The organism is Zwartia hollandica (genome assembly GCF_019923725.1).
Classification (GTDB): Bacteria; Pseudomonadota; Gammaproteobacteria; order Burkholderiales; family Burkholderiaceae_B; genus Zwartia; species Zwartia hollandica.
Window position 1 is genome coordinate 379,322 of the sequence record NZ_JAHXRI010000010.1, and the last position, 56,496, is coordinate 435,817.

The 56,496-nt window shown below is 52.6% G+C and carries 57 protein-coding genes and 3 tRNA genes (2 of these 60 only partly in view); 20 read left to right on the forward strand and 40 right to left on the reverse strand.

Annotated features, from left to right (window positions below):
* Both mfd and serB read left to right on the forward strand, forming a co-directional pair.
* On the forward strand, positions 1–2,485 hold the 3' portion of the coding sequence (gene mfd / locus KZZ10_RS12520; RefSeq protein ID WP_259661864.1) for a transcription-repair coupling factor. 974 nt of this gene lie to the left of the window's left edge; 2,485 of the gene's 3,459 nt are visible here — the last part of the coding sequence; the start codon falls outside the window, past its left edge; it ends in the stop codon at positions 2,483–2,485.
* A gap of 36 nt (positions 2,486–2,521) precedes the next feature.
* The gene (gene serB / locus KZZ10_RS12525; protein WP_259661865.1) at positions 2,522–3,379 is read left to right on the forward strand and encodes a phosphoserine phosphatase SerB; all 858 of its coding nucleotides are present in this window, start codon (positions 2,522–2,524) and stop codon (positions 3,377–3,379) included.
* On the opposite strand, the gene KZZ10_RS12530 is transcribed toward serB, so the two are convergent.
* The 21 genes from KZZ10_RS12530 to tpiA form a co-directional block, all read right to left on the reverse strand.
* The gene (locus tag KZZ10_RS12530; RefSeq protein WP_259661866.1) at positions 3,376–3,672 is read right to left on the reverse strand and encodes a DUF2818 family protein; all 297 of its coding nucleotides are present in this window, start codon (positions 3,670–3,672) and stop codon (positions 3,376–3,378) included. The two genes, serB and KZZ10_RS12530, sit on opposite strands and share 4 nt — an antisense overlap.
* Positions 3,673–3,715: 43 nt before the next feature.
* A complete protein-coding gene (nuoN, locus tag KZZ10_RS12535; RefSeq protein WP_259661867.1) occupies positions 3,716–5,203 on the reverse strand; it encodes an NADH-quinone oxidoreductase subunit NuoN in 1,488 nt (495 codons plus the stop codon).
* 8 nt (positions 5,204–5,211) lie between these two features.
* Positions 5,212–6,714 (reverse strand): NADH-quinone oxidoreductase subunit M, encoded by a 1,503-nt coding sequence (locus tag KZZ10_RS12540; protein WP_259661868.1) that lies wholly within the window; start codon positions 6,712–6,714, stop codon positions 5,212–5,214.
* Positions 6,711–8,744 carry an NADH-quinone oxidoreductase subunit L gene (gene nuoL / locus KZZ10_RS12545; RefSeq protein WP_259661869.1) on the reverse strand — a complete coding sequence of 678 codons (2,034 nt, stop codon included), beginning with the start codon at positions 8,742–8,744 and terminating at the stop codon, positions 6,711–6,713. Before nuoL ends, KZZ10_RS12540 begins: the two co-directional genes overlap by 4 nt.
* A 17-nt stretch (positions 8,745–8,761) precedes the next feature.
* Entirely contained in the window at positions 8,762–9,070 is a 309-nt protein-coding gene (gene nuoK, locus KZZ10_RS12550) for an NADH-quinone oxidoreductase subunit NuoK (protein WP_259662211.1), read from the reverse strand.
* Positions 9,070–9,705 carry an NADH-quinone oxidoreductase subunit J gene (locus tag KZZ10_RS12555; RefSeq protein WP_259661870.1) on the reverse strand — a complete coding sequence of 212 codons (636 nt, stop codon included), beginning with the start codon at positions 9,703–9,705 and terminating at the stop codon, positions 9,070–9,072. The genes nuoK and KZZ10_RS12555 overlap by 1 nt, the downstream gene beginning before the upstream one ends.
* A 20-nt stretch (positions 9,706–9,725) precedes the next feature.
* A complete protein-coding gene (gene nuoI, locus KZZ10_RS12560; protein ID WP_259661871.1) occupies positions 9,726–10,214 on the reverse strand; it encodes an NADH-quinone oxidoreductase subunit NuoI in 489 nt (162 codons plus the stop codon).
* Positions 10,215–10,244: 30 nt separating this feature from the next.
* Positions 10,245–11,318, reverse strand: coding sequence for an NADH-quinone oxidoreductase subunit NuoH (gene nuoH, locus KZZ10_RS12565; RefSeq protein WP_259661872.1), 1,074 nt, complete (start codon positions 11,316–11,318; stop codon positions 10,245–10,247).
* Positions 11,318–13,654: an NADH-quinone oxidoreductase subunit NuoG gene (gene nuoG, locus KZZ10_RS12570; protein ID WP_259661873.1), complete on the reverse strand. Its 2,337-nt coding sequence runs from the start codon at positions 13,652–13,654 to the stop codon at positions 11,318–11,320. Before nuoG ends, nuoH begins: the two co-directional genes overlap by 1 nt.
* A 15-nt stretch (positions 13,655–13,669) precedes the next feature.
* Positions 13,670–14,962, reverse strand: a complete 1,293-nt coding sequence (gene nuoF / locus KZZ10_RS12575) for an NADH-quinone oxidoreductase subunit NuoF (RefSeq protein ID WP_259662212.1) — start codon at positions 14,960–14,962, stop codon at positions 13,670–13,672.
* 68 nt (positions 14,963–15,030) lie between these two features.
* On the reverse strand, positions 15,031–15,531 hold the full coding sequence (nuoE, locus tag KZZ10_RS12580) for an NADH-quinone oxidoreductase subunit NuoE (RefSeq protein ID WP_259661874.1): 501 nt from the start codon (positions 15,529–15,531) through the stop codon (positions 15,031–15,033).
* Between the two features lie 32 nt (positions 15,532–15,563).
* On the reverse strand, positions 15,564–16,820 hold the full coding sequence (locus tag KZZ10_RS12585) for an NADH-quinone oxidoreductase subunit D (RefSeq protein WP_259661875.1): 1,257 nt from the start codon (positions 16,818–16,820) through the stop codon (positions 15,564–15,566).
* Between the two features lie 2 nt (positions 16,821–16,822).
* Entirely contained in the window at positions 16,823–17,443 is a 621-nt protein-coding gene (locus KZZ10_RS12590) for an NADH-quinone oxidoreductase subunit C (protein ID WP_259661876.1), read from the reverse strand.
* Positions 17,444–17,497: 54 nt separating this feature from the next.
* A complete protein-coding gene (locus tag KZZ10_RS12595) occupies positions 17,498–17,974 on the reverse strand; it encodes a NuoB/complex I 20 kDa subunit family protein (RefSeq protein ID WP_259661877.1) in 477 nt (158 codons plus the stop codon).
* A 24-nt stretch (positions 17,975–17,998) separates the two neighbouring features.
* Positions 17,999–18,358, reverse strand: coding sequence for an NADH-quinone oxidoreductase subunit A (locus KZZ10_RS12600; RefSeq protein WP_259661878.1), 360 nt, complete (start codon positions 18,356–18,358; stop codon positions 17,999–18,001).
* 207 nt (positions 18,359–18,565) lie between these two features.
* Positions 18,566–19,702, reverse strand: a complete 1,137-nt coding sequence (locus tag KZZ10_RS12605) for a porin (protein WP_259661879.1) — start codon at positions 19,700–19,702, stop codon at positions 18,566–18,568.
* 262 nt (positions 19,703–19,964) lie between these two features.
* Entirely contained in the window at positions 19,965–21,170 is a 1,206-nt protein-coding gene (locus KZZ10_RS12610; protein ID WP_259661880.1) for a pyridoxal phosphate-dependent aminotransferase, read from the reverse strand.
* A gap of 94 nt (positions 21,171–21,264) precedes the next feature.
* Positions 21,265–21,693 carry a universal stress protein gene (locus KZZ10_RS12615; protein ID WP_259661881.1) on the reverse strand — a complete coding sequence of 143 codons (429 nt, stop codon included), beginning with the start codon at positions 21,691–21,693 and terminating at the stop codon, positions 21,265–21,267.
* 129 nt (positions 21,694–21,822) lie between these two features.
* A tRNA-Leu gene (locus tag KZZ10_RS12620) sits at positions 21,823–21,907 on the reverse strand.
* Positions 21,908–22,001: 94 nt separating this feature from the next.
* Positions 22,002–22,454, reverse strand: a complete 453-nt coding sequence (gene secG / locus KZZ10_RS12625) for a preprotein translocase subunit SecG (protein ID WP_259661882.1) — start codon at positions 22,452–22,454, stop codon at positions 22,002–22,004.
* Positions 22,455–22,505: 51 nt separating this feature from the next.
* A complete protein-coding gene (gene tpiA / locus KZZ10_RS12630; RefSeq protein ID WP_259661883.1) occupies positions 22,506–23,246 on the reverse strand; it encodes a triose-phosphate isomerase in 741 nt (246 codons plus the stop codon).
* A 115-nt stretch (positions 23,247–23,361) separates the two neighbouring features.
* Between tpiA and KZZ10_RS12635 the strand changes: the two genes are divergently transcribed.
* From KZZ10_RS12635 to KZZ10_RS12645, 3 genes are all read left to right on the forward strand, one after another.
* Positions 23,362–23,451, forward strand: a tRNA-Ser gene (locus KZZ10_RS12635).
* A gap of 13 nt (positions 23,452–23,464) precedes the next feature.
* Positions 23,465–24,379 carry an SMP-30/gluconolactonase/LRE family protein gene (locus tag KZZ10_RS12640; protein ID WP_259661884.1) on the forward strand — a complete coding sequence of 305 codons (915 nt, stop codon included), beginning with the start codon at positions 23,465–23,467 and terminating at the stop codon, positions 24,377–24,379.
* Positions 24,380–24,381: 2 nt separating this feature from the next.
* On the forward strand, positions 24,382–25,188 hold the full coding sequence (locus KZZ10_RS12645; protein ID WP_259661885.1) for an alpha/beta fold hydrolase: 807 nt from the start codon (positions 24,382–24,384) through the stop codon (positions 25,186–25,188).
* A gap of 8 nt (positions 25,189–25,196) precedes the next feature.
* On the opposite strand, the gene KZZ10_RS12650 is transcribed toward KZZ10_RS12645, so the two are convergent.
* The 3 genes from KZZ10_RS12650 to KZZ10_RS12660 form a co-directional block, all read right to left on the reverse strand.
* Positions 25,197–26,522: a TRAP transporter large permease gene (locus KZZ10_RS12650; protein WP_259661886.1), complete on the reverse strand. Its 1,326-nt coding sequence runs from the start codon at positions 26,520–26,522 to the stop codon at positions 25,197–25,199.
* Positions 26,523–26,530: 8 nt separating this feature from the next.
* Positions 26,531–27,004 (reverse strand): TRAP transporter small permease subunit, encoded by a 474-nt coding sequence (locus KZZ10_RS12655; RefSeq protein ID WP_259661887.1) that lies wholly within the window; start codon positions 27,002–27,004, stop codon positions 26,531–26,533.
* A gap of 80 nt (positions 27,005–27,084) precedes the next feature.
* Entirely contained in the window at positions 27,085–28,089 is a 1,005-nt protein-coding gene (locus KZZ10_RS12660; protein WP_259661888.1) for a TRAP transporter substrate-binding protein, read from the reverse strand.
* A gap of 103 nt (positions 28,090–28,192) precedes the next feature.
* On the opposite strand from KZZ10_RS12660, the gene KZZ10_RS12665 reads away from it, so the two are divergent.
* From KZZ10_RS12665 to KZZ10_RS12700, 8 genes are all read left to right on the forward strand, one after another.
* Positions 28,193–28,948, forward strand: a complete 756-nt coding sequence (locus KZZ10_RS12665; RefSeq protein ID WP_259661889.1) for a maleate cis-trans isomerase family protein — start codon at positions 28,193–28,195, stop codon at positions 28,946–28,948.
* 180 nt (positions 28,949–29,128) lie between these two features.
* A complete protein-coding gene (gene moaA / locus KZZ10_RS12670; protein ID WP_259661890.1) occupies positions 29,129–30,121 on the forward strand; it encodes a GTP 3',8-cyclase MoaA in 993 nt (330 codons plus the stop codon).
* A 75-nt stretch (positions 30,122–30,196) separates the two neighbouring features.
* Positions 30,197–31,420, forward strand: a complete 1,224-nt coding sequence (locus KZZ10_RS12675) for a molybdopterin molybdotransferase MoeA (RefSeq protein ID WP_259661891.1) — start codon at positions 30,197–30,199, stop codon at positions 31,418–31,420.
* A gap of 9 nt (positions 31,421–31,429) precedes the next feature.
* Complete coding sequence (gene moaD, locus KZZ10_RS12680; RefSeq protein WP_259661892.1) at positions 31,430–31,687, forward strand: molybdopterin converting factor subunit 1; 258 nt, start codon at positions 31,430–31,432, stop codon at positions 31,685–31,687.
* Positions 31,688–32,149 carry a molybdopterin synthase catalytic subunit MoaE gene (moaE, locus tag KZZ10_RS12685; RefSeq protein ID WP_259661893.1) on the forward strand — a complete coding sequence of 154 codons (462 nt, stop codon included), beginning with the start codon at positions 31,688–31,690 and terminating at the stop codon, positions 32,147–32,149.
* On the forward strand, positions 32,140–32,772 hold the full coding sequence (gene mobA / locus KZZ10_RS12690) for a molybdenum cofactor guanylyltransferase MobA (RefSeq protein WP_259661894.1): 633 nt from the start codon (positions 32,140–32,142) through the stop codon (positions 32,770–32,772). The genes moaE and mobA overlap by 10 nt, the downstream gene beginning before the upstream one ends.
* Positions 32,769–33,251, forward strand: a complete 483-nt coding sequence (moaC, locus tag KZZ10_RS12695; protein WP_259661895.1) for a cyclic pyranopterin monophosphate synthase MoaC — start codon at positions 32,769–32,771, stop codon at positions 33,249–33,251. Before mobA ends, moaC begins: the two co-directional genes overlap by 4 nt.
* A 1,382-nt stretch (positions 33,252–34,633) precedes the next feature.
* The gene (locus tag KZZ10_RS12700; protein WP_259661896.1) at positions 34,634–34,762 is read left to right on the forward strand and encodes a hypothetical protein; all 129 of its coding nucleotides are present in this window, start codon (positions 34,634–34,636) and stop codon (positions 34,760–34,762) included.
* A 49-nt stretch (positions 34,763–34,811) separates the two neighbouring features.
* Here the strand turns inward: KZZ10_RS12700 and hemN are convergent, their stop codons facing one another.
* The 9 genes from hemN to KZZ10_RS12745 form a co-directional block, all read right to left on the reverse strand.
* Positions 34,812–36,209, reverse strand: a complete 1,398-nt coding sequence (gene hemN / locus KZZ10_RS12705; protein ID WP_259661897.1) for an oxygen-independent coproporphyrinogen III oxidase — start codon at positions 36,207–36,209, stop codon at positions 34,812–34,814.
* A complete protein-coding gene (locus KZZ10_RS12710) occupies positions 36,191–37,366 on the reverse strand; it encodes an NAD(P)H-dependent flavin oxidoreductase (RefSeq protein ID WP_259661898.1) in 1,176 nt (391 codons plus the stop codon). Before KZZ10_RS12710 ends, hemN begins: the two co-directional genes overlap by 19 nt.
* 84 nt (positions 37,367–37,450) lie before the next feature.
* Positions 37,451–38,848: an FAD/NAD(P)-dependent oxidoreductase gene (locus tag KZZ10_RS12715; RefSeq protein ID WP_259661899.1), complete on the reverse strand. Its 1,398-nt coding sequence runs from the start codon at positions 38,846–38,848 to the stop codon at positions 37,451–37,453.
* Complete coding sequence (locus KZZ10_RS12720) at positions 38,845–39,150, reverse strand: (2Fe-2S)-binding protein (protein ID WP_259661900.1); 306 nt, start codon at positions 39,148–39,150, stop codon at positions 38,845–38,847. The genes KZZ10_RS12715 and KZZ10_RS12720 overlap by 4 nt, the downstream gene beginning before the upstream one ends.
* The gene (locus KZZ10_RS12725; protein WP_259661901.1) at positions 39,143–40,255 is read right to left on the reverse strand and encodes an NAD(P)/FAD-dependent oxidoreductase; all 1,113 of its coding nucleotides are present in this window, start codon (positions 40,253–40,255) and stop codon (positions 39,143–39,145) included. Before KZZ10_RS12725 ends, KZZ10_RS12720 begins: the two co-directional genes overlap by 8 nt.
* Positions 40,252–41,049 (reverse strand): ABC transporter permease, encoded by a 798-nt coding sequence (locus tag KZZ10_RS12730; RefSeq protein WP_259661902.1) that lies wholly within the window; start codon positions 41,047–41,049, stop codon positions 40,252–40,254. The genes KZZ10_RS12725 and KZZ10_RS12730 overlap by 4 nt, the downstream gene beginning before the upstream one ends.
* Positions 41,046–41,906 (reverse strand): ABC transporter permease, encoded by an 861-nt coding sequence (locus KZZ10_RS12735; protein ID WP_259661903.1) that lies wholly within the window; start codon positions 41,904–41,906, stop codon positions 41,046–41,048. The genes KZZ10_RS12730 and KZZ10_RS12735 overlap by 4 nt, the downstream gene beginning before the upstream one ends.
* A gap of 3 nt (positions 41,907–41,909) precedes the next feature.
* On the reverse strand, positions 41,910–42,947 hold the full coding sequence (locus KZZ10_RS12740; RefSeq protein WP_259661904.1) for an ABC transporter ATP-binding protein: 1,038 nt from the start codon (positions 42,945–42,947) through the stop codon (positions 41,910–41,912).
* 27 nt (positions 42,948–42,974) lie between these two features.
* Positions 42,975–44,009 carry an ABC transporter substrate-binding protein gene (locus tag KZZ10_RS12745; protein ID WP_259661905.1) on the reverse strand — a complete coding sequence of 345 codons (1,035 nt, stop codon included), beginning with the start codon at positions 44,007–44,009 and terminating at the stop codon, positions 42,975–42,977.
* A 172-nt stretch (positions 44,010–44,181) separates the two neighbouring features.
* Between KZZ10_RS12745 and KZZ10_RS12750 the strand changes: the two genes are divergently transcribed.
* A complete protein-coding gene (locus KZZ10_RS12750) occupies positions 44,182–45,117 on the forward strand; it encodes a LysR family transcriptional regulator (protein ID WP_259661906.1) in 936 nt (311 codons plus the stop codon).
* Between the two features lie 36 nt (positions 45,118–45,153).
* Here the strand turns inward: KZZ10_RS12750 and KZZ10_RS12755 are convergent.
* The 4 genes from KZZ10_RS12755 to KZZ10_RS12770 form a co-directional block, all read right to left on the reverse strand.
* A tRNA-Leu gene (locus KZZ10_RS12755) sits at positions 45,154–45,238 on the reverse strand.
* A 52-nt stretch (positions 45,239–45,290) separates the two neighbouring features.
* Complete coding sequence (locus KZZ10_RS12760; protein WP_259661907.1) at positions 45,291–45,644, reverse strand: Rap1a/Tai family immunity protein; 354 nt, start codon at positions 45,642–45,644, stop codon at positions 45,291–45,293.
* Positions 45,645–45,687: 43 nt separating this feature from the next.
* Positions 45,688–46,869 carry a DUF3300 domain-containing protein gene (locus KZZ10_RS12765; RefSeq protein ID WP_259661908.1) on the reverse strand — a complete coding sequence of 394 codons (1,182 nt, stop codon included), beginning with the start codon at positions 46,867–46,869 and terminating at the stop codon, positions 45,688–45,690.
* Positions 46,870–46,891: 22 nt separating this feature from the next.
* Complete coding sequence (locus tag KZZ10_RS12770; protein ID WP_259661909.1) at positions 46,892–47,950, reverse strand: serine hydrolase domain-containing protein; 1,059 nt, start codon at positions 47,948–47,950, stop codon at positions 46,892–46,894.
* A 155-nt stretch (positions 47,951–48,105) separates the two neighbouring features.
* Here KZZ10_RS12770 and KZZ10_RS12775 point away from each other — a divergent pair, with 155 nt between their 5' ends.
* Genes KZZ10_RS12775 through KZZ10_RS12795 form a run of 5 tightly spaced genes read left to right on the forward strand, consistent with a single transcriptional unit; the run spans position 48,106 to position 53,395 of the window.
* Positions 48,106–49,665: an ABC transporter substrate-binding protein gene (locus KZZ10_RS12775; RefSeq protein WP_259661910.1), complete on the forward strand. Its 1,560-nt coding sequence runs from the start codon at positions 48,106–48,108 to the stop codon at positions 49,663–49,665.
* A 35-nt stretch (positions 49,666–49,700) separates the two neighbouring features.
* Entirely contained in the window at positions 49,701–50,618 is a 918-nt protein-coding gene (locus KZZ10_RS12780) for an ABC transporter permease (RefSeq protein WP_259661911.1), read from the forward strand.
* Position 50,619: 1 nt separating this feature from the next.
* On the forward strand, positions 50,620–51,447 hold the full coding sequence (locus KZZ10_RS12785) for an ABC transporter permease (RefSeq protein ID WP_259661912.1): 828 nt from the start codon (positions 50,620–50,622) through the stop codon (positions 51,445–51,447).
* Positions 51,444–52,439 (forward strand): ABC transporter ATP-binding protein, encoded by a 996-nt coding sequence (locus KZZ10_RS12790; protein ID WP_259661913.1) that lies wholly within the window; start codon positions 51,444–51,446, stop codon positions 52,437–52,439. Before KZZ10_RS12785 ends, KZZ10_RS12790 begins: the two co-directional genes overlap by 4 nt.
* Entirely contained in the window at positions 52,436–53,395 is a 960-nt protein-coding gene (locus KZZ10_RS12795) for an ABC transporter ATP-binding protein (protein ID WP_259661914.1), read from the forward strand. Before KZZ10_RS12790 ends, KZZ10_RS12795 begins: the two co-directional genes overlap by 4 nt.
* On the opposite strand, the gene KZZ10_RS12800 is transcribed toward KZZ10_RS12795, so the two are convergent.
* From KZZ10_RS12800 to KZZ10_RS12810, 3 genes are read right to left on the reverse strand one after another with little or no spacing between them, the layout of a single operon-like run.
* The gene (locus KZZ10_RS12800) at positions 53,377–54,024 is read right to left on the reverse strand and encodes a class I SAM-dependent methyltransferase (RefSeq protein ID WP_259661915.1); all 648 of its coding nucleotides are present in this window, start codon (positions 54,022–54,024) and stop codon (positions 53,377–53,379) included. The genes KZZ10_RS12795 and KZZ10_RS12800 overlap by 19 nt on opposite strands.
* Before the next feature lie 8 nt (positions 54,025–54,032).
* Positions 54,033–54,995, reverse strand: a complete 963-nt coding sequence (locus KZZ10_RS12805) for a Bug family tripartite tricarboxylate transporter substrate binding protein (RefSeq protein WP_259661916.1) — start codon at positions 54,993–54,995, stop codon at positions 54,033–54,035.
* A 39-nt stretch (positions 54,996–55,034) separates the two neighbouring features.
* Positions 55,035–55,502: an Lrp/AsnC family transcriptional regulator gene (locus tag KZZ10_RS12810; protein WP_259661917.1), complete on the reverse strand. Its 468-nt coding sequence runs from the start codon at positions 55,500–55,502 to the stop codon at positions 55,035–55,037.
* 129 nt (positions 55,503–55,631) lie between these two features.
* Here KZZ10_RS12810 and mdeB point away from each other — a divergent pair, with 129 nt between their 5' ends.
* Positions 55,632–56,496 carry the 5' portion of an alpha-ketoglutarate dehydrogenase gene (gene mdeB / locus KZZ10_RS12815; RefSeq protein WP_259661918.1) on the forward strand. The gene runs 1,772 nt beyond the window's last position, so only the first 865 of its 2,637 coding nucleotides appear in the window; the start codon lies at positions 55,632–55,634; its stop codon lies off the right edge, out of view.

Genomic DNA, 56,496 nt, shown 5'->3' on the forward strand with positions numbered 1-56,496 from the left:
TCTACAAGGTGAGGCGCTCTTTGAACACCTAAAGTCTTTTGCACGCTTGGCATTAACGACTGGCGATACTCATCCAGACTTCGCACGCGCTCCGGATATCGGTGTGTCGCGTCGGGCCGAAGACCCTCTCGCCAAGTTACGTGCTCTGCTTGATAGTGATGCGCAAGAGCCATCACCCCAACCAAAGCGTATCGTGCTTTGTACAGATTCGCACGGAAGACGCGAAACAATTGTGCAGATGCTGGCGGAGCATCGTATCGCCCCCGATGCACAAACTGAGTCCGTCGCCGAATTTCTAACCCAAGACTTGCACTTTGGCATCACTGTTGCACCGCTTACAACGGGTTTCGCCCTGACGCGTGAGGGCTTGGTTTTCCTGACGGAAAGCGATCTGTACCCCGGACACGGCACGACCGCCCGCCGTGGCAAACGCGACCAAGAGCGAGCCAGTGATGTGCAAGCGATGGTGCGTGACCTGTCAGAGCTGCGCGAAGGCGATCCCGTTGTACATGCTCAACACGGCATCGGGCGCTACCACGGCCTCGTTAATCTTGACATGGGCGAAGGTGAAATGGAGTTCCTTCACCTCGAATACGCCAATCAAAGCACTCTCTATGTGCCCGTTTCGCAACTACACGTCATTGCGCGCTACAGTGGCAGCGATCCCGAAACAGCACCGTTGCATCTACTGGGTTCCGGCCAATGGGATAAGGCTCGCCGCAAAGCCGCACAACAAGTTCGCGATACCGCTGCCGAACTACTTGATTTGTATGCCAAGCGCGCTGCGCGCCAAGGCTTTGCCTTCAAGCTCCCGCTAGGCGACTACGAACTCTTCTCTGAAGGATTCGGCTTTGAAGAGACAGCCGATCAGGCTGCCGCGATTCAATGCGTGCTTGCCGACATGACCTCTGGCAAACCGATGGATCGGCTGGTGTGTGGCGATGTCGGTTTCGGTAAAACAGAAGTGGCGCTACGCGCAGCGTTTTTATCAATCGCCAATGGAAAACAGGTTGCCTTGCTATGCCCCACCACTCTACTCGCCGAACAACACGCGCAAACGTTTTCCGATCGTTTCGCCGACTGGCCTGTCAAAGTTGTAGAGCTGTCGCGCTTTCGTTCAGCGAAAGAAATTAGCAGTGCGATCGATGGCATTCGCGATGGAACGATCGATATCGTCATCGGCACCCACAAAATCCTATCAAAGGATGTCAATTTCAAGCGACTCGGTCTTGTCATCATCGACGAAGAACACCGTTTTGGTGTGCGTCAAAAGGAAGCGCTCAAGGCCTTGCGTGCCGAGGTGGATGTGCTGACCTTAACCGCCACACCTATCCCTCGAACTCTCGGTATGTCGCTTGAAGGTATTCGAGACTTTTCCGTGATCGCCACCGCGCCACAAAAGCGACTAGCAATCAAAACGTTTGTCCGCCGCGAAGACAATAGCACCATGCGCGAAGCGCTCTTGCGCGAACTCAAGCGTGGCGGGCAAGCCTACTTCTTACACAATGAAGTAGAGACGATCCATAATCGCCGAGCGCGACTTGAAGAGCTCGTCCCCGAGGCGCGTATCGTGGTGGCGCACGGACAAATGGGCGAGCGCGATCTTGAGCAAGTCATGAAAGGCTTCTACCAGAAGCGCTTTAACGTCCTGCTATGCACCACCATTATTGAAACCGGCATTGATGTGCCAAGTGCCAACACCATCATCATTCATCGCGCAGACAAGTTTGGTCTAGCGCAATTGCATCAATTACGCGGTCGCGTCGGTCGTTCGCATCACCAGGCCTACGCCTACCTGATGACACCGGGCGAGGATGCCATCACCAAGAACGCAAAAAAGCGTCTTGAAGCGATTCAGGCAATGGAAGAGCTAGGATCCGGTTTCTTCTTGGCGATGCACGATCTAGAAATACGCGGAACGGGTGAGGTGCTTGGCGAGTCTCAGTCCGGCAATATCCAAGAAATTGGCTTCTCGATGTACAACGACATGCTCAATGAAGCGGTCAGAGCCCTAAAAGCGGGCGTTGAACCGGATCTTGATGCCCCCTTCAGTGCAGGTTGCGAAGTCAACCTCCACGCACCAGCCCTGCTGCCTTCGGACTACTGCGCGGATGTGCACGCACGTCTGTCGCTCTACAAGCGTCTGTCGAATGCGACCGAAGAAGACGGTCTGATCGCCATCCAAGAAGAACTCATCGACCGTTTTGGCAAGCTACCTGAGGCTGGTCGCACCTTGATCTCCACCCACAAGCTACGTTTACTCGGCTTGCCCCTAGGCATTCAGAAAATTGATGCGAGCGAAGCCCAAATACTGCTGCACTTCAAGCAAAATACTACCGTTGATCCACTTCGACTTATTGAGCTGGTTCAAAAGCAAAAGCATATTCGCTTTGCAGGACAAGACAAGCTACGTGTTGAGATAAAAGCCGCTGACGTGCAAGCGCGCTTTGAAGCAACCCGTACCGTGTTGCGCTCTTTGGTTTAACGATCCCTGTCCACTTAACTTCAATACTGCCCTGCCATGACCACTTACCATCTCGTCGTTCAGTCCCCCGCGCTATCGACAGACCTGATTGAGCAAGCTGCCGCTATCGCTGAGGCCTCTGGAGTACAGCGCATCGGCACGACTGCTGCGCGCCTACTCGCTGTGAACGACAACACGGATACGCGGGCTGAAATCCTAGCGTGGGGCGAACGCAGCCTGGTCGATACAGCCTATGTTTTGGCTGGCAGCAGACTGCGTGACTGTAAAGTACTAGCAATGGATATGGACTCGACCCTCATCAACATTGAGTGCATTGATGAGATCGCGGCGTTTGGTGGCGTCAAGGAGCAGGTCGCCTCCATTACGGAAGCCGCAATGCGCGGAGAAATCAAAGACTTTTCTGAAAGTCTCACACGACGCGTTGCGTTTCTGAAGGATCTCTCTGCTGACGTATTACAGTCGGTTTATGAGCAAAAGCTTCGTTTTAATCCTGGCGCAGAAAAACTCGTTGCTACAGCTAAGCAAGCCGGCTTGAAAGTGTTACTGGTTTCGGGAGGCTTTACTTTCTTTACAGAGAAGCTCAAAGCGCGTATTGGACTAGATGCCGCCCATGCCAACGTACTTGGTGCCGAGAACGGCCTCTTAACCGGAAAAGTAGTCGGCCGGATTCTGGACGCGCAAGGTAAAGCAGATACCTTGCGTGCGTTTGCGCAAGATTGTGGCGCAACAGCCAACCAAATCATTGCGATCGGAGATGGGGCCAACGACTTGAAAATGTTAGGTCTGGCCGGCTATTCAGTGGCCTATCGCGCCAAACCGGTGGTGCGGACCCAAGCCAAGTTTGCACTCAACGTTTCAGGGCTTGATGGTGTCCTGAATTGGTTTGAAGCCTAACGTCTGAGCAGGTAACGTAGTACAAAGCCGGGAAACGCCATCACCAAAAACAAGGTGAAGGTTGTCGCATAGAACTCCCATCTCTGCGTAAACGCGTTACCAATCATGCGCTCGAGTGTCAGACCGACCAAGCCAACCAACACATACAAAGTAACCAGCTCAACGACGCGCACGACAAACGGCTTGGCGCCCTTGAGCGCGAACAAGCCAAACACACGTTCGTTTAAAAAAGGAAGGTTGGCTGCCGCGAAAGCCAGCACAAGCAACAGCCAAATCGCGGCGTTCTGATTCATTGCTATTTATCGCCTTGGCTGTGCGAGGCACACAGTAGCGCGCTCAAAATGACAACGTTGCACGCATCGCCTGCAAGCACAGAGCGATTAAACCACCAGGCATCAAACCTAGACCCAGTACGAGCAAACCATTCACAAGCAATAGTGCGCGCGGCACAAACGGCTTAGCTGGGGCCAACGTGGAATTCTCTGCTGGCTCATCAAAGTAGACCACTTTGATAATACGCAGGTAATAGAAGGCACCAATTAAGGAGAAAAATACAGCCACGACCGCGAGCCACAAACGGTCCGACTGCAGTAGACCTTGCAAAATCAACAGCTTCGCATCAAAGCCAACCAGCGGTGGCAAGCCTGCCAGCGAGCACATCAAGATCAACATCATGGCTGCCAACCAGGGGCTACGCCGATTCAGACCTTTCAGATCATCGATGCTTTCGCATTCAAACCCGTCACGGGACAACAACATGATCAAGCCGAACGAGGCAAGCGTCGTCAAGACATAGGTCAGCACATAGAACAGGGCCGAGCCATAGGCAGATGTATCCGCCTGGATATCGCCATCTAAGGACCCAGATGCCAAGCCGAGCAAAATAAATCCCATGTGCGAAATCGTTGAATACGCCAACATTCGCTTGAAATTGGTTTGCATGATTGCGGTCAGGTTGCCAATCGCAAGCGACAGCACGGCAAGGATTAACAGCATTGGCTGCCAGTCTGCCGCAAGATCAACAAAGCCAATCACCAGAATCCGCAGCGTAATCGCAAACGCCGCAAGCTTAGGCGCAGCTGCCAGCACGAGCGTAATCGCGGTGGGAGCCCCTTGATACACGTCGGGCACCCACATATGGAACGGCACAGCACCCAACTTAAACGCCAGGCCTGCAACGAGAAATACAACACCGAAGGTCAGAGGGAGATAGTCGACCTGACCAGAGTTCACTGTGTCGGCGATATTGCGTAGATCCAAGTTGCCTGTGGCTCCGTACATCATCGACATGCCGTACAACATAAAACCTGAAGCCAGTGCGCCGAGGACAAAGTACTTCATTGCCGCTTCGGTTGACTCAGCATGGTCGCGACGAATCGCCACGAGCGCGTAGAGCGCAAGCGACATCAACTCAAGACCCAGGTAAATTGTTAGGAGATTACCTGCCGAAATCATGACCATCTGTCCCAGTAAGGCAAACAGCACAAGGACATAAAGCTCACCACCGCGCAACATGTCACGCGTCTGAATGTATTCACGGCCGTAGATCAGCGTCAAGGCTACTGCAATATAAGAAGCCATCTTGAGCAGGTGCGCGAGCGGGTCCGCCACATACAAACCAAAAAAGCTTTCTCCAACCAGCCCGATACTCCATTGCCAGGCAGACAGCACAAACAAAATCGCCAAGGTGGCGAGTGATAACCCATAGGCAAGCGCACGACGAGGAGCTTGACTAAACGCATCCAAAACTAGGATGAGCATACCCATCACCGTCAGAAAGATTTCCGGCGCGGCCAGGGCGAAATCGAATTGGGATTGCATCATGGCGAGGCTTACAGTTTTGAAATGGACACGTGTTGCAGGAGGGCCTCAACCGAAACGTGCATGACGTCGGTAAAGGGCTTAGGATGGACACCCATATAGATCACGGCAAGCGCCATGACACCAAGAATAAAGAACTCACGATTAGACAAATCCTGAAGCTCGCGCACCTGGTCATTCGCAATATCACCGAAGGCTACGCGCTTGACCATCCAGAGCGAATACGAGGCACCAAGAATCAATGCTGTCGCGGCAAGTAAGCCGATCCAGAAGTTGTATTCAACAGCACCCATAATCACCATAAATTCACCGACAAAACCACTTGTCGCAGGCAAACCGGCATTCGCCATCGAAAACAACACAAAGAACGTCACAAAGCGTGGCATGGTGTTGATCACACCGCCGTAATCCGCAATCTGACGACTGTGCATCCGGTCGTACAACACTCCAATGCACAAGAACATTGCTGCAGACACAAAACCGTGTGACACCATTTGTACTATCGCTCCTTCGACACCGGCGGTGTTGAAGACAAAGAAGCCCAAGGTGACAAAGCCCATGTGTGCGACTGAGGAATACGCCACCAGTTTCTTCATGTCATCTTGCACGACAGCCACTAAGCCGATGTAAATCACGGCAACAAGCGACAGCGTAATCATCAAACCAGCCATTTCTGTCGAAGCGTCGGGTGTGATTGGCAAGGAAAGACGCAAGAAACCATAGGCGCCTAGCTTGAGCATGATGGCCGCCAGAACGACCGAACCACCTGTTGGCGCCTCAACGTGTGCGTCAGGCAACCAGGTATGTACAGGCCACATCGGCACTTTGACAGCAAAGGCCGCCAAGAAAGCAAAAAAGATCAATAGCTGTGGGGTGTAATCCAGCGGCAAGGTATGCCAAGTCTGTATATCAAACGAGCCACCCGACACATTCCAAAGATACAGAAAGGCAACTAGCGTCAGCAAAGAGCCCATTAAGGTGTAGAGAAAAAACTTGAACGCCGCATACACTCGGTTGGGGCCACCCCAGACGCCCACAATGATATACATCGGGATCAGAGTCGCTTCAAAGAAAATGTAGAACAGCAAGCCGTCAAGCGCTACAAACACACCGATCATCAGACCCGACAAAATCAGGAAAGCTGCCATGTATTGAGAAATGCGGGATGTGATGACTTCCCAGCCGGCTAGTACGACGATGATCGTAATAAAAGCGGTGAGCAAGACAAACCACAAAGAAATTCCGTCAACGCCCAGGTGGTAGTTCACCGCAAAAGCCGGAATCCACAAGACCTTCTCAACGAACTGCATGGCTGCAGTCGAACTATCAAAACCCGTGTAAAGCGGGATCGTCACGAGAAAACTGAGAATGGAACCAATCAAAGACAGATTGCGGGTCAGGCCTGGGCGATCATCGCGCCCCACAGCCAACAAGATCAAACCACAAACGATCGGCACAAAGATCGACAGTGTGAGCCAAGGAGTATTAAAAGAAGCCATCTCGCTCGCCATCATTTGGAACCAAAGATTATGTAGGTGATCGCAGCCATCAAGCCAATGATCATCGCAAACGCATAGTGGTAGATATAGCCGGTCTGGAAGCGACGCGTGATTGCCGCGATAGCACCAATCAACTTAGCCGAACCGTTCACCAACAAACCATCGATCAACCCGCGGTCAGCCTGCTGCCACAAGCCCTTACCTAAGAGTCGTGCGCCGCGCGCCAATACTTGTTCGTTAAACCAGTCAAAAAAGTACTTGTTCTCAAGGATGCAGTTCACACCTTTCAGGTGACGCTGAATCGCTGCAGGAACCTTTGGGTTGATTAGGTAGCAGTACCAAGCCGTCACAGCACCGGCGACAACTAACCAAAAGGCGACCGTACTAAAGGCGTGCAAGGCGTAAGCCACCCAACCATGCCAGTGTGACGCCAAATCGGCCATCGCGGGATGCTGCGCCGCCACGACAATCGCGCCTTTGAAATAAGCGCCGAACAAAAGGGAGTCAACCAGCCATGCCCCCACAAAGATCGAGGGCACAGCAAGCAATACAAGCGGCAAGGTAACCACCCAAGGTGACTCATGGGGCACACCGCCATGGTGTCCGTGATCATCATGCGCATGATGATCGTGCCCATGCGCATCATGTCCGTGCGCAGCGTGGCCACTGACATCGAAGCGCTCCTTGCCATGGAACACCAAGAAATACACACGGAAAGAATAGAGCGATGTCACGAACACGCCGATCAAGGTCGCGTATTTTGCGAAGGACGCACCCCACACGTTTGCAGAAGCAGCGGCTTCGATGATGTGCTCTTTAGAGTAGAAGCCAGAGAAGAACGGCGTACCCACGAGAGCCAGCGTACCAATCAAGAAGGTGATCCAAGTGATCGGCATGTACTTACGCAAGCCACCCATATTGCGGATATCTTGATCGTGATGCATACCCATAATGACCGAACCCGCGCCGAGGAACAACAATGCTTTAAAAAATGCATGTGTCATCAGGTGGAAAATAGCGACAGAGTAAGCCGAAGCGCCTAGGGCAACCGTCATGTAGCCCAGCTGCGACAGCGTGGAATACGCCACCACACGCTTAATGTCGTTTTGAATAATGCCCAAGATCCCCAGAAATAGCGCACCGATTGCGCCAATAATGATGATGAAGGACAGCGCCGTATTCGACAATTCAAACAGCGGTGAGAAACGAGCCACCATGAAAATGCCAGCTGTCACCATCGTTGCCGCATGAATCAGCGCTGAGATTGGCGTGGGGCCTTCCATCGAGTCAGGCAGCCACGCATGCAACGGCACCTGCGCCGACTTACCCATCGCACCAATAAACAAACAAATACACGCAACGGTGATCAACATCCAGTCAGTGCCCGGCAACGTGAGAGTCGCCAGTTGGTCGGCTTGCTCGAACACTTCCCCGTAGTGCATCGTGCCAGCGTAGGCAAACAACAAGCCAATGCCGAGCACGAAACCAAAGTCACCTACGCGGTTAACGAGAAACGCCTTCATATTGGCGAAGATCGCCGTTGGACGCGTGTACCAGAAACCAATTAACAAGTATGAGACCAAACCAACCGCTTCCCAGCCGAAGAACAACTGAACCATGTTGTTAGACATGACGAGCATCAGCATCGAGAAGGTAAACAGCGAAATATAGGAAAAGAACCGCTGGTAGCCTGGATCTTCCGCCATGTAGCCAATCGTATAGATGTGAACCATCAAAGATACGGAGGTCACAACCACCATCATCAGGGCAGATAGGGGGTCAATCAAGAATCCGATCTCTAACTTGGCGTCACCAAGCATCGACCAGGTGTAGACCGCGCCATCAAAGCGATGGCCATTGAGCACATCCAACAAAACCAAAACCGAACCTACCGCCGACACCGCAACCAACGCGATGGTAAGCATGTGCGAGGTACGTCGACCGACCTGGCGCCCAAGGAATCCGGTGCCAAACAAGCCAGCCAAGATCGCACCTAGCAAAGGGGCTAAGGCGATAATCAAATAAAGTGAAGGTGAGCTATACATATTCTTCTGTGTTCCGATCAGCCCTTGAGGCGGTCAAGTTCATCAACATTGATCGTGCTGAGGTTGCGGAACAGCAGCACCAGAATCGCCAAACCGATTGCCGCTTCAGCAGCGGCCACCGTCAAGATGAAGAAAACAAACACTTGGCCTGCCGTATCGCCCATCCAAGTAGAGAAAGCGACAAAGTTCATATTGACTGCCAGCAGCATCAACTCGACCGACATCAATAACACGATCAAATTACGTCGATTCAGGAAGATCCCAAACACACCGATCGCAAACAAAATTGCACCAAGCACCAAAAAGTGCGGCAGGGTCAGCGTCATCATTTTTGCTCTCCTGAGTTGGCGTCCGCCGCCTTAGCATTCACCGCTTCTTGGCTAGGCAAATTAACCAGTCGAACCCGATCTGCTGCCCGAACACGCACGGCAGCGCCGGGATCGTTATATTTCACATCGCGCCGCTTGCGCAGCGTCAAAGAGATTGCAGCAATCATTCCAACTAACAACAACACCGCGCCGACTTCCACCGCAAAGGCGTACTCGGTGTACATCGACTCGCCCAATGCACGCGTATTGTTGTAGTCATCACCCATGTCAGCAGCAGGCCCCACTTGTCCCCAAGAGGTCGCGAGCACAAAAGACATCTCAGCCACCATGATCAGACCGACGAGCATGCCTAGCGGCAGATAGGTTTTGATGCCGGCACGCAACTCTTCCATCTTGACATCCAGCATCATCACGACGAAGAGGAACAACACCATTACCGCGCCCACATACACAAGCACCAGCAACAACCCTAAAAATTCGGCACCCAGCAGCATCCAGATCATCGCAGCGTTCGCGAACGCAAGGATCAGATGCAAGACTGCAGTGACTGGGCTCGAAGCCGTAATCACACGAAACGCCGCCACGACTAAAACAATGGCTAGAACGTAGAACAGAACAGTGGTAAAGATCATTTGGCTTTCAGTCCTGACGATCAGCGGTAAGGCGCATCGATGGCGCGATTGCGAGCGATGTCGTTTTCATAACGATCGCCTACGGCCAGCAACATGTCTTTAGTGAAATACAAGTCGCCACGCTTTTCACCGTGGTACTCGTGAATATGCGTTTCAACAATCGAATCAACTGGACAGCTTTCTTCACAAAAACCGCAGAAGATACATTTAGTCAGATCAATGTCATAGCGTGTCGTACGACGTGAACCGTCTTCACGTTGCTCTGATTCAATGGTGATCGCCATCGCAGGGCAAACTGCTTCACACAATTTGCAAGCAATACAGCGCTCTTCACCGTTAGGGTAACGGCGCAACGCATGTAAGCCACGAAAACGTGGCGACATGGGTGTTTTTTCAAGCGGGTATCGCAAGGTGATCTTGCGCTTGAAGAAATACTTGCCCGTGAGCTTCATGCCCTTGAGCAACTCAAGCAGCATAAGACTACCGAAAAAATCCTTGATCGCTTCCATAAATGCCTTTTCTGCCTTCGACTCGCGGAGTTACTTCCAGATGTTCCAGGGCGTCTGCATCCAGATCGCCACAACCACCAGCCATACACCCGTGAGCGGGATAAAAATTTTCCAACCTAACCGCATGATCTGGTCATACCGGTATCGGGGAAACGATGCACGGAACCAGATAAACAAAGACACCACCACAAACGTCTTCAACCCGAGCCACAACCAACCAGGTATCCAAGTCAAGGGGGCAAATTCGAAAGGAGCAGCCCAACCGCCGAGGAACATGATCGAGGCCATGCAGGACAAGAAAATCATGTTGGCGTATTCGCCGAGGAAGAACAACGCGAACGCCATTCCAGAGTACTCAACCATGTGGCCCGCTACGATCTCGGACTCCCCTTCGACCACGTCAAACGGGTGGCGGTTGGTTTCTGCAACAGCAGAGATCACATAAATCACAAACAATGGAAGCAGCGGCAACCAATTCCAAGACAAAAAGTTCAATCCCTTGTCTGCAAACCAACCCCGCGTTTGTACATTGACGATCTCTGTCATGTTCAAACTACCCGACACCAGCAGAACGGTCACAAGCACAAAACCAATGGCAAGCTCATAAGACAACATTTGTGCCGAAGCACGCATGGCAGCAAGAAAAGCGTACTTAGAGTTCGACGCCCAGCCAGCAACGATGACCCCATACACACCAATCGAGGTAATGGCCATGACGTACATCAAGCCTGCGTTGACGTCAGCAAGCACCATCTCCGGGCCAAACGGCACGACGGCCCAGGCTGCGAGCGCTGGCATCAACGTCACCACAGGAGCAAAAATGAACAGGATCTTATTTGCCTGACTTGGAACAACCACTTCTTTCGTCAACAGCTTAAAGACATCTGCAAAAGGCTGTAACAACCCGCGGAAACCAACACGGTTTGGACCCAAGCGAATATGCATGAAACCAATCATCTTGCGTTCCCAGTAGGTCAGGTACGCCACGCAGAGGATGATTGGTACAGCGATCACCAAGATTTTCACTAACGTCCAGACGACCAACCAAGGCGTCTCACCGATTAAATCCGACCCAAAAGATTCAAGAACGTTTAGCCATTCCATCAGGCACGCTCCACTTGAAGTTGACCATAGGCGCTACCAAGCGAAGCCGTCTGCGCAAAGCCAGCGGCGATCCTTACCGCTCCCGCGGGAAGCGTATCGTCTTGTACGGCGACCAAAGTAACGGCGCCTGTCGAAGATTTGACCCGTACCGAATCGCCAGGCGCGCAGCCAAGGCTCGCCAACGTTTGCGCATGCATCCGAGCAGCAGGTGCACGTGACGCACCGCTTTCTTGCAGCGCAGGCGCGCGACGCACTAACGCGTCACTGCGATAGATCGGCAAATCTGTCACGCGTTGCAAAGCGCCCGACTGACCTTGCGCAGCGACGGCGGGGGTGATCCCCGCGTTGATCTGATTAGACAGACGACTCTCCACGCCCCCCGACAACACGCTATCGCGCACGGACTCAGAGGTTTCGTCATCAAAACCAGCAAGGTGCAACACGTTGCCAAGCACTCGCAATACTTTCCAGCCTGGACGTGTTTGTCCGCGTGGAGCGACTGTGCCTTTAAAACTCTGTGCTGTGCCTTGCGCATTGACGAAGGTACCAGAGGTTTCGGTAAACGGTGCAATCGGTAGCATGACATCAGCCCAGTCAGTCACGTCCGAAGCGAAGGCTGTCAAGGCAACCACAAATTCTGCCGCCTTTAAGGCAGCAACCGCTTGCGCACCGTTATCCGCGTCTAAAAGAGGCTCGGCATGTAACACGATATAGGCTTTAAGAGGCTCCGCCAACATCGCTGCGGCAGACTTACCGCCTTGAACAGGCACTGCGCCAGCAAGGTATGCACCCACCGTGTTAGCGCCTGCGGTCAAGAAGCCAAGCTTGCCACCCGCTAGCTGAGCGATAGACTGCGCCAACGCGGCGAGCTGTGCCGCATCAGGGGCATTGACGACTGCGTTGCCTAACAACACAGCAACACGCTCACCGGTCGCAAGACTCTGAGCCATCTGTTGTGCCGTCGCATCCGCCTGAACACCAGCTAACGCAGCAGGCACTTCCACGCCTTTAATTTTTGCCAGGGCAATCAAAACTTGTGACAAGGTTTGCGCAAGCGCTGCGGGCAATACCGTGGCGCGCGCTATCAACTTAAGCAGTGGGTCGTCCCCAGCCGTATCAATGGCAGAGATTTGTGTGCCACGCTTAGCAGCCTGACGCAGGCGCTGCGCCATCAAAGGATGATCTTTACGCAGGAAGGATCCAACCACCAACACGCGATCTACTGTATCTAGTGCAGCGATCGGCATGCCTAACCAAGGGGCACCAGCAAGCGCTGCATCAAGCTTTTGATCCGTCTGACGCAAACGTGCGTCGATGTTTTCAGAGCCCAGACCACGCATCACACGAGCGAGCAACGCCAACTCTTCCAGAGTCGCGTACTCAGTCGCCAACGCACCAATTTGCGCGCCACCGGAAGCATCGCGTACATCCATCAAGCCATGCGCCACAACCTGCAATGCGTCAGACCAGGAGGCCTCGCGCCACTGGCCATCCTGCCCCTTCACCATTGGTGTGGTCAGACGGTCTTGATTCAAGCCTTCGTACGAGAAACGATCACGATCGCTAATCCAACATTCGTTGATCTCTTCGTTCTCAAAAGGAACAACGCGCACGACCTCGTCGCCCTTAACCTGTACAACCAAATTCGCACCCAAACTATCATGGGGGGATACCGAGCGACGACGTGCAAGCTCCCAAGTGCGTGCCTGATAACGGAAAGGCTTGGAAGTCAGTGCGCCCACGGGACACAAATCAATCATGTTGCCCGACAACTCGGACTCGACCGAGCGTCCAACAAAGGTTGTGATCTCGGAGTGCTCACCACGACCGATCATGCCCAGTTCCATCACGCCCGCGACTTCTTGACCAAAGCGAACGCAACGCGTGCAGTGAATGCAACGCGACATTTCTTCAGCGGATACCAGCGGACCTAAATCTTTGTGGAATACCACACGCTTTTCTTCCTGATAGCGCGACGAGGAACCACCATAACCAACGGCTAAGTCCTGCAGCTGACATTCACCACCCTGATCGCAAATGGGGCAATCAAGAGGATGATTGATCAACAAGAATTCCATCACGCTTTTTTGCGCAGCGACGGCCCGCTCAGAGCACGTGTGTACCACCATGCCATTGGTGGCAGGTGTTGCGCACGCAGGCATTGCTTTGGGAGCCTTCTCGACTTCAACCAAACACATGCGGCAGTTCGCGGCGATAGAAAGCTTCTTGTGATAACAGAAGTGCGGCACGTACACACCAAGCTTGTGTGCGGCGTGCATCACCATGCTGCCTTCCTGCACTTCGACTTTCTTGCCGTCGATGGTTAACTCAACCATAACTTTGTCCAGACCTTAGAGATAGGGGGCCACCACACAGCGCTTATGCTCAATGTGATAGGCGAATTCGTCGCGATAATGCTTCAGGAAACCGCGCACCGGCATGGCCGCTGCATCACCCAGAGCGCAAATCGTGCGACCCATGATGTTGCCTGCAACCGAGTCCAGCAAATCGAGATCGTCAGGACGACCCTGGCCATGCTCAATGCGATTGACCATGCGGTAGAGCCAGCCCGTGCCTTCTCGGCAAGGCGTGCACTGACCGCAGCTTTCTTCAAAATAAAAATACGACAGACGCAAGAGTGACTTCACCATGCAACGCGTGTCATTCATGACAATCACGGCGCCCGAACCGAGCATCGAGCCCGCTTTCGAGATGGCGTCGTAGTCCATCGTGGTGTCCATCATGATGTTGCCAGGAATCACTGGCGCACTCGAGCCGCCAGGGATCACAGCCTTGAGGGTCGAACCACCACGCATCCCACCGGCCAGCTCAAGCAACTTTGAAAACGGCGTACCCAGCGGGATTTCGTAATTACCAGGGCGCTCGACATCGCCCGTGATGGAGAAGAGCTTGGTACCACCGTTATTGGGCTTACCCACTTCGAGGTAGGCCGGACCACCATTGCGAATAATCCACGGCACAGCCGCAAACGTTTCAGTGTTGTTGATCGTGGTTGGCTTGCCGTACAAACCAAAGCTAGCTGGGAAAGGCGGTTTAAAGCGTGGTTGCCCTTTCTTTCCTTCCAGCGACTCTAGCAAGGCGGTTTCTTCACCGCAAATGTAAGCACCGAAACCATGAAAGGCATGCAACTGGAAGTTGAATTGCGAGCCCAGGATGTTGTCACCAAGAAACCCTGCTTTGCGCGCCTCTTCCAAGGCTTCTTCAAAGCGCTGATAGACCTCAAAAATCTCGCCGTGAATGTAGTTGTATCCGACGGGGATTCCCATCGCGTAGGCTGCAATCGCCATCCCTTCAATCACGATGTGGGGATTCAAGCGCAGGATATCGCGGTCTTTAAATGTTCCGGGCTCACCTTCATCGGAGTTACAGACCAAATACTTTTGACCTGGGAAGGTGCGGGGCATGAAGCTCCACTTCAAACCAGTGGGGAAGCCTGCACCACCACGACCACGCAAGCCAGACGCTTTGACCTCAGCGATCACATCCTCTTGGGTCATACCAGTAGTCAGGATCTTACGCAAAGCTTCATAGCCACCACGCTTCACGTAGTCAGCCAAACGCCAATTATTGCCATCGAGGTCCGCCATGATCTGCGGGCCGATATGACGGCCGTGCAAGGCCATTGAATCAGCAGGTGTGCCGGGCGAGGCAATCAGGCCCTGACCGTATTTCGAAAGAATGGCTGCGGTGCTCATACAGCACCTCCTTTTGCAGCTGCACTGAGATCGGCGATCATCGCATCAATCTTGTCGGCGGCCATGCGCACACACATGTGCGTGTTGTTAACCAAAAGTACCGGTGAATCACCGCAAGCACCCATACACTCGCCTTCGACGAGGGAGAAGGTGCCACACGCGGTGGTCTCACGAAATCCGATACCGAGTTTCTGTTTTAGGTAATCCGCTGTTCTTTCACCATCGCGCAGTGCACATGGCAAATTTGTACACACACTGATCTTGAACTTACCAACGGGGCGCACGTCAAACATGTTGTAGAACGTGGCGTTCTCCTGCACAGCAATCGCAGGTTGGCCAAGGTAGTCTGCAACATCCTGAATCACTTCAGGCGACACCCAGCCTTTTTCCTCCTGGGCGATTGCCAACGACGCCATGATGGCCGACTGCTTTTGATCAGCCGGGTACTTGGCGATCTCGCGGTCGATTCTTTTGTAGGCCTGTTCAGAGAGCAGCATGTTCAAATCCGGTAGAAGCTTAACGATGACCGTTAGCGGTCAATCTCACCAAAAACAATATCCTGGGTACCGATGATCGTGACGGCATCGGCAATCATGTGGCCACGCGACATTTCGTCGAGCGCCTGCAAGTGCACAAAACCTGGCGCACGAATTTTTAAACGGTACGGCTTGTTGGCGCCATCAGACACCATGTAGATCCCAAACTCACCTTTGGGGTGTTCCACACTCGCATAGGCCTCACCCGCTGGCACATGAAAGCCTTCGGTGAACAGTTTGAAGTGATGGATCAGTTCTTCCATGTTGGACTTCATCCCTGTACGCTGTGGTGGCGATACCTTGTGGTTGTCCGTCATGACCGGACCAGGGTTGTTACGCAACCAGGTTACGCACTGCGCAATGATGCGATTGCTTTCGCGCATCTCAGCCACGCGCACCAGATAACGGTCATAGGAATCACCGTTCACACCAATCGGCACTTCAAACTGCATACGATCGTAGACCTCGTAAGGCTGCATCTTGCGCAAATCCCACGCCACGCCCGAACCACGCAACATCGGCCCAGTAAAACCAAGCGCTTTGGCGCGCTCCGGATCCACCACGCCAATGCCAACCAAACGCTGCTTCCAGATGCGGTTATCGGTCAATAGCGTTTCGTATTCGTCGACACAGGCTGGGAAACGATTGGTAAAGTCTTCGATGAAGTCTAGCAACGAGCCCGAGCGCGCATCGTTCATTATTTTGAAATCTTTTGCCGAGCGGTATTCGCTAGACTTGCCGTATTGCGCCATCGCATCGGGCAGATCGCGATACACGCCACCAGGGCGATAGTAGGCGGCGTGCATACGTGCACCCGAGACCGCCTCATAGCAATCCATCAAATCTTCGCGTTCGCGGAAAGCGTACAGAAACACTGCCATCGCACCAACGTCTAACGCGTGTGAACCTAAAGACATTAAGTGATTCAACAGACGCGTGATTTCATCAAACATTACACGGATGTACTGCGCGCGCAAGGGAACCTGCACACCCATCATTTTCTCGATGGCCATTACGTAAGCGTGCTCGTTACACATCATCGACACATAGTCGAGACGATCCATGTAAGGCAAGGCTTGGAGGAAGGTACGGTGCTCCGCAAGCTTTTCCGTGCCACGATGCAGCAAGCCAATGTGTGGATCAGCACGTTGAATCACTTCGCCATCAAGCTCAAGCACCAAACGCAACACACCGTGTGCTGCTGGGTGCTGTGGGCCAAAGTTCAGCGTGTAGTTTTTAATTTCAGCCATGATTAGCGTCCCATCCCGTAACCGTCTTCGCGAATCACGCGTGGAATAACTTCGCGCGGATCAATCGTGACAGGTTGATAGACCACCCGACCCTGCTCCGGGTCGTAGCGCATCTCAACGTTGCCGTATACGGGGAAGTCTTTCCGGAAAGGATGGCCAATAAAGCCGTAGTCCGTTAGGATACGGCGCAAATCGGGATGACCTTCGAACACAATACCAAACAAGTCGAACGCTTCGCGCTCAAACCAGTTGACGCTTGGCCAAACCTCCACAAGCGAATCCAACACAGGAAACTCTGTGTGTTGCAAGAACGTACGGACACGCAACCGACAGTTATGCGTAAGCGACAGCAAGTGCGCAACCACCGCAAAGCGATTGGCAGGCACAACCGCGCCGGCAGGGACTTCTCCCACACGCCCTGCGCCATAGGTCAGATAATCTAGACCACACAAGTCAATACAGGTTTCGAAACGCAATGCTGGCTCATCGCGCAAACGCTGGCACACGGACAGCCACTGATCGGGCGAGACCTCAAGTGTGATCTCATCAGTCGACAGCGTGAGCTTGGCTTGTTCGCCAAGCAAGGTCATCAATTGTTGTTGCAGGTTTTCTAGCCTGGACATGTCTTAAGCCTGTGGAACGCAACGTGCCTGGGGTAAGCCAACACGTTGTTTGAATTAACGAGCAATCGTGTTTGTTTGGCGAATTTTGTTTTGCATCTGTAACAAGCCATACACCAAGGCCTCTGCAGTCGGTGGGCAACCGGGCACATAGACATCGACGGGAACGATGCGATCACAGCCACGCACAACCGAATACGAGTAGTGGTAGTAACCACCACCATTTGCACAGGAGCCCATTGAAACCACCCAACGTGGCTCGGGCATCTGGTCATACACCTTGCGCAAGGCAGGTGCCATCTTGTTGCATAACGTACCCGCAACAATCATCAAATCCGATTGCCTGGGACTAGGACGAAAAATAATTCCGAACTGATCCAGGTCGTAGCGCGCAGCGCCTGCGTGCATCATTTCTACCGCACAACAAGCCAGACCAAAAGTCATTGGCCACATCGAACCAGTCTTTGCCCAGTTGATGAACTTGTCAGCGCTAGTGGTGATGAAACCTTCTTTCAGAATGCCATCGATTGCCATATGTAAGCTCTGCGTTGCTGGGTGTTATTCCCAGTCAAGCGCACCCTTTTTCCACTCGTAGATAAAACCCACAGCCAAGATCGCTAGAAAGATCATTGCGGTGACGAAACCAACCATACCCACCGCACCATTTGCAATGGCCCAGGGGAACAAAAATGCGATTTCAAGATCAAACAAAATAAAGAGAATAGCGACTAGGTAGTAACGCACGTCGAACTTCATGCGCGCATCACCGAATGTCTCAAAGCCGCATTCGTAGGGAGAGAGTTTTTGCGCATCAGGCCGATGCGGGCCGATCAAAGAGCCGGCTGCGATCAACGCAAAACCGATGGCGCTGCCCACGACGATAAAGAGCAGGACAGGGAAATATTGTTGCAGATTCATCTAGAGTCTCGGCTGTGTTGCACAAACCTCAAGATTGTAGCACTGTCACTAGGGTTTTCACTCGCCCCTATTGCCCAAGCCACATAGGGAGATCGCACCTAAAACATGTGCGCATAAAACAAAGCGGGCCACTCCGAAGAGTGACCCGCTTTTTTTACTTACCGCTACTGGCTTAGCCGAAACTAAACCAACGTACTAAGCAGTTGCTTAGAACTGGTGACGGATACCAACACCGACAATGGTGCTCTTAGCTGTATCAACAGTGGCGTAGTTCTGCGTCTGACCAACGTATGTGTACAGGTTTGTACGCTTCGTGAAGTCGTAGGTGTAGCCAAGGTTGAACGAGCTTTGGTTCTGTGCGTTGTAAGCGTCTTTCATGTTGGTGTTAGGAGCAATCATGGTCCATGACAACAAGACACGCGAAACAGCGTTCACAGGAATCGTGGCGCCAACGATGTAGCTGTTGTAACCAACGCTAGGTGCGAACACCAGTGCGTTTGAGCTGCCCGAAGGAGTTGTAGCGAGTGTTGCGCCTGTACCGCCTGCACCTGAACCAGCCCAGAAGCCGTCACGTGTCTGGCCGTAAGCAACACCAATCTTGACCACTTTCAGGTCGTACGAACCGCCGATGTTCCAGTTGTTAATCGACTGGCCATTCATTGCTGTCGATTCAGCAGCGTAGGCTTTTTCGTATGTTGCGGCTGCATAGAATGGGCCATTAGCATACTTCAAACCAGCTGTGATTTGACGCGAGTTGTTCGATGTAGCGAAACCGTAACCAGTTGTGCCGCCGTTCGAGGTCAAACCTGTTGCGAACGAGTAGCCCAAACCAGCTTGGAAGCCGCTCATTACTGGGGTGCGATACATCAGGACGTTGTCCAGACGGACTGTGTTACCCGATGTGAACGCGTTGCCCATGTTCAACTGACCGAAGCCAGCTGCAAATGGATCCAAACCACCGACCATCCAGTCAGAAGTCAGGTTGGTCATACGGCCCAGGCGAACATCACCCCAGGCTGCGTTCTGCAGACCGACCCATGAGGCACGACCAAACAGACGGCCGCCTTGTTGACCAGCGCCATTACCCATGTCGAAACCGCTTTCGATTTGGAACATTGCGTTGTTGCCGTTACCCAGGCTCTCAACACCTTTCATGCCCCAACGGTTGCCGGACTGAACGCCGTAAGCACCGCCGAAGTTGGTCACGCCTGTGCCGTTGGCAAGGCTAACTGACGAATAGCGCAGGCCGCCATCCAAAACACCATACAAAGTTACTGACGATTGTGCCGAAGCGGCACCAGCAAAGCCGGCTAGCAGGGCGGCAGCGAGCAGAGTCTTTTTCATTTAAGAAATCTCCGTTGATTTGAGTGACAAGAGCAACAAACAGTATTGTCTGCCGCCCCCCTAACTCCGCTAAGGGAAGTTGACGCTATTGCATCAAAAATACGGGGCTCTGGCTATGAAACCCGGCAGAAAAGAGCCTAGGGGAGGTGTTTATGTTGGGTCAGAACAACAATTTGTGGTTTAAATGCAAAATACATAGGGTTAACCCGCGATTGATGCATGCTAATTGATTGGCCTGAAATTCGACTAATCGATCGACTAATCAGTTCGTTAAGCGTTCGCATGCGCGCTTTAAGCGCGCGCAACCTTCGTCGAGCACAGCCATCGACGTCGCAAAAGAAAAGCGAAAGAACGGAGCGCACCCATAAGCCGCTCCGTGCACGCCGGCAAGCTTTTCAGCATCTAACAGATAGAGCACAAAGTCCTCGTCAGTCTTAATCACACGACCATCTGGCGCTTTTTTACCCAAGACCCCCGCGCAAGAGGGGAACACGTAAAACGCCCCCTCTGGCGAATGACAAGTAATGCCGGGTATTGCATTGAGTTGCGCCACGACCGCATCACGCCGATCTTGAAATATTTTTGTGCGCTCTGCAATAAAGCCCTGTGGGCCCGTCAACGCCTCAAGGGCTGCAGCCTGGCCAATCGACGACGGGTTGGACGTGCTTTGGGATTGCAACTTAGTGATCGCCTTGATCAACTCAGCAGGCGCTCCGCAATACCCGATTCGCCAGCCCGTCATCGCGTAGGCCTTTGACACCCCATTCACCGTCAAGGTCCGCTCTTTAAGTTCTGGCGCCACTTGAGCCATCGTGCAAAACTCGCGCCCATCAAACAACACATGCTCGTAAATATCATCGGACAGCACCCAAACATGAGGGTGCCGGAGCAGAACCTCCGCCAAGGCGCGCAGCTCTTGGCGTGAATACACCGCACCACTAGGATTATTTGGTGCATTTAAAACCAGCCAACGAGTACGTGGCGTAATGGCACGCTCTAGATCCTCGGGCTGAAGTTTGAAGCCTTTGTCTGGCGGGCACATCACCGGCACAGGTGTACCACCCGCCAACAACACGATATCTGGGTAGGACACATAAAACGGCGCCGGCACAATAACCTCAACACCTTTTTGCACGGTCGCCATCAGGGCATTGAAGATCACTTGCTTGCCGCCAGTACCAACAATCACTTCGTTTGTAGAGTAGGTCAGCTGATTTTCACGCAAAAACTTGTCGCATATGGCCGCTTTAAGTTCAGGCGTACCGCCAATGTCCGTGTATTTGGTCTTGGATGCCGCCATGGCCCGCACAACGGCTTCCACCACATTTGGTGGGGTGTCAAAGTCTGGCTCGCCTGCCGTTAAACCCACCACGTCGTGACCAGCAGCCTTTAGCGCACGCGCACGCTGTGTTGCCATGGAGCTCGGCGAGGGTTTAATACGGTTCAAACGATCAGCTATAAAAGACATGGACAAACACCTTTGTTCGATAGACCAAAAAAAATACCTCGCGTGCGAGGTATTTTAAGACCGTACTCATGGTGTACGGGAAATTCAAGCAGAATTATTTCACTAACAATACGGGCTGTTTACACAAAGACATCACGCGTTGAGCGACCGAACCTAACAACAGATCCGACACCGCATTGCGCCCCTTCGAGCCCAAGACCACCAAATCGAATTTGCCTTTTTGAGCCGCTTCCACGATTTCTGTGGCGGGCTTACCAACCACGATAATTTGATCGTGTTTAATGCCTGCATCACTCAGCACTTTCATGGCGGACTTGAGGTCTCTATCGCTTTCTTCGCGAAGGTAGTCAGTAATTGCAGATTTACCCACGAAAGACTGGGCATGACGCAGGCCAGCGTCATCATGCACACTAATTAAAGTGACAGAGTTTGTTTTATCTTTGTTGTTGGCAAGCAAGGCAGCTGCATGCTTAATCGCGCGTAGCGCGTGCTTGGAACCATCGGTGGCAGCAAGAATTTTCATGAGTCATCCCCTTTTGCGTTGAAAAATTACTTAGCCTCAGTATAGGTGGATTCCAACACTAGGGACAGCTTTATACACAGGGGAATTTGATGCAGATCAAGGCTGCGCTCTTTTTGATCGTACTTTTGATGGTGCCGACGGCGAGACTCGAACTCGCACAGCTTTCGCCACTACCCCCTCAAGATAGCGTGTCTACCAATTTCACCACGTCGGCGGTGTGAATACGCTTGTGCTTACAACGATTGCGTACTCGATAATCAAGCCCAAGATTGTAGCATGCAGAGCGAGTCTCGCTCTGCACTAAGCCTTTACTTCGCAGCCGGTGCGGGCACACCTGGGACCACTGAAGGCGCCGTAGCACCCGGCACTGCCGGAACGCCCGGCACGGCATTCGCGGGAGCCGTCGGCGCTGCACCGCTTGGTGCAACAGGCGCCACGCCTGGAACAGCCGATCCAGGCGCAGGGGCGGCTGGGGCGGTTTGAGTGAAGTTTTGCATGATTCCGGTGTCTTGGCCTTTGGTGCCACGATTCGCGACATACGCTAAGCCTATGGTCGAAATAAAGAAGACGACCGCCGCCCATTTGGTGACGCGTGACATGAAGTTTGCGGCGCCTGTCGCACCAAACAAACTGCCAGCCGAGCCACTACCAAAGGCCGAACCCATGTCGGCGCCCTTACCTTGCTGCAACAAAACCAGCGAGATGATGGCCAACGACGACAAAATCTGCACAACGAGCAGAACTGTAAACATCCAAGACATTAAAGTGCTCCGAAAACTAAAGGGCTTAACAACTTTGGGCCATCATCCGCACTATGCGGCGATAGCAACAAAGTCTTCTGCCACCAAAGATGCCCCACCAACGAGTGCCCCGTCGATATCAGGCATTGCAAACAAACTTGCGGCGTTAGATGCTTTAACGCTGCCACCATACAAAATCTGAATATTTCCGGCGCCGGCTGCGGCTAAGGCAGCACGAATCGCCGCGTGCACTTCCTGCGCCTGCTCGGGCGAGGCCGTCCGGCCTGTGCCGATTGCCCAAACGGGTTCGTAGGCGACGACCATTTTTTTCACTGCATCAGCCCCGAGCGCCAAAATAGGGGCCAATTGTCTTGTGATAACCGCAACAGCCTGCCCCGCATCACGCTCTGCCAAGGACTCACCCACACAAACCACCGGCGTAATTCCGCTTGCAAGAGCCGCTTGGGCTTTGTCAGCCACCAGTTGATCCGTTTCACCGTGAAGCGATCGACGCTCAGAGTGCCCAACCAAGGCCCAACGGCATCCAAAATCAGACAACATCGAGCCTGACACTTCGCCGGTAAAGGCGCCTTGTGCTTGGGCACTGATGTCCTGCGCACCCCACGAAATCGTTGTGCCTTTCAAAGCCTCTGCAGCCTGTGCCAAATAAGGAAACGGAACACAAACCGCGAGCAGCGCCCCCGACGCCGAACGAGGGGCCGCGCACAGTCCGGCCAGTAACGTCGCGTTCTGGGCCAGATTACCGTGCATTTTCCAATTGCCCATTACTAGGCGGCTGCGGGTGTTACTCATTGTGCGGAACTCTAAGATCGTAGTTATAAAAAGCTAGATAGCCCAACATTGTATCCTGTCAGGGTCTTACCAGGAAACTAAGCCATAAATCGTTTATGATGCAGGCCTTCTCGCAGGAAGCGTGGCCGAGCGGTTTAAGGCACCGGTCTTGAAAACCGGCGAGGGTTCACGCCCTCCGTGAGTTCGAATCTCACCGCTTCCGCCACTTGGAGCTCACCATGTTTGCAGCGCCACCAGCCATCACAGCACGGGTGTTCGCCCGCCTTCCCGACAAGTTTTGCCAACCTGGACGGCGGTCTGCATTTGCAGATGTCCAGTTCCACGGAGCGGAGTTGCCAAGCTTTCTGGAAGGGCCTTCTTTCGACCGTAGCGGCAACCTGTGGGTGACCGACATCCCATTTGGGCGTTTGTTCAAGATTACGCCTGGTGGCGATATCAGCCTCGAGCTCGAATACGATGGCGAGCCCAATGGGCTGAAATTTCATAAAGACGGGCGCGCTTTTATTACCGATCATAAAAACGGGTTAATGGTCTTTGATCCAAAGACTGGAAAGATTGAGCCGCATTTTGACCGTCCACTCCTGCAACGCTTCAGGGGCCTCAATGATCTGTTCTTCGCTAGCAATGGTGACATCTATTTCACCGACCAGGGACAAACAGGCTTGCAAGATCCCAGTGGGCGTTTATATCGTTTGCGTACTAATGGGCAACTGGATTGCCTACTCAATAATGTCCCCAGTCCGAATGGACTCGTACTAAGCGCAGACGAGAAAATCGTTTACTTATGCGTGACGCGCGACAACGCTATCTGGCGTGTGCCGATCATGCATGACGGCACTGCAAGCAAAGTGGGCGTTGGAATACAGATGTCAGGAGGCGCTGGGCCAGACGGCATGGCGGTCGACGCTGCTGGCAACTTAGCCGTCTGTCACGTGTTATTCGGCGCAGTTTGGTTGTTCAGTGCAATTGGTGAACCGATGCTGCGCATTAACTCACCAGAAGGCCTGCTCGTCACAAACTGTGCGTATGGTGGCAAAGATAACAAACAGCTGTTCATCACTGAGTCGAAGTCCGGCACAATTTTAGTGGCCGATATGCCCGTCGCCGGACGTCCACTTTACTCACACGCCTAAGCATGCGATTTACCGAAACAGTCGTTGATGGACTCTATGTCAATTTTATTGACATGACGTTGCCCCACCACGTCGGGGCAGAAACTTTGGTTTTTCATCACGGGGTAGGTGCTAACAACGAACTTTGGTCGCAGTGGTTATCAGTTCTTGCCCCGCACTACAAAATCGCTAGGTTTGATATGCGCGGGTTTGGTCGGTCCGCTACTGCTGTCAAGCAAGATGGTTGGTCACTTGAGAGTCTGGCACAAGATGTGCTGCAGGTGGCTGACAGCGTGGGGGCTGCGGATTTCCATTTAATTGGCGAGTCGATTGGAGGCACCATTGCACTCGCAACAGCTTTAAAAGCACCAGGGCGGGTTCGAACTCTCACCATGAGTAATGCCGCGTTTAGAGGGGGGGCTGTTCAAAACGTGACGCAATGGCAGACTCTTTTGCGCAACGAAGGCACACTTGCTTGGTCTATAGAGATGATGGCCGCTAGATTTCATCCCGGGGCCCTGAGCGACGAACAATGGCAATGGTTTGAACAACAACAAGCAAACCATCCCATTGAATCAATTGTGATCGCTAGAGACATTCTTGTCGGCGCAGACCTCGGGCCACGCTTGCAAGACGTTCTAATCCCCGTACTGCTTATGCATGGCGATGGCAGCCCGTTCGTTCCTGTCCCACAAATGGTCGAACTGCGTGACAAGTTACCCAACGCAGAGCTGCATATTTTTGGCCATGCCAAGCATGGACTGCCCTACTCCCATGCGATCCCTTGCGCTGAAACCTTGCTGCGCTTTTTACACCGCAACAAGGCTTAAAGGGGCAACTACTTTCCGCGCATCGTTTCTGGCAACCACGTCGCAATTTCAGGCCAGATTGTCAGTAAAACAATCGCAATGACCATCAAAAATACATAGGGTACGGAACCGGACACCACCTCAGAAAATTTGGCGCCGCCAGATATTCCATGGATCGTGAAAAGATTTAACCCGACCGGAGGCGTAATCTGACCAAGCTCAATCAAAATAGTGATGATGACGCCCAACCAAATCAAATCAAAGCCAAACACCTTGATCACTGGAAGCAGAACCGGTAGCGTCATGTAAATCATCGAAATGCCGTCTACAAAACAACCGAGAATGATGTAGAGCACCACAAGAATGGCAAAGAACTCCCATTTGCTAAGCCCCAGCCCCACAATCCATTCACTGATCTCTCGACTCAGCCCGGAAAAAATCAACGCCATCGACAGAATTTGAGCACCGATGATGATCATCGCCACCATACATGTGGTCTTCACGGTCGCCATCACCGAATCGCGAAATACTTCCCAATTCAATTTACGGTACCCAGCTGCCAGCAGCATAGAGCCGGCAGCACCGACTGCCGACGCTTCAGTGGGAGTTGTTAAGCCAGAGTAGATGCCCCCTAGTACAACGACGAGTAACGACACAATCGGTACAACATCCCACAGCGCGCTCGATAAACTGCTCGAAGCGAGCTCCGACGACATCTTCTCTGCTTTTGCCATGTGAGGAGCGATGGACGGATCACGATAGACCTTCACCGCGATGTACAACATAAAAATCAAACTCAACATGAGTCCAGGAATGATTCCTGCGATAAACATCTTTCCCACGGATTCTTCAACCAACGCTGCATACAGCACCATGATGATCGAAGGCGGAATCAAGATTCCGAGCGTGCCACCTGCAGCCAACGAGCCGTAAATGGCAGAGTGCTGATAGCCTGCTTTCTTGAGTTCTGGGATCGCCACTGTACCGACACTTGCTGCAGTAGCGACACTCGAGCCACTGACCGCAGAAAAAATCGCGCAGGCCACGATATTGGCGTGCAATAGACCGCCCGGCAACCGGTGCGTCATTTTGACAATACCGGTGTAAAAGTTTTTACTCGAACCGCTACGCAGAATCACTTCACCCATTAACAAAAACATGGGGATCGAAATTAAAATGTAGCTATTCGAATTGTTCCAGACGACGGAGCTTAGCCCGAGCAAGCCTAGCCAACCTTTCGTGACCATGATCACTAAGATTCCGACGGCCGCCAAAGCAAATGCGGTCCACTGGCCGATAATAAAAAGAAAGCCTAGAGACAGAAACAATAGGGCGACAACCAATTCTGAATTCATAAGACCTACTAAGGAAGATTTTTGAAGCGCGTCACAAGGAACATGACCAGCTGTACAACCAAGATGAGGCATCCAATTGTGACCACAAGCATAGGTAGCCACTCAGGAGTTTCGACCACCGATACAGCGCGGATGTCTTGCTCAAACGCATACAGCGTGTGCATCGCCAGGAAATATGTCAACACTACAGCGAATATCAGCGAGGTCACCACAATGATCCACTGAGCCAAGTTTCGCGTCGCACCTTTAAGTTTGTCGTAGACAATTTCAACGCGAATAAAAGCACCTTCTTTCAGTGCGTAGCCCACACCTAGAAAGATGACAATCGCATTCAAATAGCCCGCAAATTCGTCCGCGACTTGGGTCGAGGCACCAAATTGGCGGGCGATCACCTCAATGCAGACCAAGACTAAAATTAAAACTACCGCAGCGCCAGCAATATAGCCAGCTCCTTGCACGAGACGATTCGCTGCTTGCTTCATCGTGCACCTCCAAATGAGAATAACGGATGGATACCTGCGTAGCGTTGGACCCAAAGGCCCAACGCGCTGGTACTTAGATGCTATCGACCCAGTTTTTCGCGAATTTCTTTGAGCGCGGCTACGGCATTCGGTCCGTGCTGCTTAGCCCAAGCATCCCAAACTGGAATCATGCGTTTAGCCAAAGCATCTGTCTCTTCTTTGGTGGGGCGGTACACTTTAACGTTGTACTTCGTCCTTAACAGTTCGAGCGCCGCGGCATCGTCACTATTGTTCTCTCGTGTCATTTTTGGACCCCATTGTGCGGCGACCTTTTCTAGCGTCTCTCGTACTTTTGGATCAAGTTTGTTGTAGGCAGCCAAGTTGACGAAAACGTAATCCGGTCCACCCGCATTAACGTCCGCCATGTAAGCCCAGTTAATCCCGTCGTACCACTTAGCCCCAACGACGTTAAAGGCTGCCGTCATGAAGCCCTGCACGACTCCCCGCTCAACAGCAAGCGGCACTTCCGCCGTGGTCAGTGATACCGCTGAACCACCCAATACTTTAAGCATCTCACTTTGCTTGGCATCCGTTGTTCGTAATTTTTTCCCGGCCAACTGATCTGCCTTGGTGACCTGATCGCCACGACCAAAAATATTTTGTGGCGGCCAATCAAACGTGAACAACGCCTTTACACCTTGTTTTTTAAACTCGGGGTCGGCGTACTTGTGAATGATTGAACGTACCTTCTCAACATCGCCGCTATCACGCACCAAGAATGGCAGGTTTGCGATAGATGCCAGGGGCACCGCTCCTGAAATGAAGCCTGAATAGCCTTGTCCGAGCTGAACTTGTCCTGTGCCAGTCGCGCGGACAATCTCTGTGGCTTTGAAGGGAAACTCACCAGCGGGACGAACCGTGATAACCAGCTGACCATTCGTTTGTTTTTTTACCTCTTCGGCGAAACCAATCAAACGAACAGCAATTGGGTGCGTAACGCCTACAAACGTGTACATATCCCACTTAACTTGCGCACTGGCACTTGCGGCAAGTACAAGCCCTGCAAACAATGCGCCGAAGCGACTTAATCGTTTTATGATTTTCATATTGTCTCCAAGTTATTTTTAATAATTTCTAATATGGTTTTTCTTGCGATCGAAAGTAGCTGAAGGTTGATATAGTGTCAAGATAGTTTAAGGAGAAGACAACATGCGTGATTACTTAGCCTGGAGAATGGCGTTTGGGGTGACGACACCCTCGACAAACACCGTCGTACAACCAGAATACGATGACATGCGTCCAGCTGGCGTTACGAATCACTTAGGAAGAATGGTGATTCCCGATATGGCGATTACCTGCACCGAAGACTTTGACAAATCTATTGCGTTGATTGATGCCGCGCTTGAAGAGGCGGTAGATCAGGTGATGGACTGCAAACCAAACGCCTTTGCGTTGGGCATTTCCGCTCTCTCAATTTGGGGAGGCACGTCGGATTGGGGTGACGAACTTAAAGCAAGAATACGTAAAGTAGCTGGCTGGGATATTCCGGTTGCGATCGCTAGCGAGGCGGTCGTAGCTGCGCTCAAGGCGCACGGGATCAAACGCAATGTTGCAGTGATGGAGCCCTATTACCCATCTATCGAGCCCCGCATGCAAGGCGTACTTAACCCTCATGGCTACGAGGTATTGCGTTTTAACCATATGCGGGGCAAAAGTCCGGCCTCCTACTCGATACTCACCGCTGAGGACATGATCAAAGCCATCAAATCAATTGACGGTGATGACGTCGAGGCGATTATTCAGTTTGGCGCAAATCTTCCTATGGCTAGGCTCGCCGACGAGGCTGAGCGCTGGCTCGGCAAACCCGTCATTAGCGTCAACGTTGCGACCTACTGGCACGCCTTGAGGATGAATGGCATCAACGACAAAATGTACGGCTTTACCAAGCTGATGTCTCAGTTTTGACCTCGTACATTCTCATGCCCGATATTCTAGAATAGCTCCAAACAAAGGGAAAACCCTAGGCCCTCGTTGTATCATTAAAAGATAACCTGATTCACATCAAGGACGCTGTGCCCAAATCCAAAAAATGCGGGTACAGTAGTCCTTCAGCAACTGGACTGCACGGCCTTAGTCGGACCCCATATGAATCACGCCTCGCCACCTCTTATTGATCGCTTCGGTAGAAGTATCGAGTATGTGCGCCTGTCCGTGACGGATCGCTGCGACATGAAGTGCACCTACTGCTTACCCAAAAGTTTTAAAGGCTACCAAGAACCTAAGGACTGGCTCACGTTCGATGAGATCGAGCGCGTGATTGGTGCTTTTGGCCGACTCGGTACCTCGCGTGTACGTCTGACAGGCGGTGAACCGCTTTTGCGTCGGAATCTGCCTGAGCTAGCTGCGCGTATCAGCGCATTGCCAGGAATTAAAGATCTATCATTGTCGACCAATGGCACTCAACTACCTAAGCACGCACAAGCCTTGCGGGCAGCCGGTGTCACTCGTTTAAATATAAGCCTAGACAGCCTAGACCGAGAATGCGTTACGCAAATCACCGGCCGTGATTCGATCGATGATGTCATGGCAGGTCTGGATGCTGCGCAGGAAGCGGGCTTTTCGCCTATCAAACTCAATATGGTGGTGATGCCGGGCGTCAACGAGCATGAAGTTGAAGCCATGACTGAGTTTTGTATCAATCGTGGGTTTATCTTGCGAATGATCGAAACGATGCCGATGGGCAGCACAGGACTAGCCTCGGCTTACGCACCACTTGGTCCAATCGTCGACCGTTTGCGTGCGCGCTTTGACTTGATTCCTGAAATCAAGCAAATGGGCGGTGGCCCTGCTCGCTATTGGCGCACCAAGGATGGTCGAGGCCAAATTGGCGTTATCACTCCCATTAGCCAACACTTTTGCGAAACCTGTAATCGCGTGCGCATGGCAGTCGATGGCACGATCTATTTGTGCTTGGGCCAGGAAGAAAAGGTCGAACTGCGCCCCCTGTTACGTAGCGGTATCAGCGACGCCGAGCTTGAGCAAACATTGCGCGACGCCATTGAACTCAAGCCAGAAAAGCACGAGTTCCGTGAAGCACCGACTAAAATCATTCGGTTCATGTCGCAAACTGGCGGCTAAACACCGCGCAGTACACCCCGTTCTCATCAAAAATTTTCTGTACGCGCCGGTTCGATAAATCGGTGCGTCTTATGTATGAAACCCAGAGCCAATCTACTTAATTTTGAGCAAGCCCGCGAACAGCTTCTAAATAGCGCTGTTGGCTTGACCACCACACAAAAACTGTCCATCCTGCAAGCACAAGGTCGCGTGCTTGCTCGGACAGTGGTGTCGCCCATCAATGTCCCGGGCTTCGATAACTCGGCGATGGACGGCTACGCACTGAGCGTCACACAAATTCACGCTCCAGCTGAAACTTTCGCTGTCGTGCAACGTATCGCGGCGGGCCAAACCGGCGCAGCCCTTGCCCCGAACACTGCAGCACGAATTTTTACGGGTGCCCCCGTGCCTGAGGGCGCAAACGTCGTGGTGCCACAAGAGAATACCCAAGAAGACAACGGGGTATTGCGTTTGACCCAACCCATTCAACTCGGCCAACACATTCGACGCAAAGGCGAAGACATTGCAGAACAAGGCCTCGTTCTGCCCGCCGGGCAACGACTTGGAGCCCAGCACCTTGCGATGCTTGCCTCGATTGGCGTGGCCCAGGTGGAAGTGTTTACCGCTCTAAAAGTTGGCGTGTTTTTTACTGGAGATGAACTGACGGAACCGGGACAGGCGTTGGCACCCGGAGCCATATACAACAGCAATCGCTACGCGATCAACGGACTACTGAAGCAATTAGGTTGCACAGTCAACGACTACGGCATCGTGCGCGACTCAGCTCAAGCCACGCGGGACGCTCTCTCAAAAGCAGCCGCGGAGAACGACGTGATCATCACCTGCGGCGGCGTCTCAGTAGGCGAAGAAGATCACGTCAAAGGCGCCGTGCAGGCGCTTGGCGCACTAGATCTTTGGCAAATCTCCATGAAACCGGGCAAGCCGCTTGCCTATGGCCGCGTCAACCAAGCGGATTTCATTGGTCTACCAGGCAATCCCGTCAGCTCTTTTGTGACGTTTCTACTCATGGCTCGACCCTTTTTACTCAAACGGATGGGCGTCGCGGACACCAGTCTGCGATATTTGACTGCGACCTCGGGGTTCAGCTGGCCGCGTCCGGACAAGCGTCGCGAGTTTTTGCGCGTGAAGATTGGCAGTGACGCAACGGGCCAACCTGTACTGGATCTATGGCCCAATCAAGGCTCTGGGGTGATGAGCAGCCTATCCTGGGCGGACGGCTTGGTTGACCTTGCACCAGAAACCACCATCGCACCGGGTGACAAACTGCGGTATCTTTCGTTATCCGAACTTCTTTACTAAGCACTGGCTATGAACCTACAGCTTCTGTACTTTGCACAGCTTCGCGAAAAGTTTGGCCGAGCCCAAGAGACCATAGAGGCACCCGCATCGGTCCATACTGTTGCCGACCTCATCGCGCACCTCGCTAGCCGAGGCGGTATCTGGCAAGAGACTTTTTCTGGCGGGCAAGCGTTCAGGGTAGCGATCAACCAAGACATCGTTGAACTGACCACCACGCTAAGCGATGGCGCTGAAGTTGCCATCTTCAGACCCGTCACAGGTGGGTAGATGAGCGCTCGCCTTTCCGTTTCTGTGCAGGAAGCTGATTTCGACTTTAAGCACGAGCATGCGCTACTCGTATCAGACGATAAGGGGGTGGGCGCGGTAGTTGCCTTTATAGGGTTGGTCCGCGATTTAAATCTGGCGGACGATGTTGTGGCCCTTGAGCTTGAGCACTACCCCGGTATGACTGAAAAGTCTTTATTGCGTATTGCTGAACAAGCCGCACAACGCTGGTCGCTTCAAGCGGCTCGCATTGTGCACCGTATCGGCAAAATGTATCCCGGCGATCAGATTGTCATGGTGCTGACAGCGAGCGCGCATCGTGGCGACGCGTACGAAGCGAATCAGTTCATGATGGATTACCTCAAAACAGAGGCGCCCTTCTGGAAGAAAGAATGGACGCCCGAAGGGCCGCGCTGGATCGAAGCGCGTGACAGTGACGACCACGCAGCCGCAAAATGGAAGTAGTGACTTCAAGCACCTCTGCCAGTAACCTAGCGCCCGTGATGTACGACGCGCTGATACTGGCTGGTGGTCGAGGTACACGCTTAGCGGGACGAGACAAAGGCTGGATCATGTGGGATGGCCTGCCACTGATAGAGCACACCCTGGCCCGACTTAAAACGCAAACACTCGCTCCGACACGTATCTTAATCAGCGCGAATCGCAACATCGATGCCTACCAGCAAACTGGTCATGTTGTGGTGACTGACGAACGCCCAGACTTTATGGGGCCATTGGCCGGGGTCGAAGCAGGTCTGATGCGGTGCAAAAAAAATCCCTTACTAGTCGTGCCCTGCGATACCCCCTTACTGCCAGAAAATTTGTTTGAACGCCTGTCGCAGGCCTTGAGCGAACACCCCGACAGCCCTGCTGCGTTCGCGACCACGAGCGACGGGCCACAACCGTTGTGTTGTTTATTGCGACCATCGATCGCTGGCAGTCTTGGTAAATATCTGGATGTCGGCCACGGATCGGTCTTGCGCTGGCTCGAACAGTCTAAGGCTCAGGGCGTTGAATTTAACGACACGCGAGCTTTTAGTAACTTTAATAATCTTGAAATGTTTGACACTCCACGGAACCCCGCATGAGCGATCACTTGACACACTTTGATGCGAGCGGCCAAGCACACATGGTCGACGTCTCTGCAAAAGCGGAAACGCACCGCCGCGCAATCGCCCAAGGCCGGATTACCATGCAAGCCGCAACGTTTAAGAAGCTCTCTGAGGGCACTGCGGCAAAAGGCGACGTTTTGGGTATCGCACGCTTAGCCGGCATCATGGCCGCAAAGCAGACCGGAGCGCTCATCCCGCTCTGTCATCCAATTCCCTTGACGCGTGTGACAGTTGAATTTGCGACCGATCCAACGACACACAGCGTGGCCTGCACTGCCACCTCAGAAACAGTCGGTCGCACCGGCGTCGAAATGGAAGCGCTGACCGCCACGAGCGTAGCGCTACTGACCATCTATGACATGTTGAAAGCGATTGACCGTGGCATGGTGATGGACGGCATCAAGCTTATTGAGAAGCATGGCGGCAAAAGCGGTAGCTGGGTGGCGGGGAAGTAGCCACTAACTTCCGGGCTTTAAATCTACTGCTGCACAAGGTATAAAAACGCTCTTGTCCTAATTCTGTCCCACTGATGGTCCGGGCATCTAGGTTTTACGGATGAGTGGCGTAGCCTGCTCTCGCAGTTACACGCAAATAATGGAAGTGCTGCTTGACACCAATTAAACGTTGCATATACAACGTTCATGCATTTCTTAAAATGGCTTTAACTGGTGTTAGCTCCTGCTACGCCGGTAACCTACTTGGGTACTAGCCACCTTCGGGTGGCTTTTTAACGCCCGAGCAGAATCGTTTGAGCAAAATACATTGCATAGGTCGGCACAGCGACGCCGTCGATTTATAGGGGTGGGGGTACGGTGGGGTGTCGTAGCGCACAAATCATGCAATTATTTGTTGACAACAGTCAAATAACGAAGCTACAAAGGTAATGCATTGTCAAAATACACAAAGTGTCATTATTTGATATTGTTAGCTTGAAATACATACCCACTTAGGCGTGGGTTCTCAACCTTGGAGTCTGATATGAACGTTGAACTTGAAGAAGTTGTACAGGATGTCTCTGATGACGCACTGGAACTGGCTGCCGGTGGTGCGCAGGGAGGGAAGTACAGTGTTGCTTGGAACTACTACTGTGGGTAACCCTTCAAGTGTTAACTATTGTTAACTGATAACCCATGCCCACTTGGGTACTAGCCACCTTCGGGTGGCTTTTTAACGCCCGAGCAGAATCGTTTGAACAAAATACATTGCATAGGTCGGCACAGCGACGCCGTCGATTTATAGGGCTGGGGGTACGGTGGGGTGTCGTAGCGCACAAATCATGCAATTATTTGTTGACAACAGTCGAATAGCGAAGCTACAAAGGTAATGCATTGTAAAAATGCACAAAGTGTCATTATTTGATATTATTAGCTTGAAATACATACCCACTTAGGCGTGGGTTCTCAACCTTGGAGTCTGATATGAACATTGAACTGGATGAAGTTGTTGTGATGGATATCTCTGATGATGCGCTCGAGCAGACTGCGGGTGGTACGCAGGGGGCAGCTGGGACACACCTTGGCTGGCCTTACCACTGTTAGCTCCTGCTGCACCGTTAACCCATAACCTTGGCGGTGGGTACTAGGCAAGACAGCCACCTTCGGGTGGCTTTTTAACGCCCGAGCAGCATCGTTTGAGCAAAATACAGTGCATAGGTCTACACAAACATGCAATTGACCCTGGCATGGTGATGGACGGCATCAAGCTCATCGAGAAGCACGGCGGCAAAAGCGGCAGATGGGGTGGCTGAACGTTATTGCTGTTGACAGCCTTATAGCCCAAGCCTTATAACGGTATGGTCTTTATAAGTAAACTTATAAAGCTTACTCTTGGAGCCAGTATGAACATTGAACTAGACGAAGTCGTTATGCTTGATGTAACGGACGAAGTACTGGAAAGTGCAGCAAACGATCTGGCAGCATTCTCGGCAACATTGTCTGCCGGCTGCAAAAAAGGTTATTGCGACTAAGCTCTATGATCGCAAAAACACCGCATTTTCAGGATGCGGTGTTTGTTATTCAAATGACTTTTGAGTATTGCGCGTGTGTCTTTGCATCGCGCAAATGACGATCAAAACGCATCGCGACGATCCGCGCCAAGAAACGACCTCGCGGCGTGATTCTGATCTCAGACTCGTTGAGCGACACAAGCCCATCAGCGGCCAAGGATTGCAACTGCTCAAGCTCTTGGTCAAAGTATTCGGTAAAGCCGATATTCCAGCTTCTTTCAAAAATGGGGATATTGATCTCAGACTGACACAACAAATCGTGGATCGCTGCCCGTCGGATCTCGTCGTCGTTGGTCATTGTGAGCCCTTTACTCAAAGGCAAGTCGTTGCGATCTAGTGCCTCGTAATAGTCCGTTAGTAGCCGATGATTTTGCGCATAGGTATTACCAACTCGGCTAATGGCCGAAACACCCAATGCAATCAAATCGCAGTCGGCCTGCGTGGCATAACCCTGAAAATTACGCTGCAACGTCCCATGTTCTAGAGCTTGAGCGAGCTCATCTTCAGGTAAAGCAAAATGATCCATGCCGATGTAAACATAGCCAGCTGCCAATAGCGTATCGACTGCAAGCTTAAGCATCGCGAGTTTAGTGGCTCCGCTCGGCAAAGCAGATACCTCGATGCGCCGCTGAGGCATAAAGCGCTTGGGTAAATGAGCATAGCTATACAAAGCAATGCGATCTGGACGCCATTGCAAAACGGTTGCTAGCGTCGCGCGCATTGTCTCGGTGGACTGCAAAGGCAAGCCGTAGATCAAATCGATATTGATTGAGCCGAATCCGAGCGACCTCGCCTCAGACAGAACCGTTGCCGTTAGCTCAGCGGGCTGTATGCGATTGACGGCCTTCTGTACCGCAGGATCTAAGTCTTGCACACCCAGACTCATACGATTAAACCCATGTTTAGACAGCAGGGTTAGTGCACCAGCATTCAGACGCCGAGGATCAATCTCGATAGAGCACTCTGCGGCAGGCAAGAGCTCAAACGAAGCTTGCAACATTTGCATTAACTTATCGAGCTGCACGTTTGTCAGGAACGTGGGCGTGCCACCTCCAAGATGCAGTTGGCTCACTGAGGGTGCTTTCGCAAAACGACTGCGTACTAACAGAATTTCTTTTTGTAAGTAATCAAGATACAAGTCAGCACGCGCACGATCTTTCGTCGCGATTTTGTTACAGGCGCAGTAATAGCAAACCGTATCGCAGAACGGTACATGTATATAGAGCGACAGCGGGGCTTCGGCTATCGTCTCATGCCTCAGGCTCAGCGCATGCTCATATTGCTGAACCACACCGCCCTCTACAAAGCGATCTGCGGTGGGATAAGAGGTGTAGCGCGGACCGCTCCCTTCATAACGTACGATCAAATCCGCATCAAATTTGACCTGGCTTAAGCTGGCTGCATGCATAACTGACCGTACAGTAAATAATCAATAAGGTCTTTGACCGATCGCATCGCCTGCCCAAAGGGCAGCTGGCCTGCGCCCCGAAAGAACAGACCTTTTTGAATGTCGCCTTTGAGGGCTGCTACAAGCTTGAGATCAATACAAAATTGACCCACCTTGGCGTTCCCATCACGTAAGCCACACTGCGTCAGGCAGTCCATGCGCTGTGAACAGCGTCGTGGATCCGCCTTGGCACATGCCTGCATCCGAGGCTCGTGGCGCTGATATTGCCGCAGCCAGTGGGTAGAGACTGCGCGCGCTGGCAAGCCTGCGACGCTGGTGAACTCGACCATTTTTGACGGCTCAGCTTCCATCAGCACGCGCTTGAAGTCGATATGAGCGTCGCCCTCTTCTGTAACAGCAAAAGCTGTTCCTAACTGGACGGCACTTGCACCTGCACCCAGCCAATGACGGACTTTTTCATGCGAATCAATACCGCCCGCCAAAATTAACGGTGGCGCCTCCGCACCGAGCCCAAGTTCATTGAATAAAGCCTGGCATTGTTCAATGACAAGATCAAATTCAAAGCGCTCTGCATGCAGATCCTCGATGCGTGAAGCACCCAAATGGCCGCCCGCATGGCCGGGGTGTTCAAGAACAATAGCGTCCGGACAGCGGCCTTTCTTTAGCCATTTTTTCATGACAATCGCAACGCCACGAGACTCAGAAAGAATGGGGATAAGACCCACTTTGGGGAAGTCTGCGGTCATGTCAGGGAGATCAATGGGCAATCCAGCACCCATCACAATTGCTTGCGCACCGCTCTCGCAGGCCTGACGTACCAAGCCAGGATGGGCGCGCACCGCCTTCATCACGTTAACCGCTACAACGCCCTTACCTTGCGCGTGCGCTAACGCGGCTTTTATCTCTCGGTCAAGCGCGACCTCGTTCGTACGATCAATAAGGTCACGGTCACGGCAGTTCTCCGTTTGCGCAACCAGATCTGGATGGTGGTGGCGCAGATCAATGCTCGCAATAGTACCCATCGCGTTTTCGCGTGCGACAGCGCCTGCTAAACGGTGGGCAGACACGCCCACCCCCATGCCGCCCTGCACAATTGGGGATATCTTCTTACCAACGATGGAAAGCGGGACAAACCAAGAGTCTGAATATGTCGTCATGCAAACACATTACCGTAGGCTTAGGTGCGTGGCCCACGGCGACACGTCGTTTGTTTGATTCAAAACAAACTTTGGCTATTTTCTTCAATGCCAAATAGATTCGTCAGAGGACTCTGCCAAACCAGAAAAAGCGGCGACCGGCACAGGCTTTAGCGGCGCGCGGATTCGGTAGGCTCCAATTTCGTCTGGGGTTTTGTTTAGCTCTTTCGCAAGAATCTGGGTCACGACACCGCCACACACGCGGCCTTGGCAGGGGCCCATGCCACAGCGACTAAAAAACTTGGTCTGATTCGGTCCCTGGCAACCTAAACTTGCCATCTCCCGAATACGACCAGCTGTGACCTCTTCACAGCGACAAACAATCGCTTCATCAACCGGCTCGGTAATATCAGCAGGCGGGCAGTACAAGGCATCTAAAAATGGACGCACCCTAAGATCCCGATCGCGCGCACGATGATAGGGGACCACGTAGCGATCAAAATCACTACGCCCTATTTTTCCAAGCTCAAGCGCTGCGCCGAGAGCCGCCAAGGCGCCAGAGTTCTGTGCGGCAAGCGCACCGCCAATCGCAGCGCCGTCTCCAGCGATGCGAAATCCTGGCATGGAGGTCTGACCATAGGCGTCACACACAACATTAAAGGCACGCTGAGCATCACTCCAGACATGATCAACGCGCATCAGACGAGAAATCTGAGTGTTAGGAATGACACCATGATGCAACAAGACCAAGTCTGCTTCTAGGGTATGACGCGTCCCACCAGCTTGAAACGATAGACCTTCAGCCTGTACGCTACCCGTAATAGACAACGCGCTCGCGTTTCGAAACCAAGGCACGCCCGCGCGATGCAAACGTGCGATCATTTTGACGCCTTTGAACAAATACTCGGGGGCACCTAACGCTCTGGGCAAGTATTTAAGCGCATTCATTCGATTTGAGGCTGGGCTTGTTTCTACAATCCCGGCGATATCAGCACCTGCATCTAGGAGTTGGCAGGCGACTAGATACAGGAGGGGGCCACCACCGGCCAAGACGGTTCGACCAGCAGGTACACTGCCCGATGCCTTAAGTGCGATCTGAGCAGCACCTGCGTTCATCACACCGGGCAAGGTCCAGCCTGGTATGGGTGACGCGCGTTCGAGTGCACCAGACGCTGCAATGATCTGTGGCGCCTGAAACTGCAACGCGGCACCGTGTGCAAACGCGGTCACACTCAAGTTACGAGAAACATCCCAAACCAAAGCATCGTGCCGCGCATCCACGCCCGCTACGCGCATCGCCTCGACCAAGGTCGTGCCGTGCAAATAGTCCGCCCCGAGTAATTTCGCCACAGCAGGATGCACCGCCGAAACGTTTCGATAAATCTGTCCACCCGGTTCAGGCTGCTCATCAAGCAACACAGTCTTTAAGCCGAGTGTCGCCGCCATGGTGGCGGCAGCCATGCCAGCCGGGCCGGCGCCGATTACGATCAAGTCATGCGTCATGCTTGCGGCTCCAGGGCTCGCGCCCCATGTTGTAGGACGACTCTCATTCCCGGACACACTCGCACCATACAGGCCTGGACGTTTGCTCGACCATCCACCTGCACCAGGCAGTCAAAACAAACCCCCATTAAACAAAGAGGGGCACGCGGCTCTCCCGATACCGCAGTGTGCCGAAGGGGAGTCACGCCAGCCTGCATCAATGCCAGTGCAAGCGTCTGGTCCGCAGCGACCTGTATCTGTTTGCCGTCCACATACAGAGCAACGGTTCCAGACGTAGCGACCTCTGCCATTTGCTTAAACATAAAATCGCTCCGCTTTAAAAGACAATGTTTCCGTGGGCTGATCACCGCCACGGATCCAATTCGCTAGTGGACCAGCATGCTGCGCGGCCAACGTCACACCGCTATGGCAGGTGACGACAAATGCACCCGGAGACTCCGTTGATGCCTGATAAATCGGAAAACCATCAGGACTCATCACGCGCAGCGCACCCCATGTCCGAACAATATTTACGTGCTCTAGCAACGGAAACGCTAGCTGCGCACGTAGGGCGATACGCGAGAGCTGTGCAAGCGTGGTGCTGTCATCCAGGCCGACATCTTCTTGAGAATCCCCAATTTGCAGAACGCCCTCATGGGTTTGTCGTACATGCAAGGTCGGATATTTTAAAAACGGTTTGACACGCTCCGTCACTAAAATTTGACCTCGATTAGGAGCCACCGGTGCGCGTAAACCAACCATCGGAGCGAGATCGCGATTGCCCAAGCCGGCCGCAAGCACGACGCGCTTTGTATCAAAAATCTCACGATTTGTATGCACCTTAAAACCACCACCGGACAGAGTATCCATGGCACTCACGCGCACGCCGGATATCAGTTTTCCACCAGCGCTCTCGAAACCCTTGACCAAAGCATGTAATAAACGCAGCGGACTAGCATGTCCGTCGAGCGGACAATAGACGGCACCCGCTACAGCTGGGCCAGTCTCAGGAATCATTTCTTTAACCTTGCGTGCATCCCAGACCTCGAACGGGTAAACACCATCGAGTTTCTCGCGCAAAGCCGTCAGACGCGTGACACGATCGGACAGCTCTTTGTCGTTCAAACTGATGGAAATACCACCGGGTTGGGATAAGTCGGGATAGACACCCGTACGAGCCAGCAGCTCATCCGCGAAGGCCGGCCAAGCACTTGCCGAACCAATCGTCCAACGCGAGTAATCTGGGTTTTCTAATCCTTTGCCCTGCACCCAAACCAGTCCAAAGTTTCCGCGTGCAGCGCGATACGCATCGTCACCCTCATCAAGCAATGCGACGCGCTCCCCTTGCTTAGCCAAGCCATAAGCAACGGCCATTCCAACCATACCTCCGCCAATGACGATGGCATCCCAATCTTTTGAACTACTCATGTTTTTCCTGAGAGAACTTTATCAAGCCCGTAGAACCGATCGAGCGCCACCATCAAGACTAGCGTTAAGACAATCAGAACAGTCGACACAGATGCAAGCAATGGATCAATCGTGTGCGCAATATGGTTATACATTTTGACGGGTAGCGTTTCAGTCGTTGCTGAAGCCACAAAGATCGACATCGTCAGTTCATCAAAACTATTGATAAATGCGATGAGCCAACCACCAGCAACGCCCGGAAAAATGAGCGGTAATTCAATCTTGCAAAATACCGTCCAGCCGGATGCCCCAAGAGATTCAGCAGCTTGGCTCACGCTTCGATCAAAGCCTGTAGCTGCCGCAACCACCAAACGCAACACATAGGGCAATACGATCACAGTGTGGGCTAGCGTTAAGCCCCAGCCCGTGCTGGCGCCACCAATCTGCGTCAAAAATCGCAATAAGGCGATACCTAGAACAACATGAGGCACCATTAACGGAGATAACAATAAGCCCAGAATCGCATCGCGACCTTGAAATTGATGCCATGCAATTGCCATGCCCGCTGGCACCGCAACCAGTGTTGCGATTGTTGCAGCGGCGGCACCTAAGGCCAAGCTGCGCCAGAAGGCATCGATGAAGTCCGGGGCATCGAGTATGGCGCGATACCATCTTAGAGAGGCCCCATCAAAGGGCATGGAGATGTAGCCTTTGTTGGTAAACGAAACCAAGACGACCATCAATAGAGGCGCCAACATAAAAATGACAAAGAACCAATGAAAGGCAATTAAGGTAAGTGGATTGCGTGTTTTCATCGGAACACCTGCTTCCAACGACGCTCTACCAAGCGGTTTGCTAACAACGATACAGTCAAAACGATCACCACTAAGAGCACAGCAATTGTTGCGCCCAAGGGCCAATTTAAGTTTGCCAAAAACTCGTCATAAATTGTTGTCGGCACAACTTTTAGGCGACGACCCCCAATGATGGCTGGTGTCGCAAACGCGCTCGCCGCTGACGCAAACACAATGAGGCCGCCTGACAGCACGCCTGGAATCACTTGAGGAAAAACGATTCGCCACATCACTGTGAACATATTCGCACCCAAAGATTCGGCTGCCTGCTCTGTGGCGCGATCAAGTTTTTGCAGGGACGCCCAAACAGCGAGCACCATAAAAGGCATCAACACATGCGTCAGTGCGATCACGACACCTGTGAAGGTATAGAGCATTTTGATCGGCGCATCGATTAAGCCAATCATCAGCAAAGTTTTATTAATCAGGCCTTCGCTTCCTAACAATACGGCCCAACCAAGCGTACGCACCACCACTGAAATCAGCAGCGGCCCCAATACGACCACCATCGACACAGCGCGCCACTCAGACGACAGTCGACTCAACACATAGGCCTCTGGCACTCCAATGACGATGCAAATCAACGTCACAAGGAACGCCATACCGAAGGTACGCACGAAAATGACATGGAAATAATCATCGCTCAGGACCTCCGCGTAATTCGCTGAAGTCATCGTGCTACCCATCATCTGCGCAGCGTCGTAGGGGTAGAGACTCATCGACAGCGTCAACACTAAGGGAAGTGCGACCAATGCCAACATCACCAAGACACTCGGTGCGGTCAACCAGTAAGGCAGTGTGTTGCGTTGATCTTTCATGCTTTACGATAAATGACGCGCAATGACTCGCGCATGCTCAGTACGCCAACTCAAACCGACCTCATCCCCCTCCGCTACCGCTGGCAGCTCGACATTTGCTTGGGTGACTTGAATCAGTCCTAGATCAGTTTGAATTTGAAATAACCAGTGATGCCCCAAAAACAATCGCGCGGCAACGCTCCCACGAAGGATAGGATCCGTTTGGACAAAGCCGATTTTTTCGGGACGAATGATGTAGTCGACATCGCCTTCACAGGCATCCGCCAGGCAGGGCAGGATACGCTCCCCCACCGCAATACCCAGTGCGACACGCGCTCCTTCGAAGACGTTGGCTTTTCCTAGAAAGGTTGACGAGAAGCGTCCGTTAGGTTCCTCATACATCTCAACCGGCCGGGCTATTTGCTGAATGCAACCTTTATTCATGAGCACCACGCGATCAGCAAGAGTCATCGCCTCGGCTTGGTCATGTGTCACCATGATTGTTGTGATGCCAACACGACGCTGCAGCGCGCGCAACTCGATTTGCATCTCTTCGCGCAGCTTTGCGTCGAGAGCGCCCATGGGCTCATCTAGAAGCAGCACAGGTGGCTGTATGACCAAGGCACGCGCCATCGCAACCCGTTGCTTCTGACCACCTGATAGTTCGCTCGGATAACGTTGGGCAAAGGCACCAAGATGCACGAGATCCAGTGCCTCGGAGACCCTAAGGGCCAAATCTGGACTTGGCACTTTACGCATCTGCAAACCGAAGGCCACATTATCGTGAACCGTCATATGCGGAAATAATGCGTAACTTTGAAACACGACACCCAAACCTCGCTTGCTAGGCTTGAGGTCCGTGATGTCTTTTCCATCAAGAATGATGCTGCCAACCGTCGGCGGAGTGAAGCCGGCAACCATTTGCAAAGTCGTTGTCTTCCCACAACCCGACGGGCCAAGCAGACAAAGAAACTCGCCCTGCTCAACGGACAAACTGCAATCCTCCACGGCTGTGAAGTCGCCGTAACGTTTCACTAAACCCTTTAACTCAAGGAAAGCCATGGCAGGATCGTCCGTCTAATACCTTAGTTATTTCTCGACAACGCGATTCCAACGCTTCGTCCATTCAGCACGTTGTGCATTGATAATGTTGTAGTCCGCTGAGATTAACTTGTTGACTTTCTCTGGTCCAAAAACAACTCGCTCTGCAACCTTTGGGTCAAGCTTCGTGGTCTTATTGACAGGACCAAACCCAATCTCATTCGCCATTAAAGCCTGCACGTCCGCCGATACGATATGTTGCAAGAACTGTTGGCCCAGCTTTGGCTGAGGTCCACCTTCAACTACGCAGGCGGCCACCATCAGTGCAACCGCTCCTTCTTTAGGGTAAACAAACTGAACAGGTGCACCTTGATCAACGACAGACTGCACGCGTCCGTTACCCCAAACAACTAGCGCAGCTTCGCCCGTTTGCATCATTTGCGCCATTTTGCCTGGCGAAGGCTCCCAAGCAACAACGTTTGGAGCAACCTTTTTAGCCATCACCTCAAAGCCGGGGTCCATTTTTGCTTCGCTCCCGCCACTCAAGCGCGCCATCATCACAAGCGTGAGCAATCCATAGCCGTTGGTGATGGGTGGAATGACGACTTTGCCCTTATATTTCGGGTCCGTCAGGTCCTGCCACGAAGTTGGGGCGGGCCATCCATTTTTTGCAAAGATGTCTTTGTTATAAGCGAGGCCTGTCGCGATATAGGCAATACCAACGGACTTATCACCGATCATGCGTGCGTTTGGATAGAGCTCTTTCACCGTGCCCGCTTCTTCAACCTTGGAACACAGTCCCTGCCCCACGGCTTGATACATCGGACCATCATCGATGATTGCCAGCGACATTTCTTGCTTTGCTTTTTGTGCTTGAAGCTTGGCGAGAATGTCAGTTGAGTTACCAGCGATGTAAACGACTTTGCTCCCCGTTTTCGCTTCAAACGGAGGAATTATCTTTTCTTTAAATAGCTTTTCGGTCGAACCACCCGAACCACCCACGTATAAAGTCGTCTGTGCCGAAGCAAAACCGGCTGACAGGGCTAACACCGCTGCGCTCAAGACTGATATAGGTTTACGCATATTGATCTCCACTGTTTAAAAGGCGATGTCGCAAGACGACGCCAGACTGAGGGTGAACTAACCAAATCATCCTAGACCTCAATATTGAGAAATAAAATGCAAATTAATGATGCTATATATGCTCAAATGTTATAGATCACACCATAATTGGTGCGCATCGCGGAGATAAAGCATGAAACCCATCATCAACCTGAGGCAGATCGAAGCATTCCGCGCAGTCATGCTGACAGGCAGCGTCGTGGGAGCCGCCAAGTTCATGAACGTCACCCAACCGGGCGTGAGTCGCACGATTGGGTTATTGGAGCTGCATTTAGGCTATGCACTGTTCGAGCGGCGAGGTCGTCGTCTGATACCGACGCATGAGGCCGAGTCGCTTTATCGCGAGATTGAGCCGATCTACAGCAATCTTGAGCGTGTCAGTCATGTCGCACAAGATATTCGCTTTCAGCGCGCGGGGGCACTACGCATTGCAACGCTGCCGGCTCTCGCCCACTGGCTAGTTCCCAAAGCCATCACTCGTTTTCTCAAGACACGCCCAAACGTAAGCGTCTTTGTTCAAAGTTTGCCCTCTCGCCAGATCGGAGAGCTAGTGGCTACGCGACAATTTGACGTGGGTGTGGTTGAGTTCCCCCTGGTCAAGCCGGCCGTACAGGTTGAGCCCTTCGCCCCCATACAAACAATGGCTGTTGTGCCCACAAGTCACCCGCTCGCCAGCCGTAAGGCCATTTCCCTGAAGGATCTCGCAGGCGAGCGCATGGTCATGCTTTCACAACACACCTATATTCGCTACCAAATTGATGACGCATTTGCAAGCATGGGCGTCGCGCCGAAGGTTGTGATCGAGACACCGAGCTCCTCGATTGCTTGCGCACTCGTTGCTGCTGGCGCGGGGATCTCGTTAGTATCGCGATGGACGGTCGAAACCTTCACGGGTGTGGATTTGGTCGCGATTCCCGTCGAGGAAACCCTCACGTCACGCTATGCGATTATTTATCCTGATGGGCAAGCACCGATGATGCTCGCGCATGCCTTTAGCGAAGAGTTACGCGCGCTGATTGCCGAGACCGACAAGACGGCTCTGAACCAACCAAAGAATGGCGCCGTTTAGGGGCTAGAGCGGTCGGACCCTAGCGCCTGCTATTCATGGTGCCCCGAGCCGGAATCGAACCGGCACGCCCTAAGGCCTGAGATTTTAAGTCTCATATGTCTACCGATTTCATCATCGGGGCAACAGACAGAGGCGCCATTGTAGCGAAAGCGCCAAAACTGTTCAGAGAAGCCTTAGCAGGGAAAGCGGACAGGCAAAAACCGCATAATTGTGACGGCCGCTTTTTCTTGCAGATACTGGGGTCGCTCCATCGCCCACTTGATAAATTCCGCCAGCACCTCGTCGCGCGAGACGCCCTTGGGGGGCAAGCAGACGGTTGGGGCTGCCTTAGGGTCACGGCCCAATTGGTAGCCCTGATAGACGCCCTCGCCAAAGCCGTAACAAAACGTTTGAGATTCAATATCGGTGCGACTCTTGCACAATTGAATCATCGCCTCGGTCGTGACGCCTGCGGTAGGCACATTTTGTGCCAGGACTGTCGTTAAGGGCGATGCTGCGATCAGGATCATTGCTAAATATTTTTTCATCTTGTTGACTCCAAGTAGGTAGAGAGTTGACCTGCTGCAGACACTAGCGTCGGAAACCGCCACCAAAGTGTCCTCCGCCAAAGCCGCCACGACCACCACCGCCACCAAAGCGATCCCCCCCACCGAAACTCCTATCACCCCCACCGAAACTTCTGTCACCACCAGAGTTGCGGTCAGCACCGCCAAAACGGTCGCCAGAACCAGCATTGCGTTGGAACTCATTTTGCGCGTTCTGACGAGCCTGATCTGCACGCTGCCGCTCTTCCGGAGTCGCATTATTTTTCCAGTTGTTCACGGCACCTTGCTGACGGGCGAGATTATTACGATCCATGTCGCTTAAGTTGTTGCCACCAAAACGATTGCTAAGCGCAGCGTTGTTATAAGGGACCCCGTCACGATGGGCTGGATTATGCGCCCAGGTATTTGCGTCACCCACAAAATTCGATCGCTGATTGGCGACCGAGTTAAATCGGTTGTTGAAATTATTGAAGTTGTTGTTATTGATCGTGATCGATCCCGCCCCCCAATGTGGAGTGGACCAAAGTGCGGCGCCGACGGCCATACCAACACCAAAACTCATCAACCCCCATCCCGGGTTATACATTGGGTAAGGCGGGTAGGCTGCCCAAGGCCAAGCACCATAAACCATCATCGGGTTGTACGTGGGTACATACACAATCTGTGGATTGGATGGCACGATAATAATGTTGGCTTGTGGATCGCTCGATACCGTCACTTGCGAGTTCGAGCTTAAGTTACCAGCCTGCTTGGCTTTGGCGCGCAAAGCTTGCACCGCACGCATCAGGTCTTTGGGTTGCGCCAAGTAAGCATCACCCAATTTTTGCGTCCAGCCCAACTGGTTACCCATCAGATTTAATGCATCAGGAAACGTGACCAGCGATTTCACGCTGTTGTCCCATGTCTGAGGCTTGAGTGCCTCTTGCAATGCCGTGCCCGTTAGATGCGCGTTGTTACGCAACCAATTCGACGCCTCAGCGACCTCAAGCGGATAGGTCGAAGCCATCAACATTTGCGAGAGCAGAGAATCAGGATAGAGCGCGATCGACGAGACAAGTGACTCGAGTTGAGGCTGCGTTAAATTCGCAGCCTGGGGCGTCGGTTGCGCAAAGGCGGGTGCGACCAACGTCGTGCTGACGAGCAACGTACCGGTCGCTAAAGCGATGGCTAACGCTGCCGAGGCAGCCGAACGAGCAAATGTGTGCATGGAAGTCCTTAATTGCGTTGATCTAGGCCAAGGCCTTAACGGCTTGGTAGATTTTACCGAACACTGCGTCAGCGTGGGCTGAATTTAACCAGCGAATAATCACAACCATCTTCAGCTCAGGCTCGATCCATGTGAAGGAGCTCCCAGCACCCACAGCAAAATAACTAGAAGCAGGCACGCTTGGAAACACTTTTTGCTCCCCGTTGAGCCACACTAGGTAACCGTAGAACGGCGCCAGCGCGCAAGGCACCTGCATCCGCTTGATCCAGTCTTCTGACAAAACACGCTTGCCTTGAGCCATTCCGTTGTCGAGCATCATCTGGCCAACAAGCGCCTGATCTTCAGCGCTCACAGACATGCCGCCCCCCCAATGCGTCCCCCCCGGCACTGATTGCACACGCTTACCTGCGATTTCAACCCAGGCGTTGTCATAACCAACCCATTTCCAGTCTTCACTCGCACCCACCGGACGCATGATCGCCTCGCGAAATACTTCCGGCAAGGGGCGCTGGAACAAATGCAACAACGCCAAAGACAATTGATTAATACGGACGTCGTTGTACTCCCAATAGGTTCCAGCCTTTTGCAAGGGGCGAGCATCGCCCTTGACGCCGTCAGGCGCCTTGGCAAACGTCACGGCGCGATAGCGGTCGACCTGATCAGGCAGACCAAACAGGGTGCCCTCCCACTCGCTCGTCTGCTGCAACATCTGCGCCCAGGTCACCAACGCGTTGTTACCCGAGTCAAAACCGATTCCCTTCAGTTTCTTGCCGATTGGCTCATTGACATCGGTGATCAGACCGCGATCAACGGCAACACCAGCTAACAGGGCCAGATAAGTCTTAGCGACGCTAAAAGTCACGTCCGCACGTTTAGGTTCACCCCAGGAGGTCAGGGTTTTCCCTTGCAATAAAATTGTTCCGGAATTGGGTCCGCGCGAATGCACTGGACCATACAGCTTGTTATAGGGAGCAGGGTCCCCATGGTGCACACCCCAATTAGCACTTGTGCAATCCCGATCCCAGGTGCTTTCATGATCAATCGCAAACTGTACTGCTTGGTTGAGTGCTGGGTTCTGCATATAACGCCTTGTCGTAATTGTTAAAGAATAGGAAGCAAAGATAACCTAATCAGAGAAGTTTGGCACAGCACCTGCTTAGGGTTTACAGTTGCCTGAATGTTCAAATGACGGTTAAATGAATCTTTGTTTGCCATAAATCAAGATCGAGGAATGTTATGACCACAGCAAGCAGCGCTCGCAAACTCCCTTCGGCCCACAGACCACTACGGGCAGGCCTCGTTGCCTGTGCACTCGGGTTGTGCCTGGCATTGGCTCAACCGGTTCTGGCTGGAAAGAAAACCGATACCTTGGGCATGGCGTACGACCAAACGCCAGAAAACATCGACCCCTACTTCAATAACGTGCTTATTGGCGTCATTATTGCGGCGAACGTCTGGGACACGTTGGTTTATCGCGACCCAAACACAAACGAGTACAAAGGGCAGTTAGCTAAAAGCTGGAAACAAATAGATGATCGAACACTTGAGTTTGAATTGCGTGAAGGCATCAAGTTTCATAACGGCGAAGAGTTTGATGCGGACTCAGTCGTCTTCACACTGAACTATGTCTCGGACCCCGCCAACAAAGCAACGACTCAACAGAACGTACGTTGGATTAAACAGGTCGAAAAACTCGACAAGTTCAAAGTCCGCATCATCAGCAAAGAGCCCTTCCCCGCAGCGATTGACTACCTTGCCACCACACTGGCTATTCACCCTGCCAAATACTACAAAGAAGTTGGCCCAGCTGGGATGAACTTAAAGCCTGTTGGCTCCGGTCCCTACAAGATCATCGAACACATCCCAGGCAAGTCAGTCACCTTAGAGCGCAACAAAGACTACTTCAAAGATTCGCCCAAGACACAACCAACGATCGGCAAAGTCCGCATTCGCTTCATCCCTGACCGCCAAACGCAGATGGCTGAGGTGATGTCGGGTGGTGAAGACTTCATCATGCACGTGCCGAAAGATCAGGCCGAAAAACTGAAAAGTATTCCGCACTTACAAGTTGAAAGTGGCAACACCATGCGCATCGTGTTTTTACAAATGAACACGCGTGATGGGACGCCAGCGCCTGAACTCAAAGATATTCGTGTCCGCAAGGCCATCGCGCACGCGATCGACCGTCAGGCCATCCTCAAGAATATCGTGGGTGGTGGCGAAATCCTTAATTCGATTTGTACGCCTTCACAGGTTGGCTGCACGAGCGAAGGCATCACGCAATATAACTACGATCCAGCGCTATCCAAAAAATTGCTTGCAGAAGCCGGTTTTCCGAATGGATTCACCGTTAGCATCAACGCCTATCGCGAGAGACCTCAGACAGAAGCGATGATCAACTATTTGCAAGCTGTGGGTATCAAAGCCAATCTCGGCTTCATGCAGTACGCAGCAATGCGAGATCTTGCCCGCTCAAACAAAACAGCCCTGACCCATCAGACATGGGGCTCGAACCTCGTCAATGACTTATCTGCTTCAACTCCCGTATATTTCGGCGGGGGTAGTGATGACGTTAGCCGCAACCCAGAGGTCATTGAGCTCTTGAATAAAGGCGATAACGCTGTCGCACTGAAAGATCGCCAAGCCTATTACAAAAAGGCGTTGAGTATCATTGCTGATCAAGCCTATGCGGTGCCGCTCTGGTCTTTGCCTGTGTATTACGTGGCAAGCAAGGATGTCAAATTCAAGCCCTACCACGATGAACTCGTGCGTTTCTGGGAAATGAGCTGGAAATAACGCGTTCAGCGCACAAGTAACACAGGTAGCACCCCATGCTGGGATACATCTCTAAACGACTAGGACTCGCCGTCCTAGTCGCGCTGACGGTTTCGATCATCGCTTACATGTTGCTCTATCTTTCCGGCGATCCCGCCTTGGCGATCGCTGGGGAAGGCGCGCGTCAGGCCGATATTGACATGGTGCGCAAAACCTATGGTTTTGATCAGCCCATCATCGTTCAGTTCGGGAATTGGGTACTCAAGCTAATCAGTGGCGATCTAGGTACCTCGATCTATTTCAAGACAGATGTGGGGCCCTTAATCCTCAGCAAGCTCAAAACGACCATGTTGCTCGCGCTGTATGCACTCGCGTTTGCCTTGTTAGTTTCGGTGCCCTTGGGTGTTCTTGCTGCCATCTATAAAAATAGTTGGATCGATCGTCTGTGTCTTGCAGTTGCCGTGGTTGGCCAAGCCATGCCCAACTTCTTTTTTGCGCTAATTCTGATCATGCTGTTTTCAATTTCTTGGCGCTTGCTCCCGGTCTCAGGCAGTGATACTTGGCAGCACTTCGTTATGCCCGCAATCACGCTTGGTTATTACGCAGCGCCTGCTTTTATGCGTCTGATACGCGCAGGCATGATTGAAGTGCTTGGGGCGGACTATATTCGTACCGCGCGGGCAAAAGGTTTACCGACACGCACTGTCGTGTTTAAACATGCTTTACGTAACGCAATCGTGCCCGTGGTTGCGCTCGCGGCGGTTCAATTAGGCTTTCTGCTGGGTGGCTCGATCGTGATCGAAACGATTTTCGCGCTAGATGGCCTAGGCTACCTTGCTTATCAAAGCATCACACACAAAGACTTTCCAGTGACGCAAGTGATTGTGCTCTTACTTTCGGTTATCTATATCTTGTTAACACTGGCGTCTGATATCGCCAATGCTTGGCTCGACCCACGTATTCGGGTGGCCTGACATGTTGAACAACAAAGCGTTGCTATTTGGCTGTGGGCTTCTCGTTTTTATCATCGCGTGTGCCTTACTTGCACCGTGGATCTCGCCACACGATCCATACTTTCAAGATCTCACCAATCGAACAGTTCCACCCTTCTGGTACGAGAAGGGAACATGGCTTCACCCGCTAGGGACTGACCAACTCGGTCGAGACTATTTGTCTAGACTCATTTATGGTGCACGGATCTCCTTGCTGATCGGCATCAGTGTCGCCATCATCTCAGGGCTCATTGGCACGACGATGGGGATGTTGGCAGGCTACTTTGGCGGCAAGATTGACATGCTGGTGTCTTTCTTTGTGACCACTCGCTTATCAATGCCAGTCATTCTGGTTGCACTTGCAACCGTCGCGTTAGTCGGCAGCTCGCTATGGATCGTCATCATGGTGCTTGGCTTACTGAAGTGGGATCGCTTCGCAGTCGTCATGCGCAGTGCAACTCAGCAAGTGCGCTCGATGGAATACGTGTCAGCTGCGCAATCAGCGGGCGCCTCGACCCTGCGGATTATGTTGACCGAGGTGCTGCCGAACGTCATGCCCCATTTGATCGTGATCGCCACACTCGAAGCGGCTAGTGCCATCTTGTTGGAAGCAGCGCTCTCGTTTCTAGGGCTTGGCGTACAGCCTCCTCTGCCCTCTTGGGGACTAATGATCTCGGAAGCCAAATCTTATATGTTCTTCTCTTTTTGGCTAATTGCGATTCCGGGAACGGCGCTCGCCGTGCTGATCTTCGCGATCAATCTTGCGGGTGATGGTTTGCATCAAGTGTTAACTCCGGGTGAGCGCGCATGACGATCGACTCTAACGAAGTTGTGCTTGATGTTCAAGGTCTTACTGTTGACATCAGAACACCACGCGGCGTATTGCATGTGGTGCGTGATATTTCTCTGCAGGTAAAGCGCGGCGAAACACTGTGTATCGTCGGAGAATCTGGTTGCGGTAAATCCATCACTTCACTATCGATGATGGGCCTTTTACCTAAAACAGCCACGCGCAACAGCCGTGTCTTCAATTTTTTAGGCGAAGATATCGCGCGAGCCGACAAGCATCGCATTAATGATTTGCGCGGCAATCGGATGGCAATGATTTTTCAGGAACCGATGACGGCGCTGAATCCAGCCTATACCATCGGGGATCAACTGACCGAACACTACCGCCATCACAAGCATGCCTCAGCAGAGGAAGCCCGCACACGCGCAGTTGCCCTACTCGAGAAAGTCGGCATCGCCTCGGCTGCCGAGCGCTTAGGGCAATATCCGCACCAGCTCTCTGGTGGTTTGCGTCAGCGTGTCATGATTGCGATGGCGCTCATGTGTGGGCCCGAGTTGTTAATCGCAGATGAACCAAGCACTGCACTAGACGTAACAATTCAGGCGCAAATCCTGCGACTGCTTGCTGACTTGCAAGCCGAACTGGGCATTGCAATGGTACTCATCACGCACGATTTAGGCGTAGTCGCTCGTATCGCTAATCGTGTAGCAGTCATGTACGCGGGGCAAATTGTTGAGGAAGGTCTTACAAAAGATATATTTGCGTCGCCTCAGCATCCTTACACACGCGGACTGATTAGTTGCATTCCGATTCCAGGGCGAACAATCCCCGGTGGCAAGCTGGGAACAATTCCTGGGGTCGTGCCCTCTTTAATTGGCGAAATCAAAGGGTGCGCTTTTAAAGACCGTTGCGCCTCGGCTCAGGAACGCTGCAGCGGTGAAATTCCTTTGCGTAAAACAGCACTAGGACAGCAGTGGCGCTGCATCCTCGAACATGAGGAGATCGCGAGATGAGCGCCCTCATACAAACGACAAATCTGCAGCGTACGTTTACCGTCAGTGCTGGCCTCTTTAAGCCAAAACAGACATTACACGCTGTCAACGGCGTAGACCTTTGCGTGAATCGCTCAGACGTCTTAGGTGTTGTTGGCGAGTCAGGTTGTGGCAAATCTACGCTTGCGCGAATGTTGCTTGGACTGACACCCCCAACACAGGGAAGCGTCCAGATCGACGGGCAAGACATCAGTAAAATTGATCGACGAGAGCTTGCGCGACGCGTACAGCCGATCTTTCAAGACCCATACTCCTCTTTGAATCCGCGACGCACCATCGCCTCCATCGTTTCTTTCCCGTTGGATGTTTTAGGTATCGGTTCAACGGAAGAGCGAAAGAAAAAATCTTTAGAGATGCTCGAGCGTGTTGGCTTACCCGCCCGTTACGCAAACAACACTCCCGGCCAGCTCTCTGGAGGTCAGCGACAGCGTGTTGCGATCGCACGAGCGCTCGTCATCAACCCCGAAATTGTGATTTGCGATGAGCCGACGTCAGCGCTGGATGTGTCAGTGCAAGCGCAGATCTTGAACTTGCTGTTAGACCTGCGTAAAGAATTTAATCTGACCTATGTGTTCATTAGTCACAACTTGGCAGTTGTGGAGCACATCGCGACGCAGGTAGCCGTGATGTACTTGGGGCGCGTCGTTGAATTGCGCCAAACTGCGGAACTGTTTAAAGAGCCGCGCCATCCGTACACGCAAGCTCTTCTAGCCTCTGTGCTGACCCCTGAACCTGGTCTCGGCATCCCAGATACAGGCTTGGGACTTTCCTTTCCGGATCCTTTGCATCCCCCGACTGGTTGTGCCTTTCACCCACGCTGCGCGCAGCGCAAGCCTGAATGCTCGACGAGCCACCCTCTCCTTAGGCGCGATGCCCAAGGAGAGGTGGCCTGCCATCTTTATCCTTCGAACCGATAATCAAACGCCCAGTAATACTGCCAGGTCGTATAGGAAAACTGTTGCGAAAAAGAAGATACGAGGTCCGTCAATTCGAACTCCGTAGGGTAATTTTTTAAGACCTTGTGCGTCGATCCGTCGGAAAGCGGACGCGTTTGATAGGTATTGCCAGCCACATCGCGATCCGAGAGCGGCGTGCTATTGCCCTCGACATACAAGTTATCTAAAAATATGACACGTGCACCTGGCTTGAGAAAGCGATTTAGATCACTCAAGTAGCCGGATAGTTTTTCCAGCGGTATGTGCGAAAACCAAAAGCCTGCGAAGACCGCATCAAACTTCTGCCCTACCAGTGGCATCTGATAGGCATCACCGACCACCCAATCTACGCCCGCGCATCCAGGCCGGGCTTGTGCAATAGACAAGGTTTCTTGCGAAGCATCTAACGCCACCATACGCTTTGCACTGGGAGCAATAAACTGCGTCCAATAGCCGGTTCCAGCAGCTACCTCCAGAACCTCGCACTGTGCAAACTTTGAGGGTAGCCACTGCTCTATTGCACGGAGATCTTGCTGTCGCTCGGGCTTAGCGTAGATCTTGTCATACTCTTTTGCCCGAGCCGCGTAATAGTCTTTCATTTCGACAGACATTGAACACTCTATTTCATTGCAGCCACTAACGGCTTAAGCTCTTCACGAATCACTTCGAGGGACTTAGTGAAATCAGCACCCGACATATAGGCCAAGACAGCTGCATCGTTTTTGACCGTTGCAACAAAAGCTGGGTCTGCAATCGTGTCCTTGATAGCCTGCTGAAAGCGGTTTGCAATGTCATCGGGGAGCGCCTTGGGGCCCGCGATCGCACGCTCAGAGGTCACACGGACTTTGATGCCTGATTCATCGATTGTTGGCACATTAGGGATTGCGGACACTCGCGTCGGATTCATCACGGCAACTGGTGTGATAGTTTTCATATCGCCATAACCAGCAAGATATTCACCCACGCTTGCAATAGCGAAATCAACGTGCCCTCCAATCAAGGCGCTCTTGAACTCCCCAGCTCCTTTGAAGGCGATGTCCGTGCCTTTCACGTTAGCAGCCGATTCGATCTTAAGCAGAGCCTGATGTCCGCTGGTGCCGCGGCCGCTTGTGGCAAAGGAGAGCGAACCGGGATCTTTTTTAAGCGCCTCCAGAATCGCTGGGATTGTTCGATTTTTGGCATCCGAACGAACCATCAACACGGCTGGGTCATCGACGACGCGCGCAATGATTCGCACATCGTCGGTTTTATAAGACGCCTGTTTATACATTGGAATAAAAACAAACCCGGGCACATTAATGAAGCCGACGGTGTAGCCATCAGGCTTTGCACGGGCCAAATACGCGGTCGAAATTTCACCGCCCGCGCCTGGTTTGTTCACAACGACAATCCGCGCCTTACCGCCAAGTTTCTTTTCTAAAAATGGGACAAGCGCGCGTGCCATTAAGTCAGTTCCACCACCTGGGGCGAAACCCACCACTAACTCAATCGTTTGATCATCGGGCCAAGCGGCCATGCTGGGTGCGCACAGCACGCTAAGTGCTAGCGCCGCCGACCAAGCTTTAATTTTGCGAACAGACATAGATTTTCCTTTGAACAAGTTTGGCTATCAATAATCCCATCATACTGGTAAAGGCAGCGCAGTCTTGTAGCGCACCTGTTTCAACGCGAAACTCGAGCGAATTTTTTCAATTCCCGGAATCGACGTGAGTTGCTCGAGAATAAATTTCTCGAGTGCGGCGATATCAGCAACCGCTACACGAATTAAATAATCGCTGTCGCCGGTCATCAAGTAACACTCCATCACCTCATCATGCTCGCTGATTCGCTGCTCAAAATGTGCAAGGGCCTCTTTGCTTTGGCTCTGCAAACTGATGTTGATGAACACATTCAATCCCAAGCCCAGTGCGGCGGCATTGGTCAGCGCCACGTACCGATCAATCACACCGGAAGCCTCCAGCGCTCGTACCCTTGCCAGACAAGGGGAGGGGCTCAAATGAATTCGCCGAGCGAGTTCTATATTTGAAAGTGCCCCATCATTTTGAAGCTCAGCCAATATCTTTAAATCAATAGAATCCAAGGCATTCATTCTGAATTTGTAACTTTTATAAGCATTAAATACTGAAATTATAGTATTTTGTTACAAAATTAGGCATCTCATGCTGTGCAGAAGTATTTAGAATGTTAGTTATATTCCAATCTAGACTTCTTCTACCGCATGAACGCCTCTATCGACCCCCGTATCAGCTCCTGGATTAGCCAAGCACCCGACACCGACAGTGCGGAAACCAAGGAATGGCAAGACGCCTTCCGCGCAGTGCTAGAGCAGGCGGGACCCGAACGCGCCAAGTTTTTACTCGACGCGCTAGTGCGCGCGGCTCACACGGTCAAGCTCGGGTGGCATCCGGATCTGAACAGTCCTTACGTCAACACCATCTCCGTCGATCAACAGCCTGCCTTCCCCGGTGACCTTGCAATAGAGGAGCGCCTGGCATCGATCATGCGTTGGAACGCCTTAGCCATGGTCGTGCGTGCTAACAAAGCCTATGGAGAACTCGGGGGTCACATCGCAAGCTACGCCAGCGCGGCCGATCTGTTTGAGACCGGTTTCAATCACTTCTTTGAGGCGCGTCGCGGCACGGGTCCAGGCCAACACCGTGGCGACTTAGTGTTCTTCCAGCCCCACAGCGCTCCAGGCGTGTATTCCCGTGCGTTTCTTGAAGGCCGACTCAGTGAGCAAGACTTAGAACACTATCGCCAAGAAATTCAGGCAATCGAACACGGAGCCCAAGGATTATCCAGCTATCCTCACCCTTGGTTGATGCCTGATTTTTGGCAATTCCCAACGGGCTCGATGGGTATCGGCCCAATTAGTTCGATTTACCACGCACGCTTCATGCGCTATCTGACACACCGCAATCTACTCGATTGCTCTAACCGCAAGGTCTGGGGCGTATTTGGTGATGGCGAGATGGATGAGCCCGAGTCCATGAGCGCCCTGACCTTGGCTGCGCGCGAAGGATTAGACAATCTCGTGTGGGTCGTGAACTGCAATCTGCAGCGTCTCGATGGCCCCGTACGCG

Excerpts from the sequence above, each read along its gene's own strand:
- serB (WP_259661865.1), top strand. The coding sequence starts at position 2,522 with ATGACCACTTACCATCTCGTCGTTCAGTCCCCCGCGCTATCGACAGAC.
- nuoH (WP_259661872.1), bottom strand. The coding sequence starts at position 11,318 with ATGGAATGGCTAAACGTTCTTGAATCTTTTGGGTCGGATTTAATCGGT.
- nuoL (WP_259661869.1), bottom strand. The coding sequence starts at position 8,744 with ATGTATAGCTCACCTTCACTTTATTTGATTATCGCCTTAGCCCCTTTG.
- KZZ10_RS12760 (WP_259661907.1), bottom strand. The coding sequence starts at position 45,644 with ATGAAAAAATATTTAGCAATGATCCTGATCGCAGCATCGCCCTTAACG.
- KZZ10_RS12555 (WP_259661870.1), bottom strand. The coding sequence starts at position 9,705 with ATGATCTTTACCACTGTTCTGTTCTACGTTCTAGCCATTGTTTTAGTC.
- KZZ10_RS12730 (WP_259661902.1), bottom strand. The coding sequence starts at position 41,049 with ATGAAAACACGCAATCCACTTACCTTAATTGCCTTTCATTGGTTCTTT.
- KZZ10_RS12710 (WP_259661898.1), bottom strand. The coding sequence starts at position 37,366 with ATGACGACATATTCAGACTCTTGGTTTGTCCCGCTTTCCATCGTTGGT.
- KZZ10_RS12770 (WP_259661909.1), bottom strand. The coding sequence starts at position 47,950 with ATGCAGAACCCAGCACTCAACCAAGCAGTACAGTTTGCGATTGATCAT.
- KZZ10_RS12790 (WP_259661913.1), top strand. The coding sequence starts at position 51,444 with ATGACGATCGACTCTAACGAAGTTGTGCTTGATGTTCAAGGTCTTACT.
- nuoF (WP_259662212.1), bottom strand. The coding sequence starts at position 14,962 with ATGGCCTTGCACGGCCGTCATATCGGCCCGCAGATCATGGCGGACCTC.
- KZZ10_RS12795 (WP_259661914.1), top strand. The coding sequence starts at position 52,436 with ATGAGCGCCCTCATACAAACGACAAATCTGCAGCGTACGTTTACCGTC.
- KZZ10_RS12805 (WP_259661916.1), bottom strand. The coding sequence starts at position 54,995 with ATGTCTGTTCGCAAAATTAAAGCTTGGTCGGCGGCGCTAGCACTTAGC.
- nuoN (WP_259661867.1), bottom strand. The coding sequence starts at position 5,203 with ATGATGCAATCCCAATTCGATTTCGCCCTGGCCGCGCCGGAAATCTTT.
- moaC (WP_259661895.1), top strand. The coding sequence starts at position 32,769 with ATGAGCGATCACTTGACACACTTTGATGCGAGCGGCCAAGCACACATG.
- KZZ10_RS12810 (WP_259661917.1), bottom strand. The coding sequence starts at position 55,502 with ATGAATGCCTTGGATTCTATTGATTTAAAGATATTGGCTGAGCTTCAA.
- KZZ10_RS12735 (WP_259661903.1), bottom strand. The coding sequence starts at position 41,906 with ATGAAAGATCAACGCAACACACTGCCTTACTGGTTGACCGCACCGAGT.
- KZZ10_RS12700 (WP_259661896.1), top strand. The coding sequence starts at position 34,634 with ATGAACATTGAACTAGACGAAGTCGTTATGCTTGATGTAACGGACGAA.
- hemN (WP_259661897.1), bottom strand. The coding sequence starts at position 36,209 with ATGCATGCAGCCAGCTTAAGCCAGGTCAAATTTGATGCGGATTTGATC.
- nuoI (WP_259661871.1), bottom strand. The coding sequence starts at position 10,214 with ATGGAAGCGATCAAGGATTTTTTCGGTAGTCTTATGCTGCTTGAGTTG.
- KZZ10_RS12750 (WP_259661906.1), top strand. The coding sequence starts at position 44,182 with ATGAAACCCATCATCAACCTGAGGCAGATCGAAGCATTCCGCGCAGTC.
- tpiA (WP_259661883.1), bottom strand. The coding sequence starts at position 23,246 with ATGAGTAACACCCGCAGCCGCCTAGTAATGGGCAATTGGAAAATGCAC.
- nuoG (WP_259661873.1), bottom strand. The coding sequence starts at position 13,654 with ATGGTTGAGTTAACCATCGACGGCAAGAAAGTCGAAGTGCAGGAAGGC.
- KZZ10_RS12720 (WP_259661900.1), bottom strand. The coding sequence starts at position 39,150 with ATGTTTAAGCAAATGGCAGAGGTCGCTACGTCTGGAACCGTTGCTCTG.
- KZZ10_RS12530 (WP_259661866.1), bottom strand. The coding sequence starts at position 3,672 with ATGAATCAGAACGCCGCGATTTGGCTGTTGCTTGTGCTGGCTTTCGCG.
- KZZ10_RS12585 (WP_259661875.1), bottom strand. The coding sequence starts at position 16,820 with ATGGCTGAAATTAAAAACTACACGCTGAACTTTGGCCCACAGCACCCA.
- mobA (WP_259661894.1), top strand. The coding sequence starts at position 32,140 with ATGGAAGTAGTGACTTCAAGCACCTCTGCCAGTAACCTAGCGCCCGTG.
- KZZ10_RS12785 (WP_259661912.1), top strand. The coding sequence starts at position 50,620 with ATGTTGAACAACAAAGCGTTGCTATTTGGCTGTGGGCTTCTCGTTTTT.
- moaE (WP_259661893.1), top strand. The coding sequence starts at position 31,688 with ATGAGCGCTCGCCTTTCCGTTTCTGTGCAGGAAGCTGATTTCGACTTT.
- nuoK (WP_259662211.1), bottom strand. The coding sequence starts at position 9,070 with ATGACGCTGACCCTGCCGCACTTTTTGGTGCTTGGTGCAATTTTGTTT.
- KZZ10_RS12610 (WP_259661880.1), bottom strand. The coding sequence starts at position 21,170 with ATGTCTTTTATAGCTGATCGTTTGAACCGTATTAAACCCTCGCCGAGC.
- KZZ10_RS12600 (WP_259661878.1), bottom strand. The coding sequence starts at position 18,358 with ATGAATCTGCAACAATATTTCCCTGTCCTGCTCTTTATCGTCGTGGGC.
- KZZ10_RS12715 (WP_259661899.1), bottom strand. The coding sequence starts at position 38,848 with ATGACGCATGACTTGATCGTAATCGGCGCCGGCCCGGCTGGCATGGCT.
- KZZ10_RS12590 (WP_259661876.1), bottom strand. The coding sequence starts at position 17,443 with ATGTCCAGGCTAGAAAACCTGCAACAACAATTGATGACCTTGCTTGGC.
- KZZ10_RS12800 (WP_259661915.1), bottom strand. The coding sequence starts at position 54,024 with ATGTCTGTCGAAATGAAAGACTATTACGCGGCTCGGGCAAAAGAGTAT.
- moaA (WP_259661890.1), top strand. The coding sequence starts at position 29,129 with ATGAATCACGCCTCGCCACCTCTTATTGATCGCTTCGGTAGAAGTATC.
- nuoE (WP_259661874.1), bottom strand. The coding sequence starts at position 15,531 with ATGCTGCTCTCTGAACAGGCCTACAAAAGAATCGACCGCGAGATCGCC.
- KZZ10_RS12740 (WP_259661904.1), bottom strand. The coding sequence starts at position 42,947 with ATGGCTTTCCTTGAGTTAAAGGGTTTAGTGAAACGTTACGGCGACTTC.
- moaD (WP_259661892.1), top strand. The coding sequence starts at position 31,430 with ATGAACCTACAGCTTCTGTACTTTGCACAGCTTCGCGAAAAGTTTGGC.
- secG (WP_259661882.1), bottom strand. The coding sequence starts at position 22,454 with ATGTCTTGGATGTTTACAGTTCTGCTCGTTGTGCAGATTTTGTCGTCG.
- KZZ10_RS12540 (WP_259661868.1), bottom strand. The coding sequence starts at position 6,714 with ATGATGGCGAGCGAGATGGCTTCTTTTAATACTCCTTGGCTCACACTG.
- KZZ10_RS12605 (WP_259661879.1), bottom strand. The coding sequence starts at position 19,702 with ATGAAAAAGACTCTGCTCGCTGCCGCCCTGCTAGCCGGCTTTGCTGGT.
- KZZ10_RS12615 (WP_259661881.1), bottom strand. The coding sequence starts at position 21,693 with ATGAAAATTCTTGCTGCCACCGATGGTTCCAAGCACGCGCTACGCGCG.
- KZZ10_RS12595 (WP_259661877.1), bottom strand. The coding sequence starts at position 17,974 with ATGGCAATCGATGGCATTCTGAAAGAAGGTTTCATCACCACTAGCGCT.
- KZZ10_RS12665 (WP_259661889.1), top strand. The coding sequence starts at position 28,193 with ATGCGTGATTACTTAGCCTGGAGAATGGCGTTTGGGGTGACGACACCC.
- KZZ10_RS12650 (WP_259661886.1), bottom strand. The coding sequence starts at position 26,522 with ATGAATTCAGAATTGGTTGTCGCCCTATTGTTTCTGTCTCTAGGCTTT.
- KZZ10_RS12775 (WP_259661910.1), top strand. The coding sequence starts at position 48,106 with ATGACCACAGCAAGCAGCGCTCGCAAACTCCCTTCGGCCCACAGACCA.
- KZZ10_RS12645 (WP_259661885.1), top strand. The coding sequence starts at position 24,382 with ATGCGATTTACCGAAACAGTCGTTGATGGACTCTATGTCAATTTTATT.
- KZZ10_RS12745 (WP_259661905.1), bottom strand. The coding sequence starts at position 44,009 with ATGCGTAAACCTATATCAGTCTTGAGCGCAGCGGTGTTAGCCCTGTCA.
- KZZ10_RS12675 (WP_259661891.1), top strand. The coding sequence starts at position 30,197 with ATGAAACCCAGAGCCAATCTACTTAATTTTGAGCAAGCCCGCGAACAG.
- KZZ10_RS12725 (WP_259661901.1), bottom strand. The coding sequence starts at position 40,255 with ATGAGTAGTTCAAAAGATTGGGATGCCATCGTCATTGGCGGAGGTATG.
- KZZ10_RS12655 (WP_259661887.1), bottom strand. The coding sequence starts at position 27,004 with ATGAAGCAAGCAGCGAATCGTCTCGTGCAAGGAGCTGGCTATATTGCT.
- KZZ10_RS12660 (WP_259661888.1), bottom strand. The coding sequence starts at position 28,089 with ATGAAAATCATAAAACGATTAAGTCGCTTCGGCGCATTGTTTGCAGGG.
- KZZ10_RS12780 (WP_259661911.1), top strand. The coding sequence starts at position 49,701 with ATGCTGGGATACATCTCTAAACGACTAGGACTCGCCGTCCTAGTCGCG.
- KZZ10_RS12640 (WP_259661884.1), top strand. The coding sequence starts at position 23,465 with ATGTTTGCAGCGCCACCAGCCATCACAGCACGGGTGTTCGCCCGCCTT.
- KZZ10_RS12765 (WP_259661908.1), bottom strand. The coding sequence starts at position 46,869 with ATGCACACATTTGCTCGTTCGGCTGCCTCGGCAGCGTTAGCCATCGCT.